Genomic DNA, 57,671 nt, shown 5'->3' with positions numbered 1-57,671 from the left:
GGCGCTTGCGGATGTCGAGAATGGCGGTCATGTCCACCTCATTGAAGGTGGTCAGCATCGCGGCCGTCTGCTGCGCTTCGACCAGGCGGCTGGCAATCGTCAGCCGCCGCCGCGACATGCGCTTGCGCTCGGTGGCTTTGCCGTCCTCGGCGTGCGGCGCCTTGCCCGCTGCCGTCGGCGCGGGCTTCGCCGGCTCCGGCCGCGCGGCCGCCGCCGGAGCTGCTGGCGCAGCGGCCTGCGGCCCCGCTGCGCCATGACCATCCACATCGGCCTGACCGATCCGGCCGATTGGGTCGCGGGCACTGACCTCGCCGAGGTCGATGCCCCGCTCCCGTGCCAGCTTGCGCGCCCCCGGCGAAGCCAGGGCCGCAGTGCCTGCCGCCGCACCTTCGGCGGCGGCTGGAGCCGTTACAGCAGCGGCCGGTTCAGCCGCTGCGGCACTTGCGGCAGCAGCAGACGCGCTGCCGCTCTGCGGTGCGGCCGCTTCCGGCTTGCTGCCGCTGGCAGCACCCGCGCCGCTGCCGGCGCCGATGATGCCGATGGCTTCGCCAACGGCAACGTTCTCGCCCGCCTGGCGCAGGATGGAGGAGATGACGCCGTCCTCCTCCGCACTGATCTCAAGATTGACCTTGTCAGTCTCAAGCTCGGCAAGCACATCCCCCTGGCCGACAGTGTCGCCTTCTTTAACCAGCCATTTGTAGATCGTTCCTTCGGAAATCGATTCGCCCAAATCGGGTACTTTTATCTCGGACACAGGCCGTACCTCCCCAAATATAGTGGTGTGCGTGATATCGTATGACCGCCTTACTGTGCTCAGGAAGACGGTACAGGTGCTTGCACTGCAGCATTCAATTTCAGGGCTTCCCGGACAATGCGCCGCTGCTCGAAGCTGTGGACATCTGCGTAGCCGCTAGCCGGGCTGGAACGATCCGGACGGCCGATGTACTGGACGGTGACCTTCTGCGGTGCGATGGCGCGCAGCCGGGATTCAGCATACGTCCACCCGCCCATATTCTTCGGTTCCTCTTGTACCCAGACGATCTCCTCCAGAGAGCTGAAGCCGCTAAGGTGAGCGCCAATCTCGCGTTCCGGGAACGGATAGAGCTGTTCCATGCGCAAAATGTGCAGCCAGGAGAAGTCCTGTCCGCGTGTGGCCTCAAGCTCCGTCTGGAGATCAATGCCCACCTTGCCGCTGCATACCACGAGGCGCTTCACTGCTTCCGGCTTACTGCCGAGCAGCGGCTCGGGAAGAACCGGCTGGAAGATGCCCGAAGCGAGATCCGCTCCGGCTGAGGTGCTGCGCGTGTTACGGATCAGGCTCTTCGGCGCCATGATAACCAGCGGCCGGGCATCCGGTTGTCCGCAGAGCGCGGCCTGACGGCGGAGCAGATGGAAATACTGCGCAGCGCTGCTCAGGTTGGCCACAGTCCAGTTCTCCTCGGCGGAGAGCTGGAGGAACCGTTCCATTCTGCCGCTGGAGTGCTCCGGTCCTTGGCCTTCATAGCCGTGAGGCAGCAGGATTGTCAGGTTGCTGCGCTGTGTCCACTTGGCGCGTCCCGCAGAAATGAACTGGTCAATAATGACCTGAGCGGCATTGGCGAAGTCGCCGTATTGAGCCTCCCAGATGACGAAGGTCTCCGGTGCGAACACATTATAACCATATTCGAAGCCGAGGACAGAGGCCTCGGACAGCGGACTGTTGTAAACGCCGAATGAAGCGGCGGCATCACTCAGCTGATGCAGCGGAGCATAGAGTTCCCCGTTCTCGCTGTCATGCAGCACCAGATGACGGTGGGCGAAGGTGCCGCGCTGTGAATCCTGTCCGCTGAGGCGGATCGGCGTGCCATCCTTCAGGATGGTAGCGAAGGCAAGCGTCTCTGCCAGTGCCCAGTCCACCCGCTCTCCGTCATTCAGTGCATCCTTGCGGCGCTGCAATATCCGTTCCAGCTTCGGATAGACCTTGAAGCCGGCCGGTACGCGCAGCAGCTCGCGGTTAATCTCCTGCAGACCGGCCAGAGGGAAGGCAGTCGGACGCTGCTGGGGACTGTCGTTATCCAGCGCGACGGCGGTTTTGGACTCCGCATTCTTCTGCTTGCCTTCCTTCATCTGGTCGAAGGCCTGCTGAAGGACGCTCTCTGCCTCGGCAATCATATTCGTTACATCATCGGCTGTGATTACCTTCTCGCGCTCCAGGCGTTCTGCATAAGCGCGGTATACAGTAGGGTGGTTCCGCACCTTGCCGTATACAATCGGCTGTGTAGTCTCGGGATCATCCATTTCATTATGCCCGTGGCGGCGGTAGCCGATCAGATCAATCAGGAAGTCTTTCTTGAACATATGGCGGTAAGCGCTGGCCAGACGGACTGCGGCGATACAAGCTTCAGGGTCATCGGCATTGACATGCACGACCGGGATCTCATACCCTTTGGCCAAGTCGCTGGCATAATGGGTGGAGCGGGAATCCTCGCTCTCCGTGGTGAAGCCGATCCGGTTATTGACGATAATATGCACGGTACCGCCATTCTGATAACCCTGCAATTTGCCGATATTAAGCGTCTCAGCGACAATGCCCTCTCCAGGGAAGGCGGCATCGCCGTGCATCAGCACAGCCATGGCCTTGCTTGTATTCAGCTTAGGCATTCCCGGAGCGTTGCGCTCTTCCTGTGCGGCGCGTGTGAAGCCCTCGACTACAGGATTGACGAATTCAAGATGGCTCGGGTTATTGGCCAGCGTGATCCGGGTGCGTACGGTCTCGCCTTCGCGGACGGCACGGTCAGCCCCGAGATGGTACTTCACATCACCGCTCCAGCCGTAGGTCACGCCCATGGAGCCTTCCGAAGGGAACAGTTCTTTATTCGGCGAGTGATGGAACTCTGAGAAAATAATATCATAAGGCTTGCCCAGAATATGAGCCAGCACATTAAGTCTTCCGCGGTGGGCCATACCCATCAGGATATGCTCTGCGCCGTCATGCGCGGCAGCCCGCACAATCTCATCCAGCATCGGCACAAGGGCATCATTGCCCTCCAGGCTGAAGCGCTTTTGGCCGACGAAGGTCTTGTGCAGGAAGGTCTCGAAATGCTCCACCTGAATCAGCCGCTTCAGCAGCTCCTTGCGCTCCGTATTGTTAAGCGGGGCAGGGGAAGTCATCGATTCCGCCTGGCTGTTGAGCCAGCGCAGCTCGCGTTCATCATGTACATGCCCGAATTCATAGGCGATGGTCTGGGTATAGGCCTGGCGCATTCTGTGGACGGCATCCATCGCGGTATGCACATCCGCAGGGGCATTATCCCAGATCAGCGAAGCGGGCAGGGCATTAAGATCCTCGCGGGTAAGCTCGTAGGTCTCCAGCTCCAGCCATTTGGCCATCGGGTTCGTGCTGCGCTCCAGCGGGTCAATGTCTGCGGCCATATGGCCATATATACGAATATTGGCGATCAGCTTCGAGGCCTTGACAGCCTTCTTGAGCCACTGCGCATCTGCGGATACGGCAGGCCTTGGAGCCCTCTCGGCATCGGGTGCCAGTGGAGGGGGACCGGATACGGTGAAGAGATCGCGGTAATGTTGTTCAACAGAAGAGGGGTCTTTGACAAATTGCTCATATCTTTCTTGGATGTAGCCCAGGTTGGGGCCGTAGTATTTGCTCCATACTGTGTCGTTATAGGGCTCTTTGACTGCCATGAATAGGTCCTCCTAACGGATAAACTCCACGCGAGGCATCCAGTGTGCCACTTGGCGGAGCTGCAAATGTTTGCGGTTTCATTCTCATCCTATTGTGCTACTTTCCGGCGGGGTAATCAATTCATACTTTCGGTCAATCCGTTCGCAATTTGGCATGATTCATTACAGTATTCATACGGAACTATCATAAATAGAAAAAACTCACATAACTCTCCGTTATATAAACAAATGGGTAATTGTCTCTATACGATGGTGCGTGCAGCGGTAAGTCGGGGCGGTTAGAGTTCCCTTTAGTATATTTAAACTATTACATAGGGTTTGAACTTGGAACTGGAAATATTTATATAACCTGCTGGCAATTTCAGCTAAGTTTCCTCACATTTTAACATAAAAAAATTCCAGAAAACGACACACTAATCGCGTATGATCTTGTATAATGTTATTGCGGAGAACGGTTTCATCGATTCTTGCCAGATCCTTTCATGATGGAAAGGGTCCAGTAAAAGGTAAACCTGCCGAAAGACAGGGGCACAAAGTCTCGGATCTAAAGTAGAAATACTACAAAGTAGCAATACTACTATGATGGCCGGACTGCCTGGGGACGCGAAAATTCTAGGAGGAGATTTCTTGGATATGTCCAACCAGGGGAATGACGAGCTGCAGGCAGTTGATCTGGATTTGGAATGGGTAGACTTGCTGATGTCTGCCAAGCAGGCGGGGATCGCGGCGGAGGATATCCGCCGGTTTCTAAGCGAAAAGGCACTCCAGGCGATGTAAGGGCGGTCATCATTGTTCGGATACATACAGAAAAGGCACAGCGGCCGGTACGCTGTGCCTTTTCTGTATGCCTTTGAAAGGATGCCTTCGCCGAAGGTGGCCTCCCTGCCAAGTGAAGTCTTCCCGGCGGCATACAATACTACGTCTAGTTGTCCTTTTGATCCATGCGCCATTTCTGGTAATCGAGGAACTCCTTGAATTCCCGTTTGCTTATACCGGAGGCCATGGCCTCCTGAACCAGCCGGAACCATTCCCCGTCCAGAGCCTGTTCTTCCGTCTCTGCCAGCCCGCCATACAGCAGTGCATGAATGGATACCTGAAGCGCGTCAGCGATTTTTTCGATGAATTGAATGGAGGGGTTGGATTGAATGTTCCGTTCCACATTACTGAGGTATGATTTCGCCACATCAGCCTTATCCGCAAGCTCGGATAACGAATAGCCCTTCTCCAGCCGGAGTTTGTGGATGCGGCTTCCCATAGTATCTGACACGATTACAACGCCCTCCGTACTTTTTGGTAAAAGATAAGAATTTATAGGCTTCGCGCTATACATTCTCCTTATCTTTCTCGCTGAAACGGCACCGCCCGTTAAAGGGACAGCAAAGCCGTTTCCATTTGTAAGTATAACAAAAATCCGCAAATCGGACAAAATTCATTGAACCCGGCAGCCGGGAGAAAAGGAAAAGGCACACCCGGCCCGGTTGGGGAAGGATGTGCCGTCTTCATGGATTGCTGACCTACTTGGCTTCTCCCAGTCCTTGAAGTGCATCGAAGGTCCAGTTCAGAGCTAAGCCGTCACCCTGAAAAATGTTCTGATCGAGCGTGTTGTCTACGAATTCGAAAGCGATCTTGAAGGTCTTGGACCCGGCGGCGGCAATCCCTCCTGGCAGTACGCCTGCTGCTACGAGATCGTAGCTGGGGGTATTCTTCAGATCCTTCAGGGAGATCTCGGACAGCACATGACCGCTTAGTGAACCGCCGGTGTACGTACTATCTAGGAGCTTGACCTTGAAGTGGTCTCCGAGATCCTGGCCCGCGTTATCGCCCATGGCATCGGTCACGGTGTAAGTGGTGGCAAGCTTGAGGAGCTTGATATCCAGTGTGCCGTCATTGGACAAGGTGAAGGTGCGGACGGTGTAGTCTCCCGGCTTCAGATTCGTCAGCGCTACCGGAGTATTGAAGGAAGAGCCGAGCTTCAGCGTACCTGCGGCGAAGGTTGCCGTGCTGGTGGCTGTGGAGCTGAAGTAAGCGAAGGTGCCCCCGCCGATTAAAGACAAACCTAGTGCTGCCGATGCTACGCCAAGACCCAATGTTTTTTTGATACCCATGATTTATTTCCTCCTCGAATGGTTTGATTTGTTGTGGAATTATTTGAGACTGCCTTTTTCCTGGTTGGCTTCGAAATTCAGCGTCAGTGCAAGCGTATCGCCCTGATAATAGTTCTGCGGCTGGAGGGTCTCCTTGAAGGCAAACTGGATGGTCAGGTTATCCGAGGTACCGGCTTTAATGCCGGACTTCTCTCCGCCTAAGATCGCTCCGACAATTCCCCGGGCCACCAGATCGGGACTCTCCTGCTCCAGATCGGCCAGCGAGATGACCAGGAGCGGCGATTCTTTCTTATCCTTGTTCACGAGGAAGGTCACAATAATATCATCCTTGAAATTGTGGGAGCCGTTGTCTCCCTGAGCGTCTGTAATGGCGGATGAGGTGCGCAGTACCACTTTGGGAATATTGAGTGTCCCGTCATTTTTGAGTTTGAAGTCCCGTAAGACGGTATCACCCGGCTTGAGGTTGCTGAGATTAACAATGACGGAGGGATCAGATTGAAGTGATAAGGTTCCGTTGTTAAAAGAAGCTGAGGAAGTAGAAGTGCTGCTGAAGTAAGCGAAGGTGCCTCCGCCGACCAGGGTCAAGCCTAATGCTGCCGATACAACGCCGAGACCTAATGTTTTTTTGACGTTCATTTGTTCATCCCTCTCTTATGAGTCTGCTTTGTGCATAGCCGGTGCTTCCGGCAAGCTGTATTGTGGCTCCACGTTTCGTAAACGGGAGAGGACAATCGATCATTGTATGAGGTCAGTCAAAGTATCCGGCCCGCCGCCGCTGGTTGCGGAAGACGAGACGTTCTTCTTTTCCAGTGCCGCAACGGCCTTCCATGAAGAATACAGCGCGTAGAGGAGCAGAAGCAGTCCGGGAATAATCATCAGCACTACGCTTCCGGCTTTGGAGACTGCGAAGCTCATGGCATAGCCCACATAGGGGACGGTTACGCCGGTATACTCACCTACCACATTCGTGGAGCTGACGGCGGCGGTGTCGGCTGAATCATTATTGTCGCCCTTGGTAGTGTAGCTGGCTTCCCCCAGAGCACTGTTCAGCTCGGCAGCGACCACGCGGTGGGTGATCAGAATGTTATCGGGATTCAAAAAAGTGATCACATCGCCCTTCTGGAACCGGCTCATGTCCCCGCCCGGCTTAATGCCCACAATGGAACCGGTCTGAATGCCGGGCTCCATGGAGCCGGATAATACCGTCTTGATCTGGTAGCCGAAGAAGGTGGGCTCGCCGCCGGAGGCTTTGGAGATGACAACGGCTGTGATTAGCACCAGGAACACTATAAGAATCAGAGTGGAAATTATCGTATTGACTATTTTTCGGATGCGCATCTTATTCGCCGCCTTTGCTGGGTTCAGATTGTGGAGCCGGTGTAGCTGTAGGAGCAGGCTGCCCGCCGTCTATCACAGTGCCCGGAATTGGAATTTCGCTGCCGGGTTCATAATCTGGAGTCGCTTCCGGTAAAAGAATCTCAGGCGCCGGAGTGGCAGCCGGAGCAATAACCTCTGCTGCTGCTGAAGCTGTGGGGACTGGATTGTCCTGTACAGGAGCTGTGGGAGCGGGCTGCTCTCCCGGCTGGCTTTTGTCAGGAAGACTGGTTGCGGCCGGTTGGTTCTGGGCTTGTTCATGCTCCAGCTTCAGCTTCAGCGCTTCGTCAGCAGCCTTCTGCTTCTCTAAGGCGAGCCGTTCGGCTTCCTCCGCTCTGGATTTATCGGCCTTTTCAAGCGCCAGGCGTTCCTCTTCCTCTTGCTGTGCCTTTGCTTTGTCCTCAAGGGCCGTCTTGGCTTCAGCGATCTCTGCCAGCCGTTCCTGCAAGGTGTGGATGGTGGAGGACAGGGTATCTTTGGACGCCGTTAATTCGCTATTCATCTGCTCATACGTGTTCAGCAGCGCGGGGGATACCTGCGAATCTGCCTGATAGGCGCTGGTTACGAACGAGAGGATAGGCTCCTCAGCAGGGAAGCTGTAGTCATCCTCCCGGAGCAAGACACGGTCCGGATTGCCGGTGGGCAATGATCCGCCGATATCATGGATCGTGCCAAGGTAATGCATAATTCCGCTTAACGTCTCTGCCAGCGATTCCGATAGAATCCCGCTTTGATGAAGACTCTCCTGAAGCTGGTCGAAGAACTGTGCGTCACGGATTTCCAGACAGTTAGGGTCGAGATTCACCATATATCCTCCGAGCTTGTGCAGAATGGCCGCTGCATGGCCAATTTCCTGCAAAATTTGTTGCCAGACCATCCCATTGAAGCTCAGTTGCTTCTCCAATAGGTCGATCTCGCTGCCAGCTTGAGTGAGCTCAGCCGAGAGTTCGCCAGCCGCCTGATCCAGCTCCGTAAGCGATAGCTCTCCGGTAGCGACAGAAGTGTTGTACACTCCACTGATGCTATGGCTGCCAAGGGAAGATTTCAGCTCCATGAGGGTGCTTAGGTGCCCGCTGAATTCCGATAGCAGCTGTTCAATCTGACCCGGGAATACCGAGCACAGTCCGATGGAGCTGATCTGTTCCTGGGAGGTTTTGAACTCTCCATAGGTACTGCCGATCTGGCCCGAGGTGTACATCAGAAGCACGGATACCGCCATACCTGATTGCAGAATCCGCAGGCCGAGATTCCTGGCTTTTCGTTTGCGCCGCTTGGCAGATCTGGGGTACATAGCTAAGCCCCCTCTCAACTTGCTAATGAGTTATTCGTTATATTCGTTCTTTATAAAGAACGTTCTCGTAAGCAAATCATACACTGCGCCGCTTGGAAAAGAAAAATGTTAATTTCAGCGAAATGTTCGCAATAAAGTACGAATTGAGTGGGATATCTCGCTGTAACTGCGGTTATCGCTGTTTTTCACAAATGTTCTTTATAGAGAACAGTCGGCGGGCGTGGCTGGGAGGAGCGGAGAAAGGTGAGGGGGAGACTAGGGGGAGGTAAAGTGCATAGAGTTATTCGCTGATAGTGGGCGAGTGGTGGAAATGAGGGGCAATAGTGCCCCTGAATGGGGCGAAAGCCGGCGGCGAGCGTGAGGGGTGTGGGCCCAATGTATGCGAAAAACCAAACACAATTCGGATGCTGCACCAGTTGGCTAAATGATGGGGGTCTAGTGTATTCCGCCGCAAAGAAGGTACTATCCATACAAGGACAGTACCTCTCCGCTAGTTTTATGAAAATGTACGGTTTCAATGAATCTGAACCTGTTCATTCATGAGATTTCCAGTAAAATCCAATCTTAAGGAAGCTTCTCCCCGCGCGAGGTGACGTACAGCTCATACCATTCCTTGCGGGACAGCTCTAGCTGGTCTGCGCCTGCACAGGCGGCGATCCGCTGCGGATTCACGGTGCCGATGACGGGTTGGATGGCTGCGGGATGCGTCATTAGCCAAGCCAGCACGATGGCTTCGGGTGTCGTAGCCTTCTCGTCAGCAAGTCTCCGTACCATGGCCGCTGTATTCACAACATTCTCCGGCTGGCCTTCAAGCGGCCGTCCGCTGAAGAGTCCCTGGGCCAGCGGGCCCCAGGCCTGAAGCTGGATATTCCCGGCACGGCAATACTCCATGGTGCCCTCCGGGAACGTAATGTCCTTCCACGGGTCGCGGTTCACGCTGAGTACGGCGTCAACCCAGCTGATCCGGGACAGGCTCATATGCAGCTGATTGACAATGAACGGCTCGTCGCAATAAGTCTGTAACAGCTGGATCTGGGCAGCACTCATGTTGGAGACACCGAAGTGGCGCACCTTGCCGGAGGCCTTGAGCTGATGTAGCGCTTCCGCTACCTCTTCGGGGTCCATTAGCGGATCGGGTCGGTGCAGCAGCAGAATATCTATATACTCTGTGCCCAGCCGTGCGAGAGTTCCATCGACGCTGGACAAAATGTGCTCCCTGGAGAGGTCGAAGCTATTGGAGATATCGCCTGGCTCCATCAGCTTGATGCCGCATTTCGACTGGAGGAGGATGTCCCCGCGCAGCCCCGGCCGTTCCTTGAAGATCTGCCCGAATACCTTCTCCGCCTTGCCGCGGGTATAGATATCCGCATGATCAAAAAAATTAATGCCTATAGACAGCGCCGCATCCAGCGCCTCATGTCCCTGCTTCATATTCGAAGCGGTGACCGGTTCGCGGTCCCAGCCGCCGCCCAGCCCCATGCAGCCCAGGGCGATACGGCTGGAGGGTATGCCGCGCCGGTTAAGGGGTAACGCTTTCAGCAATGTGATCCCTCCATCATATTCAGCTTGAGAATGCTCCGGTTATGTTACCGGAAAAGTATACATCTTTAGAACCCGGTGTGGTATCTCTTGTCGCTAGAGGAACGGTGCTTCGTGGTCTCCTTATCCTTCTCTTCCTCTTTCTCAAGTGTCAGGTCCTCTACGGGTATCGGGTCCACATGCTGCTGGCTCTCATCCACATCGAACAGGCTAGGCTTGTCCGTAGGGTATTGCTCCGGGTGGTCACGCTCGTCTCTGATCGGCTTTTTGTCATCACTCATAACGGCTTCACTTCCCTTTCCAGAGTATCCGTCAGGCGGGGCCGGCACAGCAGGTACAATATAAAAGACTAAGGTTTGAATTTGAAGCTGAGTCGCTCGCCAGCGGTTTGCTCCCTAATAAACACATATGGTCTTCGTTAAACAATCACAGCGGCTGAAAGTCGTGATGCAAGTAGGAGATATAAGGTGATTCGCACAGGGCAAAACAGGCGCGTCGGACGACAAGGGGACTGCCTGCTGCCGATAACGGCAGAACGGACAATCCCCCTGATTTCGTACTATTCTATTCATCCGCTTCTTTTATTCGTCTGCGATAATCGGTCTGCCGATATCATTCATTTTACGGACAGCTACATCCTCATACAGACGCTTCAGCCACTTCAGCTCGGTCTGGCTATGCTCATATCTGCCGTACATCATATGCAGCACCGAGCGGGGCACAATGGAGATATGCTCCTCGTATACTTGATAGGCGAAATTCACCTGATGCTCCGCCTCCCGGATGCGCTCTTCCAGCAGCTTAGCCACCTTGTCCTGGTCGATATGGCGCGCAAGGGCCAGGGCCATGTATAGAGGATGATACGGGGGATCACTTTTCTTGATTTGCTGGAGAATGAGCTGCTCCATCAATTCTTTGCCTTTATCCGTAATGCGGTAGATGGTCTTATCCGGCCGGTCCGGACTGTGAATGATCTCCACCGCCTCGATATGGCCGCCTGCGGCCAACTTGTCAACGGCATAATATAAGGAACCGGTCTGCAGCTTGATGACTTGATCCATAGAGCGTTCCTTCATGACAAGGGTGATCTCGTAGGGATGCATATCCCGCTCCAGCAGAATTCCCAGAATCAGCAGCTTCATCGGCATGGGCTTACCGCTGACCTTGATTTGCACCGTGCTGGCTGCCCTGCGGAAGCAGACGGTCCTTCGGCATCAGCAGAACGAAGACCACAGTAAGCACCGCCGGAACGATCGCCCACAAGAAGGTATGCGAGATTGACGAAGACAGTGAGTTCGTGATTTTCTCCAGTACAGGCGGCGGAATCTGTGCTCTGGCCTCGGGCGTCAATGCGGAACGCGGATCGCCGAAGGAGGCGGCCTGACCGCCGTCTCCGAAGGCCGTGCTAAGCTCCGAGGCGAAGCTGTTGCGCTGGATAATACCGAAGATCGTAATCCCCAGCGTCATCCCTAGCGAGCGCATAAAGGTACTGGTGGACGTTGCCGAACCGCGCTGGCGCATGTCGAAATGCTGGATCGAAGACAGGCTGAGCACGGAGAAGGAGAAGCCCACGCCGAAGCCGGTCAGCGCCATGAAGGCATTAAGTGCCATACGGGAAGTCTCCGGGGTCAAGGTACTGAGGGAATAGATCCCGCCCACGAAGCAGACTGCTGACAGCAGCATGATGTTGCGGAAGCTCGTTTTGGTAGTAAGCAGGCCGCCGGACTGGCTGCCGATTACGGTACCGATCATCATCGGCATCAGAATCAGGCCGGAGTTGGTGGCGGAGCCACCATATACCCCCTGGACGTAGATCGGGATATATACCGTTGCTACGATGAATGCCGAACCATAGAACAAACCAAGGATACTGCTGGTTGCGAACAGGCGCTGGCGGAACATGGCGAAGGAGATGACCGGCTCTGCCGCGATTTTTTCAATGATAATGAAGGCGATCAGAAGCACGGCGAACGCAGCGAACAAGCCGAGAATGACCAGAGAATCCCAGGCATACTGGTTGCCGCCAAGCTCCAGGGCGAACATCAGGCAGATAATCCCCGCCACCAGGGCGAAGGCGCCGCCCCAGTCGATCCGCTGCTTGGAATGCGTTATGGATTCTTTGTAGGAGGACATAATAAGGAAGAACGAGACGATCCCAATGGGCAGATTAATATAGAAAATCCAGTGCCAGCTCACATATTCGGTGATATACGCACCAAGCAGAGGCCCGATCACACTGGAGATCCCGAAGACAGCGCCGAAGAGTCCGGTGAGCTTGCCTCTTTTCTCAGGCGGGAAGATGTCGAAGACAATCGTGAAGGCAATCGGCATCAGTGCACCGCCGCCAATCCCTTGAATCGCGCGGTAAATACTAAGCTGGGTGATGCTGGTAGCCGTTCCGCACAAGGCGGAGCCGATCAGGAACACGATAAGCCCGAAGATGAAAAACCGTTTGCGCCCGTACATATCAGATAATTTGCCGAAGATAGGGGTCCCGGCCATAACCATGACCATATAGGCAGAGGTGACCCAGACGATTTTATCCAGTCCTCCAAGATCGGACACAATCGTGCCCATAGCTGCGGCAACAATGGTATTATCCATGGCTGACATCAGAATGCCGAGCAGCAGTCCGACAATGACGAGCTTGAGATTACTTTCTTTGGTGTGCATGTTAAGCTCCTTTATGTTTAAAATTCAATGGAATCTTATTATATTCAAATTTGAATAGGGTGGCAATTGTTTTTTTCAGGAGGACAGACGGGGTATGAGCTGCTTGGGAACTTGCATATGTGTAATTGGTATTCCTTATCTGCGGGTCCTTTATTCCTGCTGCAATAGGGCAGAGTATCTGGAGGAGGGGCGGGAGGCGCGTGTCCGCTAAGGCCTTGACATACCCGTGGGGGGTATATTATATTGGTGTAGAGGAGGCTGATTCCTGTGTCGACAAAAGAGAAGGAACCTGTTGGACATGATTGCGGCGGTGATGATTGCCATTCTTCCGCTTCCGGTGTGCGCAAGAGCCATCATTCCCCGGAATTCAAGAATGGACTGACTACCCGGCTGAACCGGATTGAAGGGCAGATCCGCGGGGTGAAAGGCATGATTGAACGCGACACCTACTGCGATGATGTGCTTAATCAGCTCGCGGCGGTGCAGGCGGCTCTGAATAGTGTCGGCAGGCTGCTGCTTGAAGGCCATATGAAGAGCTGTATTATTGAACGGATCGAAGCCGGTGAGCATGAGGTGATCGACGAGCTGCTGGTTACAGTGAATAAGCTGATGAAATAGTCTATACCAACAACAATTAGGAGGGTAATCAAATGTCGAATGTAACATTGAAGGTTGAAGGAATGTCTTGCGGTCATTGTGTAAGTTCTGTGGAGAAGGCTGTGAGTGGCGTGGGTGCAGCTGCGAAGGTAGATCTGCCAGCTAAGACGGTGGCGGTTGAATTCGATGAGAATACGGTAAGCCTGGATAAGATAAAGGCTGCTATTGAAGATCAGGGCTACGATGTAGTATAAGCAAAGTTAAACTTAGCTAAGCTAGCTGTAATGCAAGGGCTTGGTGCCGGGAATCCTGGAGGGAGAAGGGGAGCTGGCGCCAATGCCTTTTATTTTAAAGATAAATATACCCCTTGGGGGTATTGGGAGGTGCGCGAGGATGGAAAAGAGTGCAGATTCTGCCCAGAAGCAGGCCACGCTGCAGATTACAGGAATGACCTGCTCTGCTTGTGCGACGCGGATAGAGAAGGGATTGTCCCGTATGGAGGGGGTATCCCGGGCGAATGTTAATCTGGCGCTGGAGCAGGCTACGGTCGGGTATGATCCGGCGGTTGCAGATATGCCGCAGATTGAAGAGAAGATCCGTTCTCTTGGCTACGATACGCTGAAGGAGTCGGCGGATTTCGATATTACAGGAATGACCTGTGCGGCTTGCTCGTCACGGATTGAGAAGGTGCTGGGACGGATGCCGGGGATTGCCGCTGTGAATGTGAACCTGGCGCTGGAGACCGCGCATGTGGAGTACTCGCCGGGTAATATCAGTACTGCCGAGATTATGGATAAGGTGAGCAGCATCGGTTACAAGGCGGCCCTCAAGCAGGACCGCAAGGATATCGCCGGACAACGCAGAGAGGAGATTACGCGCAAGCGCAATAATTGGATGATCTCCGCCCTGCTGTCTTTGCCCCTGCTCTGGGCTATGGCTGGCCATTTCTCCTTTACTACCTGGATCTGGACGCCGGAGCTGTTCATGAATCCCTGGTTCCAGCTGGTGCTGGCGACCCCGGTACAGTTCATAATCGGCTGGCAGTTCTATGTCGGCGCCTATAAGGCACTTAAGAACGGCAGCGCCAATATGGATGTGCTGGTGGTACTGGGCACCTCAGCCGCTTATTTCTACAGTCTGTACCTGACGGTGGATTCCTTGAACATGAGCGGTATGCACCATACGGTGGAGCTGTACTTCGAGACCAGTGCGGTTCTGATTACATTGATCCTCGTAGGCAAGTGGTTCGAGGCGCTGGCCAAAGGGCGTTCATCGGATGCGATCCGCAGCCTGATGGGGCTTCAGGCCAAGACTGCGCTGGTGCTGCGTGACGGTGCGGAGCTGAACATCCCCGTAGAGGATGTAGTCATCGGAGACATCGTGCTGGTGAAGCCCGGTACGAAGGTTCCTGTAGACGGTGAAGTGGTAGAGGGACTGTCCTCAGTCGATGAATCCATGCTCACCGGTGAGAGCATCCCGGTGGAGAAGAAGCCGGGGGACTCCGTGATCGGAGCGACGCTGAACAAGAACGGCATGCTGCGGGTCAAAGCCCGCAAGGTCGGCCGTGATACGGCACTGGCACAGATCATCAGAGTAGTGGAAGAAGCCCAGGGCTCCAAGGCGCCGATTCAGCGGGTCGCCGATGTCATCTCCGGCATCTTCGTGCCGATTGTTGTCGGCATTGCCGCTGTTACCTTCGGGATCTGGTATCTCTGGGTGGCACCCGGACAGTTCGCCGAGGCCCTGGAGAAAGCTATCGCGGTGCTAGTCATTGCCTGTCCGTGTGCACTTGGACTGGCAACCCCGACCTCTATTATGGCCGGTTCCGGCCGGGCCGCTGAATTCGGCATCCTGTTCAAGGGTGGACATCACCTGGAGGCTGCACAGGGCGTCAAGGTAGTGGTAGTGGATAAGACGGGAACGGTGACCAACGGGAAGCCGGTGCTGACTGATATTATAGCGACTGCCGGAAATGAGACACAGGGCAGGGTGCTTGCTGAGAATCGTCTGTTGTCGATTACAGCGGCTGCGGAGAAGCTCTCGGAGCATCCGCTGGCAGATGCCATTGTGGCAGGTGCACAGGGCAGAGGTATTGATCTTCCGCCTGCCGAGCAGTTCGAGGCTGTGCCGGGCCGCGGCGTGTCGGCTGTTGTAGACGGCCGGAAGGTGAGCGTAGGCACACGGCGGATGATGATAGAGAACGGGCTGGATATTGAAGCCTGGACCGGGATCATGACCCGGCTTGAGCATGAAGGCAAAACAGCGATGCTGATCTCTGTGGAGGATGCGGTAGCGGGAGTAGTGGCAGTGGCGGACACGATCAAGGAAACCTCGCGCGCAGCCGTAGCCAAATTGCAGGACATGGGCATCGAAGTCATAATGATTACCGGAGACAACAAAATTACGGCTCAGGCTATTGCGGAACAGGCGGGCATCCGCACGGTGCTGGCAGAGGTGCTGCCGGAGGGCAAGGCCGCCGAGATCCGCAGACTGCAGGAAGGCGGAGTCAAGGTCGCCATGGTCGGCGACGGCATCAACGATGCACCGGCGCTGGCGACAGCAGATACGGGGATGGCTATCGGCACGGGTACGGATGTGGCGATGGAGGCGGCGGATATTACGCTGATGCGCGGCGACCTGATGAGCATCCCGGATGCGATCCTGATGAGCCGCAAAACCATGCGCAACATCAAGCAGAATCTGTTCTGGGCGCTGGCCTACAACACAATCGGAATCCCCATTGCTGCGCTGGGCTTCCTGGCACCCTGGCTGGCCGGAGCCGCGATGGCCTTCAGTTCGGTATCTGTGGTGCTGAATGCGCTGCGGCTGCAGCGCGTTAAGCTGTAGGAATCATAAGACCTGCCGAGGCCGGAGTGTTTCCGGACGGAAGACGGGCAACCTAAAGAATCGCCGGGCGTAATTGCCGGCGGTTCTTTGAGTTATTTGGGGGAGTAAGAAAGACTGGAGGAAAGTAGGGAGAGGGAAAGTGAGAAAGTGAGAAAGTGAGAAAGTATGAAAGAAAATGAAAAGTAGAAAATTTAAAAATTAAGATGTTAGGAATAGTCAATTAGGCAAAGAGAGGTCCACTCCCAATAGCCAACTATACGGGATCTAAGGGATAAATCCCTCTGAATCGGCCGGAAGCAGGCGATGCGATGAAATGAAAGGGATAAATCCCATTGAATCCGCCGGAAGCAGGCGATGTGATGAAATGAAAGGGATAAATCCCATTGAATCCGCCGGAAGCAGGCGATGTGATGATATGAGAGGGATTAATCCCTCTGAATCTCACCAAAGCTGGCGATACGAAAAATGAAGAGCAAAGTACACTTTTAATGCTCCAGATGTTGGCTGAAGGAGTGACTGAGGAGCATGAATAGTTAGTGTTCTTGATTTCATCAGGCGCTCCCCCGGAGGCAGCCGCTTAAGCTCCAGCCTGATTCACCTGTTTAGGTAATTTCCCTCCTTATGTCAGCCTTGTACCCTGCTTGTTCCGCCCCCGGGCTCCTCCCTTATACCGCCCCAGCCAATTCGTACCGACTACCCCGGCGATGATCAGGAAGGATCCGATCCAGTGATAGACCGTGATCTGCTCACCCAGGAAGATCGCTCCGGCTGCAATGGATACAATGGTGGAGAGGTTGGTGAACACGCTCATGAGTGAGGCCTCGATTTTGGATAAAATATAGGTTGAAGTCAGGGTTGTGACCAGCGAGGCGATCACCCCCAGATATACGGCGGACAGGAAAAATGTTGTGCTTCCCAGCGGATTCAGGAAATCCCCAAGCGTTCCGCTGACTGTATGTCCGGTGAGCGAGATGATCAGGAAGGTAGCGAAGCCGACCCCCATCATCAGGTAGCTGAGCTCGGCGGGGCTGAAGTGGCTGGAGAGGGAGCGGGCCAGCACACTGTACCCGGCAAAAGCGAGACAAGTCATAAACAGCAGCACAATCCCGGTCATATTGGACAGCTGAATGCCGCTTCCCTTCATGACGAAGATGAATACCACGCCGAATACCGAGAGGAAGATGCACAGCTTTTGCAGCAGGGTGGTCTTCTCCTTCAGGACAATCGCGGCGATGATCATCGTCACCACCGGAGTGAACGAATAGAGGATGCCTCCCTCGGCTGAGGTGGCGCGCTGAAGTCCGAAGACCTGCAGGGTGAAGAAGCCGAGCGGATACATCGCGGCGAGCAGCAGGGCCCGGCCAATCGGCTTGCCCCGGTAGGAAACCTTGACCCAGCCGAGGGCGACCGGAACCGACATCACGGCAAAAGAGGCAGCGAACCGGAAGGTCAGCGTGTCGAGCGGCCCGGCATGAACGAGTGCCACTTTGGTGAACAGGAAGGAGAAGCCGATAATGACCGCATTGAGTACGGCGAAGCTGTAGGCCAGCTTAAGTCCTTGTTTGTGCATGGGTACATCTCCTTGTAGGTTAGTGAAGATTGGATGCTGTAAACATTCGATCTATTACTTTAAAATTAAAGGAAAAGGCGTACACCAACAATACAAGGTTTCCTCAACTGTACCGGTACAGTTTGACGCGATCCCTATATAATAAGGGAAGAATAATAGGATAGAATACACGGCATAGCTTGGTAATGACGGCGAACGGAGGCGGGCGATGAACAAGTATCATCAGGTGATCACAGAGCTGGAGCGGCAGATGAAGGAAGGGCAGTACCGCCCGGGAGATAAGCTGCCGTCTGTGCGGAGTGCTTCAGAAACCTACGGCTGTAGCGTCAGTACCATTCTGAAGGCTTACGGGGAGCTGGAGCGGACGCATACGATCTACTCTATTCCGCAGAGCGGCTATTACATGGTGGACAAGAGTGCAGATTCGGCAGCGGCGGGGAGTGAAGGAACGGTTGATTTTGCTTCGGCATCGCCGGATCTGAACGTCTTTCCGTACCTGGACTTCCAGCATTGCCTCAATAAGGCGATTGACCAGTACAAATACCATCTGTTCACCTATGGCGATGCCCTGGGACTTGCGACGCTGCGCCGCACCCTGGTGTCGCATCTGGCGGAGTATCAGGTGTTCGCCAAGGCGGAATCGATCCTGATTACCTCGGGGATTCAGCAGGCGCTGGAAATTCTGGCCAGAATGCCTTTTCCCAGCGGCAGGACAGAGATTCTGGTGGAACAGCCGGGGTATGATATCTATCTGCGGTATTTGGAGGCTGAGGGCCTGCCGGTGAGCGGAATCGGGCGTTCGGCGGCGGGCATCAACCTGCAGGAGCTGGAGGAGCGGTTCGCCAGCGGACGATTCAAATTTTTTTATGCGATGCCCAGATATCACAACCCCCTTGGGACAACCTACAGCACAGAGGAGCGCAAGGCCATTGCCGGACTGGCAGCCAAATACGATGTCTATATCGCCGAGGATGATTATATGGCGGATCTGGGGATCGGACGGCGTTATGACCCGATCTATGCGTATGACCAGACCTCCCATGTCATTTATCTCAAAAGCTTCTCCAAAATCATCTTCCCGGGCCTTAGGCTCGGTGCGGTGGTGGTGCCGCAGCCGCTGCTGGAGACTTTCCGCTCCTATAAAGGCTACACCGATACCTCGCTGCTGTCTCAGGCTGCGCTTGAGGTATACATTAAGAACGGGATGTACGGGCATCACAGGCATAAGATCAAAGCCATGTACGCCAAAAAAATCCGTGCGGTATACGAAGCGCTCGGGCGGCATAATACGGAAGGCTTAATCGAAGCCTCTGCGGACAGCTCCGGCATCTATATCCAGTTCAAGCTCCCGCTCACCGTCAACCTGGAGCGTCTGGTCAAGCGCCTGGCCGGGCGGAAGATCCGCGTGGTGCCAGGGAACGGCTTCTATCTGCCGGGTTACCAGACCCGGGACAAATTCCTCCGTATCAGTATCTCCCGCGCCGGGCTGGAGCAGATTGATGAGGGAATCCTGGCGATTGTCCAGGAGGTGAAGCGCGGGAGCGGGTGGTAGAGGCGGCAGAGGAAGAGGAGTAAGAGGAGGAGGAAGAAGAAGGAAATCCCGCTTGTTGTCTGAGCCGCGAAATGGGATCATAATAGGCTTATATAGGAGTGAAGAGAGGCGGGACGATAATGAAACCTACGAATGAAACCCTTGAACTGTTGAACCGTCATACCTCTGTCCGTCAGTATCAGGACAAGCCGGTCAGTGACGAGCTGCTGGCAGCGGTAATTGGAGCGGGACAGATGGCTTCGACCTCCAGCAATGTTCAGGCTTACACAGTTATTGCTGTAACCGAGTCTGCGATTAAAGAGCAGCTATCCGTTTTGTCCGGTAATCAGGCCTACATCAAGCAGTGCCCGGTCTTTCTGGTCTGGTGTGCGGATCTGTACCGTCTGCGGGAAGCGTCCGCTCCGCATTTGCAGGGGAAGCCGTCCTACGAGGATACGGCCGAGAATCTGATTGTAGCGACTGTCGATGTGGCGCTGGCCGCGCAGAATGCCGCTGTTGCCGCAGAATCGCTCGGCCTGGGCATTGTCTATATCGGCGGCATCCGCAATGAGATCGCCGCTGTATCCGAACTGCTCGGACTGCCGGAGCTGGTCTATCCGGTCTTCGGCATGTGCCTCGGGTATCCGGCAGCCATGAACAGCATCCGCCCGCGCCTGCCGCAGGCAGCAGTGCTGCATCATAACGGCTACAATGCCGAAGCCGCAGTGGAACAGGCCCGCGTGTACGACGCAATTTCCAGCGACTATATGCGGGAGCGTACCGGCGGCCAGAGCGCAGCCTCCTGGTCGGAGATGATGGCAGGCCGGCTGGCTCAGCCTGCCCGGCTGCACATGAAGGAATTCCTGCTTAGCAAGGGATTCATGCAGCGTTAGAATTGGAAAGGCCTTCTCCGGAGTCTGTGGGGGAGGCCTTTTTTTGATTGGACGAGGATGGACCGAACGTATGCGTAAAACCGAATACTTTAGGCTGGCGTGAAGGAACGCAGGCTCAATACGCCACAGCCAATAACAAATATTGAAATTTCCTGCAAGAAGTGCAACAATGCTGCCCAATATAAGCGGCCTATGCAGAAATCCTGCACGAAATGCAACTATGCCAACGCTAACTTGCTCAAAACACCAAAATTCCTGCAAATCCTGCAACATTGCGCCGCAGCCAGTAACGTATCTGGAGAAATCCTGCAAAAACTGCAACAATGCTACCATATACAAGCGGTTGCTGAGAGTAAAAACTCTCAAATTGGCCAGTGACAGGCAGAGCGCCGCTATGAGAACGGGAAATCTCTCAGAACGTATGCGGAAAACCTAAAATAGTGGGCTGGCGGGAGGGAGCGAGTTCCAAATGTATGCAGAAAACCGAACACAATGGTCTCGAGCGGAGGCGCATGGCCCAAATGTAATCGAAAAACCGAACCCATTGGGCGACCGCGCGCGGAACGTAATTCTCCCGTTTAACAAATTTACGCTCCTCGAAAATGCGCATTAAGAAAAATTGCGTGTTGCGCAAAAATATGGAATGCGCTAAAATCTGGGAAGAGGTTGGATTTCGCTGGACGCCAACACCCGGGCCCGGAATCGCGCCGTAGCCTAATTCCCTCTTCCGCTCCGCGGCTGTTTCTGCTGTGGATGATCTTGAAATGATAGATTGGAGAAGGAGGAGAATGATATGGTACAGGTAGATGGGCAAGAGACAAAGGTGGCTGCACGTTTGACGCACAAGGTATTCTTCGAACGCGATGATATTGAATTCACGTTCCAGTGGCTGCTGTCGTTTGCACACTGCGGCGGCGTGGCACAGGGGGAATTATTCAAGCTGGCGCGGCAGATCGACCCGAACTCTATTACCAGCTGGAAGAATGAATTCGAGCAGGAAGCGGCCAAGGTGGAGGCAACCGCAGAACAAAGTCTGAAGAAGGGCCATCTGATCAGCGCCGGTGAGGCATTCATCCGTGCCCATTCGTATTACAGGGCAGCCTTCTATGGGGCTTTTCCCGATGAACCGGACTTCGCACGATATCACGGAAAAAGTGTGGAATGCTTCAAGAAGGCGCTTGATGCGAAGTCTGAGCAAATTCCCCATGAATGGGTCGAGGTGGAATACAAGGGGTATAAGTTCCCGGGCTGCTTTCTGAAGGCGGAACACGGTAATGCGCCTAAGCCAACAATAATTTTCCATAATGGCGGGGAGACGCATAAGGAAGACACCTATTTTCTCGGAGGGCAAGCGGCTATTGACCGGGGATACAACGCGCTGATCGTAGATCTTCCTTATGATGTATGTGTCAGATTCTATGAGCCGGAGGCGACAGCCCGGAACTTCCCGCGCGAGGAGCTGCATAATGTCTACAGAGCCACCACGGATTTCGTTCTGGCCCGTCCGGATGTGGACCCTGAGCGGCTGGTGGTCAGCGGCATGAGCTATGGCGGGGCCAAGACGATGGTGCATGCCAGCTGTGACGACCGCTTTGCAGCGGCAGTGCCCAACTCACCGGTGTACTCTATGGCGTCCTTCATTGAACGTGGCATGCCTTCGTTTCTCCGGGGCAGTGCAGAAGAAGCGGCGGAGCAGACTAAGAAAATGCCATACACCGGCCAGGTCCTGTTCGCCGCATCGGCTTGGTCGCACGGCTTCGACAGTATTGCCGAATGGTATCATCTAGCCAAGGAAGCGATCGAAGTGGACCCGAAGGACGTCAAATGTCCCCTGCTCTCCATGTATTCAGAAGCAGAGCATCCTGAGATGCAGCGGCAGGCGATAGACACTTACGAGAAGGCTCCGAACAAGAAGAACGCGATCTTCAAGGGGACGGAAGAGGATGGTGCCGACCTGCACTGCCAGCTGAATAATCTGCCGCTCAGCTACCAGGTGATGTTTGACTGGCTGGACGAGGTGCTGGATTATAACATTCAGCTACAACCGGCGCAGTAAGCAATTCTGCAGGTTCGGGCCGGATCTGTGGTGCTGTCCTTTCAGCACCGCAGATCTTTGACTACATATAAGGATTGGAGCAATAGAGTGCCATGACGACTGAGAAACCGGGCTTGAGAGAACGTAAGAAGGAAGAAACCAGGCGGACGCTGAGTGATGTAGCATGTAGTCTAGCCATGGAGAGAGGAGCCAGTCAGGTTCGGGTGGAGGATATTGCCGCAGCCGCGAATGTCTCCATGCGGACGTTCAATAACTATTTTGCGTCCAAAGAGGCTGCGATGGTCGGCAATGCGTATCAGCGTTCCGAGCGGGTTGCTACTACCCTTGCCGGCCGCCCTGCTGATGAACCGCTTCAGGACTCAATCCGCTCCGCTGTACTTGAAGGATTCGCTGAGACTACAGACCGGCAGTGGTATGCGCGCATCGTCCTCCTCCGCGATGATCCGGCATTGTTCGGCGCGACGCGCAAGGTGGAGATCGAGATTGAGCGGGAGCTCGCTAAGGTGATCGCGGAACGTACACATAAGGATTTGAAGCTTGATCTCTATCCCACCTTATTAGCCTCGCTGCTCATGGCGGCGATACGCGCAGCGGTCTTTCATTGGGTAAGTGCACCTTCCGCGGGGGAGACACTGCAAGATACGCTGGATCGGGCGATCCAGCAGCTGAGGTTTGAGTAATATGCACACGGAGGCGCTCCTGCTACGATAACGGAATCGTGGACAGGAGCGCTTTATTTTTGCCGGGTGACAGTTGTCACTTTGAATCGATGACAGTCCATACTGATGCTCCACTCCGGTCTCCGGTACTATAGCAATATAGCCAAGAGGGCAGAAGGACACGGAGGGATACACGATGGAACATGTCATTGAAATGAAGAATGTCAGCCGCAGCTTCCAGGAGAAGCAAGCGGTGAAGCAGGTGAGCTTCAGCATTAGCCGCGGCTCGATCACAGCGGTGCTTGGCCCTAACGGAGCCGGCAAAACCACCACACTGGCGATGCTTCTTGGCTTGCTTGAGCCCTCGGAGGGCAGCGTGAAGGTGTTCGGTCTTAAGCCGGCAGACGTCAGGGTGAAGCAGCGGACCGGAGCCATGCTCCAGGAGGTCAGTGTCATGGACCGGCTGAAGGTCCGAGAGATTCTGGCCCTGATCCGCAGCTATTATCCCAAGCCTATGGAGATGGAGACGTTGCTTCAGGCCACGGGCCTTGGAGCGGGAGATTTGAACCGCTATGCGGAGAAGCTCTCCGGCGGGCAAAAACGCAGTCTCAGCTTCGCGCTGGCGTTGGCGGGTAACCCGGATCTGCTGTTTTTTGACGAGCCGACGGTGGGGCTGGATACGATGGCCCGGCGGCTTTTCTGGGAGAGGGTGCGGGGACTGGCCGATCAGGGCAAGACGATTCTGTTCAGTACTCATTACTTGCAGGAGGCGGAGGATATCGCGGACCGGATTCTGCTGTTCAACCGGGGAGTGCTGGCGGCGGACGGAAGCCCGGATGAGATTAAGGCGAGACTGGTCAAAAAGTCGCTGTCCTTCCTGGCGTCCGGCGACCCGGCGCTGCTGCGCAATCAATTGCTGGAGCTGCCAGCCGTGGAAGGCTGCTACGAGAAGGATGGACGACTGCATGTGACGACAGGGAATACGGATGAGGCGCTGCGGGCTATTTTCGTGAACGGGCTGGCCGTGCAGGATGTACGGATCGACCAGGGGAAGCTGGATGAAGCGTTCGAGCAATTGACCCTGAATCCAGAGGAGGCGGCAGTATGATGAAACCTATGATGGCCCAGTGCAAGGCAGAGCTGCTGCGGATTATCCGCAATCCCTATTATGTATTCTGGTCGCTGCTCATGCCGATTATGTTCTACTTCATCTTCACGCGGGTGGTGAATACGGGGACGGACGATACGAAGCAGTGGCAGGCGCATTATCTGATGTCGATGGCGGCCTTCAGCGTGATGGGCTCGGCGATTATGACCCTCGGCATCCGGCTGGTGCAGGAGCAGACGCAGGGCTGGAATACGTTTATCCGCATTACTCCGCTGCCGTCCTCAGTATATTTTTTCGGCAAAATGTTCGGCCAGAGCGTCATGCATCTGTTCTCGATTCTGTGTATTTTCGCAGCCGGGTATCTGATTAACGGGGTATCGCTAACTGCCTCGGAGTGGCTGCTTAGCGGACTGTGGCTGCTTGCGGGCTCTCTGCCTTTTCTGGCGCTGGGTACGATTATCGGGTCCATGAAGCGGGTGGATACGGCGAGCGGAGTGAGCAATGTGCTCTATATGGGGCTGGCGGTGGCCGGGGGCATGTGGATGCCTCTCGACATTATGCCTAAGCTGATGCAGAAGATCGGGCACTGGCTGCCGTCCTACAATTATGGAGCTGGGGCCTGGGCGATTGTAGCGGGAGGTTCCCCGTCGTGGAAGGCCGTGCTGCTGCTGCACGGTTACCTGACTGTATTTATGTTATTATCGGTCTATATAAGGCGAAAACAGGAAGCGGTGTAATCCATGATGGCACGTCAGCAGTTCCGGGTCTTTCCGGAAAGGTTCGGTTTCTTCCCCTATATCTGGCTGATCTATCTGGTGTTCCCGGTGATGAATTTCGCTGGCTACAGCGGCTATAAGCTGATGGCGGGTTATGCGCTGCTCTTGCTGTTCCTGGTGACGTACCGCCAGCTCTATTGGGCGGAAGATAGAATGTATACAGCCTGGTTGGGACTGCAGCTACTGATTATTGTCGTGCTAACCGTAGTCTATAGCCCCTACAATATGTATATGGGCTTCTTCTCCAGTAACTTTGTAGGCTGGTATACCGATATGCGCCGGTTCAGACGGGCTCTGGCGGCGTTTACCGCCGTGCTGGCCGGACTGGGCCTGTTCTATCTGCCGCAGGTGTATGGCCCGGATATCCTGTTCATGCTGCCATTTGCGCTAATGATGCTGGTCACGCCCTTCGGCATCCGCTCCATTAACCGGCGGCGGGTGCTGGAGAAGGAGCTGGACCAGGCCAACGAGCAGATTAAGGAAATGATCAAGCGCGAGGAACGGATGCGCATCGCCCGCGATCTGCATGACACGATGGGACACACACTGTCGTTGATTACGCTGAAAAGCCAGCTTGTCGAGAAACTGGTCGTCAAGAATCCCGAGCGGGCGCAGGCGGAAGCGCGAGAGATCCAGCGGACCTCACGGGCTGCGCTGCGCCAAGTGCGGGAGCTGGTCTCGGAGATGCGCGCGGTCTCTGTCGCCGAAGAGCTGGCCGAGGCGGCGGAGATGCTGCGCAGCGCGGAGATTGCACTTGAGGTAGAGGGAGATGCAGCGCTGCCGGGCGTATCCGATCTGACGCAGAGTATTCTCAGTCTCTGCATTAAGGAGGGGATCACCAACATCGTCAAGCATAGCCGTGCAGACCAGTGCCGGATTAGTATCGTAATGACACCCGGCGAGGTACAGATTACGCTGGAGGATAACGGAGTGGGACTCGGGCAGGACCGGGGGGCTGAGGAAGCGGAACGGCAAGGCGGCAACGGCATGAAGGGGATGGCCGAGCGGCTGTCGCTGATTGACGGTTCACTCTCGCTTGCTTCCGGGGCCGGCGGGGGAACCCGGCTGACGGTGGTAACGCCAAGAGTAGTGAAGGATGGAAAGGATGGGGAAATAGCATGATCAGGATCATAATTGCCGAGGATCAGCGGCTGCTGCGCGGCGCAATGGCATCGCTGCTCGATCTGGAGGATGATATTGAGGTGGCGGGCGAAGCCGGGGACGGGGCAGAGGCGCTGGCCCTGATCGAACGTGTCCAGCCGGATGTGTGTCTGATGGATATTGAAATGCCGATGATGAGCGGTCTTGAGGTGGCGGAGATTCTGAAATCGCGGGGCAGCGCGACCAAAATCATTATCCTGACCACCTTCGCCCGTCCCGGATATTTCGAGCGTGGGGTGAAGGCCGGAATTCAGGGGTATCTGCTGAAGGATGAGCCGGTGGATAAGCTGGCGGATGCTATCCGCCGCGTGATGGCCGGAGGCCGCGAGGTCTCGCCCGAGCTGGTCTTCGGCAGCCTGCGCGAAGAGAACCCGCTCTCGGACCGGGAGCGGGAGATTCTGAAGCTGGCCGCCGCGGGCCGCAGCGCCGGTGAGATCGCCTCGGCGCTCCACCTCTCCTATGGCACCGTCCGCAACTACATCTCCGAGATTCTCGGCAAGCTGCAGGTCGGAAGCCGGATCGAAGCCGTGCGGCTGGCGGAGGAGAAGGGCTGGATGTAGGGCGGCCTAACTTAGCTCAATTGTAATTAGTACAACAGATGTCCCCTGAATCCGCAGCAAAATCGAACCTGTTGTACGCTGTACAGCAGAAATCTGCGAAAGTGGTGTTTATGGGCAAGTAAACAAAAATCTGCTGTATAAAATACAGCAGAAGTGAATTTTGCCTGGAATATTGCAGATTCTATAGTAGTAAATACAATCAGGCAGAGTTATGCCGCTACAGACTACAGGTAGTGCCAAATCACCAGCGCAGCAACCCCTCTTAGCTCTGGCTCTTCGCCTGCTCCTCGCGCATCCACTCTGAGAGCTGGCGCCGCATCCGGAGGAACTCCGGCGAATCGGCGATCTCTTCGCGGCGCGGACGCGGGAAGGGGACCTCCACGGTGTGGAGGACGGAGCCGGGACGTCCGGAGAAGACGTAGATGCGGGTGGAGAGCAGCAGCGCCTCCTCGATGTTGTGCGTGATGAACAGCACGGAACGGCGGTTCTCCTCCCACAGCTCCAGCAGCCAGCGCTGCATCTGCTCGCGCGTCAGCGCATCGAGCGCGCTGAACGGCTCATCGAGCAGCATCAGCTCCTGCGGCGCGAGCATGGCCCGCAGGAAGGCAGCCCGCTGCTGCATGCCGCCGGACAGCATGTGCGGGTAGGCCCGCTCGAAGCCGCCGAGGCCGATCTTCGCCAGCCAGTGGCGCGCAGCCTCGCGGGCCTCCCGCTGCGGGGCGCCTTGCAGCTCGCCGCCAAGCAGGACGTTATCCAGTGTGCTGCGCCACGGAAACAGCGCGGGCTGCTGCGGCATATAGCTGATCTTACCGCGCTGCCCGGTCACCGGGATGCCGTTCATGCGTACGGTTCCAGTATCGGGCAGCGTAAGGCCGCCGATAATATGGAACAGCGTGCTTTTGCCGCAGCCGGACGGGCCGACAATGGAGACGAATTCCTGCGGCTCCACGGTCAGGGACACCTGATTCAGCACCTGCGTCTCCCGGCGGCGGTGCGTGAATGACTTGGAGATGCCGCTGACTTCAAGCGCAGGCGGCACACTGCTTGTACCCAGGCGTCCGTCTCCGTCCGCCTTATCCAGTTCAATCCTCGTAAGCTCAGACACTTGGCTTAGCCTCCTTCAGTTAATTATTGCTGCTTCCGTTTTGGATTATCCTCTCGTGCTTCTTAAGCTTCCTTGCGCGGCTTCCAGCGCACCAGCCATCTCTCCAGCAGGGCAATGAGTGCGAATAATACGAGACTTAGCAGCACGATAATGGCGATAGCTACGAACATCCGGTCCGCACGGTAAGAGGCCTTTTGCAGCAGCAAATAGTAGCCGATGCCCTTGTCAGCGCCGATCCATTCGGCCACCACCGCGCCCATAACGGCATAGGTGGCGGAGATTTTGAGGCCCGAGAACAGAGAGGGCAGCGAGCCGGGAAGCTCCAGCTTGGTGAAGATCTGCCACTTGCCCGCACCGGCCATCTTCATATAATTCATCATCACCCGGTCGCTTTGGGCCAGCCCGCCCATGGCTGCAACAGCTACGGGGAAGAAGCAGACGAGGGTGATCAGGATGATTTTGGGCAGCAGGCCGAAGCCGAACCAGATAATCAGCAGCGGGGCCAGCGCAAGGGAGGGCACATTCTGGCTGAGGATCAGCAGCGGATAGAACGCTCTCTTGAGCCAGGGCAGCAGATGCAGCAGCAGGGCGGTGAAGAGGCCGATGCCCGTGCCGACCGGGAAGCCGATCAGGGTCAGCCGCAGCGTAGCAGCGGTGTGCTCCCAGATCCCGGAGGCGTTGTTCTTCGACTCACGCGCGATATCCGTGGGACTCGGCAGCTGGTAAGCCGGGATGTCGAACAGCATGACCGATAGCTGCCATATCCCGACAAAAAAGAGGACCGCCACAAAGGGCGGCCACACTAGCTTCCAGGTGCTTCTCACGGCCGGTATTTCTCCGTCAGCTTATCCATGCTGATGCCGCCCGGATTATGGGCGATCTTGATCTGTGAGATTACACTAGGACTGCCGGAAGCGATCAGCGCCTCATGCATGTCACGCACAATATCCAGCAGCTCGGACAGCTCGCCTTCCATCGTGGTCTCCAGCGGATTCACCTGATGCTTCACGCCTGACTTCTGAATGACCTCTATAGCCTTGTCCACGTAAGGGATAGAATCCTCGTTGTTCGGTGTCTTGGGAATTACCTGAATGCTGAGCAATGTATTAGCCATGATGAATCCTTCCTCTCCAAGTTAAGTATAAGATTCCCGCCATGCGGGTTCATTATGATTCCGGCAAAAATTCATTCGTAAACGTACTCTCCGCATCCAGCGGCTTATCCAGCAGCTTCAGGCCGTACATCCAGTCGGCGTAATTCTTCCAGATCTCAAGCTTCTGCTCACCCCAGCGCGGGGCGTCGTCCTTGTATTTTGGGCTAAGCCATTTCTGGCTGGCCAGCACCAGCTTGGGGTCCAGATCAGGTACAGCATCGGACAAGACCGTCGCGGCTTCTTCCGGGTGGTCGATGGCGTACTGATAGCCTTTTGACGTAGCCTTCAGGAATGCCTTCACCACTTCAGGATGCTCGGCAATCTCCTTCTCGCTGGTCGTCAGCACCGGGGTGTAGTAATCCAGCTGCGGAGCGTAATCCTTCAGATACAGCATATCCAGCGGCTCCCCGCGCAGCTCGGCTTCCACGCCAGTCCATGCATAGAAGATCCAGGCGAAGTCAATATCCCGCTTCACGGCTGTGAAAAAGTCCGCTTCGCCGATATTTACCAGCTTCACCTTGGAGACATCCCCGCCTTCGGGGTCCATGATGGCTTTCATGGCAGCCTGCTCCGCAGGGGAGCCCCAGCCTCCGTACGTTTTACCTTCAAAATCCTTCGGCGTCTTAATATTGCGGTCCTTCGGAGCCGCGAAGCCGGAGGTGTTATGCTGAATGATTGCAGCAATTGATACCAGCGGCACATCCTGCAGACGAGCCAGGGTCAGCGCCTCTTGGGCACTGATGCCGAATTGGGCTTCACCGGAAGTGACCATCGTGTCGGACCCGGCAGCACCAGGCTGTACAATCTGAACGTCAAGACCTTCCTCCGCGTAATAGCCAAGCTCCTTAGCTGCATACAGGCCGGTATGATTCGTGTTCGGCGTCCAGTCCAGGGCAATCTTGACCGGCGTCAGCGCCTTAGGTGCATCCGTGGGTGCGGCTGCGGATGCATCAGGCGCAGCCGTGCTGTTCCCGGCAGCAGGTGCGCTGGCTCCTGCATTGCCGCTGTTGTTCCCGCCGCCACATCCCGCTACGGTGAGCAGCAGCATGGAGCTGAGCAGTAGTGTGACTGTTTTTTTGACTCCCATTTCTCTTTCTCTCTCCTTCCAGCAACCCCTGGTCTTCAGAGCTTACAGAAACCTTATTCCTGTACATCCTTAGAATCAAAAAAGCGTCCCGAAGATCGGGACGCCAGTGACTTGCGTGAGGGGACTTCAGCTTCAGTACCGCTTAAGGCACTGTGCCGAATGAAGATTCCTACGCTGGCATTATCCAGATCAGGTATAAGGGTCAGTATCTTGTGGGATACAATCTCAGCCGGCCAATTCCAGCACCCCTGGTTCTATAAAGTTCACGGGTATTGCTATGTTCTTACGGTGTATTATAGACGGCAGCTTCGCGGTTGTCCAGAGCCGTCTGTTCAATCCTTATCATAGTACCGCCTTTTGCGGCGGCTGCGGATTCCATTCCGCGCCTCCCGCAGTGTTAAGCCGATACTGACCGCGATCCCCGAAAAGGTCAGGAACAGAGCCAGGTACTCGAACACGGAGTACTCCAGCATTTTGCTCCAGTCGATGTTCCCTTTCAGATCCTCAATGACCTGGTTCATGCCGTAGATACCGCTGATTACCGTAAATACAGTCAGGACCATCAGCAGGGTATCCCGGCGTTTGGCCTGGAATTTGTCCTGATACTGAAACAGGTCATTCAGGGTCATCTTCACTTCATCGAACAGGGCATCATTGCCGTAGACCTTGCGCAGTTGGAAAAAAATCTCCCGCCCCTGCGACTGCGAGATCAGCTCCAGAAAATAGAATTTGGCGGAAAATTTATTGATCAGAAAGATCAGATTCTCGATCTCGTCGTAATCGTGGTTGATGCGCAGCCGGGAATGCAGATTGGCGAGCTTCAGCAGCACGATTTTATGAAAAATACTCAGCAGCAGTCCATAATAATACTCTCCGTACATCTGGTTGACCAGCTCCGTGGCAATATCGGGCTTCGCCCGGCTCAGGCAGCAGAAGGTCTGCTCGTTCGTCATATAATAGGTGTCCGGCCCCCAGCGGCTATAGCAATGCTCCCGGGTGTACTGCTCGATATACTCAGGATCACTCGCACTGGTAAAAGGCTTACCGTCTATAGTCAGCCCATCCAGCTGGGAGGCGCGGTAGCGCAGCTCTACACTGATCTCATCCAGCTCTTCCTCACGGTTGAAGCCATAGAAGGCCTGCACCAGCATCCGTTCATCCACGAAAAAAGGCAGGGTCTCGAAATAAGCGCCATCAATCTCCGCAGGGTCGAGAAACGGCTCCAGACCGGAGACGAGATTCTTGAACACGAAATCCTCCACCCGGCCGAAGGACTTCTCCTGGCAATGGATAAAGGCATGTTTATCCTGATAACACACATCCTCCAGTGTTCGGAACCGGTCAGCGAATTCCAGCACAGTGCTGAAGGGAAGGTTTTTCTCCTCGATTGCCACTCTTATGGTCAGAAAGCCCAGCTCAAATGGGCAGAGGAACACATCGGTGGACAGAATCCGGAAATTCACAGACTCGAAGAGCATTTCCAGCCGGCACGGCAGATCGTTTACCCGGGAAAAGCGGCGGAAGGAATCGCTGTCCTTCTCACGCGGAAACAGCACATGAGCGGCAAACGGCAGATAGCTGCGCTCCATTTTCTCATGGGACACGCAGTAGCCTTCTCCGTAATAGGCATTCTCCAGTTCCTTGTTATCGAGAAAAAAACGCGTGAACCCATCCTTCTGCAGACTTGCTATCAGCTCTTTATCCTGTCCGGGCTTGATGGAGAAGGGGAAAATAAATTGCAGCAACGCTGTATGCAGGGTGGGTTCAGAATGCAGTTCAACCATGTGGGTGTTCCATCCTTCTTCGCAGAATATGGATCTTGTTAGCTATATTACCCGATTCTCCAGGCGGTCACACTTAGCAGGAATAAAAGGGCGGCAAAAGCGGCCAATAACCCCGACGTCTGGGCAATCTGCATATGATCCATGGACCAGCCGGTCAGCAGCGGCAGCACCGCGCCGCCGATTCCGCCGGAGGCGATCATAATGCTCGGCGTGGATTCTTCCGCGCCGGGCAGCAGCTTGCTGGAGAAGACCAGCGCGATCGAGAAGATGCCGGACATGAACAGGCCAAGCAGCAGGATGATGGCAAAGGCGGCAAGCCGGTGACCGGCGAACGGGAAAATAACGAGCAGCAGCAAAGCGGCAAAGCAGCTGACGAGCACATAGATGCGGTAGGAAATCTTCTCGGCGATGACACCGGCGAACAGTCTGCCTGCCGACATGGCCAGCCAGAAGAAGGTCACCGTGAGCGCAGCCGCGGCCTCGCTCATGCCCAGCTTCGCGATGAAGATCGCCGGCATGAAGTTCACCAGGCTCATCTCGGTGCCTACATAGAGAAAGAAGAACAGAATGAACAAGCCAAGCACCACCCATTGCTTGCCCTTGTAGGGCAAGGACAACCGTCTGGTGGTTCCCGCTTCCGCTGCCGCCGCGCGGTCAGGGCGGGCGGGCCGCTCATTCAGCGCGCTGTCCAGCGGGCCGAATCTGCTCTTCGCCCAGAAGAGCAGCGAGAGGAGGGAGCAGGCGGCAACGATCAGGAAGGCCAGCCTCCACTGTCCTGCGGCAATCAGCGGACTGGCCGCCAGCGGCATGAGCAGCGCTCCGACACCGAACAGCACCTCCAGCCGGCTCATGGCAACCGCCGTTCCTTCGGTGACTGCGGCTATAATAATCGTGCCGATTACGGCTTCGATCATCCCGAAACCGAACCCTGCAGCTACGGCAATTACGTACATCCAGCCCCAGGGCGGTAGGAAGGCATAGGCTATTTCGGCGCAGAACAGCAGGCCGGTGGCAATCAGAATACCGCCGCGCTTGCCGAACCGCCGGTTCAGCAGCGGCGAGACCAGTACGCCGGCCAGGAAGCCCGCGAACTGGCTGAAGATCAGCTCGCCCCCTGCACTGTAGCTGCGGTCATAATGCTGGAGCAGCACTGGCAGAATGGAGCCCAGGACGACATGGGCGAGGCCGATTACGAAATAGGAGAGGCAGCCGATCCAGATTAGTTTTTTCAAGAATAAGACTCCTTATTAATCAATTTATGAACAGATGGCGGGATTCAGAATGAACGGGAAGGGTACACTATATTAGGCACAGGTTAATCATAAATCCAAACCGCGGACGTGAATATATAAACTTATATTCACATGAATTTGAAGGGAGCTGTGACGTCAATGGATAACAAAGAGCTGGAAAAAACAATCATACAGGTGCTGGACGACAACAGGTTCGGTTCCTTCGGCACGATTGAGGCCGGTAACAAGCCTAAGGTGCGCTACATGGCGGTGTTTCATGACGGGCTGTCCATCTATCTGGCAACTAACCGCAAGACTCATAAGGTAGAAGAGCTTCAGGATAATCCGAATGCTTGTCTCTTGCTGGGTTATGAACAGGGCGGCGGCAAGGATGTACTGGAGATTGAAGCTACGGTTGCTGTAACGAAGGATGATAGCTTGCGCTCTAAGGTATGGAATGAGTCCCTGGAGAAATGGTTCAAGGGACCGGATGATCCCGATTATGTCATTCTTGAGCTGTCTCCGTCACGGATTGAATATATGGGCAAGAACGGTGAGCATGGGGTATGGCAGTCTTAAGCGGCTGTCTTTGGCAAAAAGGTGGCGGTGTCCGGTAACGGATAAGTCCCGCCTAAGCCTAAGTATTATATAGCCCGGCAACCCGGGCCTCTTAGGGACCTTCATGGTTCATAGGGGGCCCTTTCTGCTGCTGCTTTCCTGATTGTGCCGGAGGAATCATGCTATAATGACCTCAGGTTATCGACATCATGAAGCGGAGGGGAAGGGCATGAACTGTGTTGACTGTGCTGACATCGACCCGATAGAGGATCAAGGGGAGCTGAAGCTCCGCCCCTGTTCTGATCCGCTGGCTGCTGCCATCCGAAATGCCGGTTATGAAGCATTTCAGACAAGCAAGACCTGTATCATTCCATATCATCGTAAGGAAGAGCTATTGAAGCTTATAGAAATGCTGGTGGCGGCTAAGGACATAGCGGACTCCTTATCCGTATGCGTTAAGAGCAAAGGCGCCCCTGCGGCTCCGGACCGGTGGCTGACCTTCGATCAGCTGAAGGTCCGTTTCGCTAATGAGAATCTGGTGTCCATCATTATGAGCCATGATTTCTGCAGCCACATGCAGCCGATTGTGAATTTCAGCGAGGAGATTGTCGGCTTTGAATTTTTGCTGCGCCCGCTGCCCCAGGGGAGTTATTTTCAGCCCTACGAGCTGTTTGAGATTGCCCGGCGGACAGGGTTTCACTCCTTCCTTGACCGGGCTGCCCGGATCTCGGCGATAGAGACCAGCAGTAAGCTGCTGCCCCAGGGCATCAAGCGGTTCATTAACTTCCTGCCCTCTTCTATTTATAATCCCAAGTATTGTCTTACTCATACCTTCGAGGCGATCCGGAGGCTGGACCAGAGCCCGGAGGATTATGTATTTGAAGTTGTGGAGACCGAGCAGATCAGCGATATTCCGCATTTGCACGCCATCTTCGCCGAATACCGCCAGCAGGGGATACGGGTTGCGCTGGATGATGTCGGCGCGGGCTACTCGACGCTAGAGCTGATGTCCAGCCTCCAGCCCGATTATGTCAAGGTTGACCGTAGTCTGATCAGCTTCTGTGACCGGGATGAGGAGAAGCAGCGGATGCTAAGGGAGATTATCTCCAGGGCAGGACAATTCGGTGCAAGCCTGCTGGCCGAGGGCATTGAACGCCGTGAGGAATTCCTGGTCTGCCGTGATCTGGGCATGGATCTGGGACAAGGCTATCTGTTCGGGCTGCCGGAGGATAAGCCGCCGGGGCGATTCGGAATTACGGCCTGAACAGTAAGGATGATTCTCCCCGGATGCAGGCAGACCCCAAGGCTGCCGGTATCCGGGGATTTGTGATGTCACTTAGAAGGAAGAAAGGATGGAGAACAACGTGAGTGTAACCCTATTGTACGTAGAAGATGACCGGGAGATCGGCAGTGTCGTAGCGGCAGATCTGCGGGAACGGGAATATGCTGTGCGCTGGCTGGAGAGCGGGGACGGAGCGCTTGAAGCCGCAGATGGCTGCCAGCTGGCGATTCTGGATGTGATGCTGCCGGGGCTGGACGGCTTCACCGTCGGCCAGCGGCTGAAGCGGGCTTATCCGGAGCTGCCGGTTCTGATGCTCTCGGCGCGCACCTCCATTGACGATAAGCTTCAGGGGCTGGACTTCGCCGATGATTATCTGACCAAGCCGTTTCATCCCGATGAGCTGGCGGCGAGAATCGAGGTTCTGCTGAGAAGAAGCGGCGCTGCTGCGCCCGCTCAGTTGACCCTTAAGCATCTGGTTGTCAGACCGGGGAGCAGTGTGGTCACGGAAGCTGCGACCGGACGGGAGATTATGCTTACCGGCAAGCAGTTTCAGATCTTCTCTTATCTGCTGCGGCATCTGGGCCAGATTCTGACCAAGGAGCAGATCTATGAAGCGGTCTGGGGGGAGAGCTATATCGACGGCGACAAGACGCTGATGGTACATATCCGTTATCTGCGCGAGAAGCTGGAGCTTGATCCGGCCGCGCCGGAGATTATTGAGACCGTGAGGGGAATCGGCTACCGGGTGAGAGGGTGAAGGGGGCAGGGCGTTTCCAGCTGCTGCACCGTTCGCTGCTTTTTCGCTATCTGCTCATTATCGTAGCTGCACTGCTGTTCGTGCCGGTTGTTATTCCGCTGACGATTGCAATCTACAGCATCTTCGGGGGGCTTACTCATACAAGTCCGCCCAAGGAGTATAAGCAGTATTCCAGTGTGGATAAGCTGGAGATTATGTGGCATGAGGAAGCCCGCAAGCTCCTTGACCAGCCCCCTGCGGATATCACCCGGCGGCTGTCAGCCTTAAGCGAAGCCTATCCGCTGTCGAGAATATTTTGGGTCGATCCTGCGGGGAAAACACAGCTGGTGACCGAGCCTTCAGGACCTCCGCTGCTCTTGACGGGAGAGGCTCCGGCTGTTCCCGCCCAGTGGAGCGCCGCTGAAGCGGTAGCCTTCATGAAGGACAGTGCGGCACTGAAGCCGCTGGCGATTGTCGCATTTATAGGAGACCGGGCAGAGGCCGTAGAGGGCTTCATGGTCATGCAGATTCCTGAGGATATTACGAAGACCAAATATGCGGCAGGACTGGATAAATGGTATTCGATTGCCATGCTGGTGTTCTTCCTGCTGTTCATCACCAGCTCCTGGTTCTTCTTCATCATGATCCGCAGAAGGCTGCTGCGGCTGCAGACCGCTATGGTGTTCACCGGGCAGCAGGGCTTACCGCAGATTGTTCCGCCGGGGAAGCCGGATGAGATCGGGCATCTGGAGGAAGCATTCAATACCATGGTGACGGAGCTTAAGGCAGGCCGTGCAAGGGAGGCGGAAGAAGAGGCGCTGCGCAAGCGGCTGGTAGCCGATCTGTCGCATGATCTGCGGACTCCGCTGACCGTCATTCGCAGCCACCTCCATGTACTGGGCAAGGAGCCATTGTCAACACGCGGCCAGTCGTCCCTTGAGCTGATGGATCAGCGGATTGAGAGCCTTGGCATCCTGATTGAGAACCTGCTGTCCTACAATCTGCTGAACAGCGGACGCATCGCGCTGACTCAGGAACGCCGGGATGTGCTGAGACTGGTACGGGAGAGCGCCGCCGCCTGGTATCCGGTGTGGGAGAAGGAGGGGTACCGGATCGATATTGATCTGGAGGCTGCGCCGCTGTACTGGGAGATCGATGACAGCTGGTTCCGCAGAGTGCTGGATAATCTGTTTCAGAACATTCTGCGTCATGCGCGCAGCGGATTATATGTAGGAATACTTACCGAGATCCGTGAGGGCAACCGGGTGATTATCATCTCGGATCACGGCGGTGGCCTTGCGCAGAGCTCGGACTCCGCAGGAGCAGGCCTTGGCCTGTCGATTGTTGATCTGCTGCTTAAGCGGATGGACCTGGAATGGAGCATGGAGAGCACGGCGAAGGGGACCGAGGTTAGGATCTGGAAGCGGGACGCCTGAACAATTTAAACAAAATTTAAACTTGCTGCTTCCGTGCTTTTAACCTTGGGGCGTTATGCTGTTACCGAGGTGAAGAGAATGAAGGATACAGTGATAGAGACAAGAAATCTGCTTAAGGAATACCGCGGCCGTGCGGCTGTGAAGAACCTGAATCTCAATATTACAAAAGGGGAAATCTACGGGTTCCTCGGGCCGAACGGTGCCGGCAAAACAACAACTATCCGCATGCTGCTCGGCCTGATCAAGCCGACCTCCGGCAGCATTGAAATCTTCGGCAAGGAGCTGCGTGCGAACCGGATGCAGATTCTGCGCAAGATAGGCTCGCTGGTGGAATCGCCGTCCTATTACGGGCATCTGAGTGCATGGGACAACCTGGAGGCGATCCGCCGGATTCTGGGTGTGCCCAAGGTGCGCATTGCCGAGGTGCTGGAGATCGTATCGCTTACCGGGGAGGAGAAGCGGCCGGTCAAGGGCTTTTCACTGGGTATGAAGCAGCGGCTGGGGATAGCGGCAGCTCTGCTGGGCAGCCCGGAGCTGCTGATTCTCGATGAGCCGACTAACGGGCTGGACCCGTCAGGCATACAGGAGATCCGCTCCCTGATTAAGCGGCTGCCCGGCGAGCAGGGCATTACAGTTCTGGTATCCAGCCATCTGCTGAGCGAGATTGAGCAGATGGCCGGTACGGTCGGCATTATCCGTGAGGGGCAGATGGTCTACCAGGATACTATTGCCCATCTCCAGCAGCAGGCGGCCGGCCATCTGCGCCTGGCGTTATCCGAGCCGGAGACTGCGCTGATGACGGCGGTGCGGCGCGGCTGCGGCGGCGAGCTGCAGGAGGGCCGGCTGGTCCTGCCCCGGATGAGTGATGCCAGAGTATCGCTGCTGGTCAAAGAGCTGGTCGAGGAGGGCCACGCGATCTACAGGGTAGAGGAGCACAGGCAATCTCTGGAGGAATTCTTCCTGCAGGTGGTTGGGGGAGGGGAGCTATGATGTGGCGTGCGCTGTCGGCGGACTGGCTTAAGATCCGCGGCAAAGGCATATGGTTCCTCGCCTTCCTTGGCCCGCTGGGCCTCATCGCCATGCAGGGACTGAATTTCGGCCTCCGTTATGACTATCTTCGCGGGCAGTACCGGGAGGACCTGTGGGGTGGCCTGCTCAGTGAGGTCGTCCCGTTTGTACCGATTGCCCTGTATCTTGGAGGCACACTTATCTGCTCCCTGATTGCGAATGTCGAGCATCAGACCAGCGCCTGGAAGCAGCTTCTGGCGCTGCCTGTCTCCCGTACGGCTGTGTTCCTGGCGAAGCTGCTGCTATGCCTGCTGCTGCTTATCGTGTCCTGCCTGCTGCTGTCGGCGGGGACTGTCATTCTCGGGTTGCTGCTCGGATTCGGTGCTCAGCCGATACCGCTTGCGGACGTCCTGCGGATGGGCTTCGCCGCTTATGCTGCAGCCATGCCTATCATTGCACTCCAGCTGTGGCTGTCTCTATCCAGCCGGAACCAGACTCTTCCGGTATCGGTGGGATTGACTTTGTCACTGGTCAGCCCGTTCGGGTTATACTTCACGGAATGGTTCCCGCTCTCCTGGCCTGCCTTAGCCTGGAGTGATCCGCGTCCTTGGCTGTTCAGCGGAGCCGGCCTGTTGCTTGGACTCCTGGTAATCCTGCCTGGAGCCATACATTTCGCGCGAAAGGATGTGGACTGAATATGCGGGCTTTTCTGCGAATAATGTCTGCGGAGTGCATGAAGATAGCCGGATTCCGCACCTGGCTGTTAATTCTGCTCAGTCCGCTGGTCTCTCTGCCGATTGGCGCGCTTTCGGACATGCAAGAGGATAGGGTGATAACCTGGCAGGTTCTGCTGAGCACAATGTCAGCGGTACATGCGCTGCTGTTTCTTCCGGTACTCTCTGGACTCTTCGCTGCTTTAATCTGCCGCAATGAGCATAGTGACGGCGGCTGGAAGCAGCTCCTGGCGCTTCCGGTTACACGAACCTCCGTATATTTTGCCAAATATGCATTAATTATAGCGCTGCTGGGTGCGGTTCAGCTGCTGTTTCTTGCAGGGGTTCTGGGAGTGGGATGGTATCGGGGTGCAGAGGGAGGAGTTCCCTGGGGGCTGCTGCTGAGCAGCCTGTTCGGGGGCTGGTTCGCCTGCCTGCCGCTGGCTGCACTGCAACTGGCGATATCTCAAGGCTGGAGCAGCTTCGGCGCCCCGCTTGCGCTGAATGTCTGCTTCACCATTCCCAATATACTGATTGCGAACTCCTCCACCTACGGTCCTTATTATCCATGGGTACAGCCGGTGCTGGCCATGTCCCCCTTCGGCGAAGAACGGTTCGGCGCCTTCAACCTGCCGCTGGAGAGCCTGATGATTGTCGTGGCGGGCAGCCTGCTTCTGTTCCTGGGTGCTGGCTTGATAGCCTTTTGGCGTAAGGCGGTATAAGATTCCCTTCTCCATGGACATTGGACGCCATTTTTTCTATAATTAATCGTAGAAGATACTATTAAGCGCCGGTGATGCCGGATGAGCATATGGAGGAGGGCGGGAGCATGGAACCAGCGGCACTTGAAGAATGCGACAACACCTGTAATGGTTCCGAACTGGAACCGGAATCGATGGCCTTGATTCTGCCGGACCGTGAGATTACAGATAAGATGGCAGAAATGTTCAAGGCACTGGGTGATCCGACAAGAGTTCGGCTGATCTACGCGTTATCCCAGCAGGAGCTATGTGTGCATGACTTGTCCTCCATACTGGATATGGGACAGTCAGCAGTCTCCCATCAGCTCCGCTATCTGCGCAATCTGCGGATTGTGAAGCGCCGCAAGGAAGGCAAGACCGTATATTATTCGCTGAATGATGCACATGTGGAGCAGATCTTCCTGCAGACCCATGAGCATATCCGGCATGAATAGATTGTTGTGACAGGAAAAAAGGGCTGTCCCAAAGCCAGGTAATGGCTTGGGGCAGCCCTTTTTATATTATGGTGTGCGATAAACCAAATATATGTGCCAGTGCGAGGGGATGTGTTCGAAATATATGTGGAAAACAGCATACAATCGGTCGTTGTGAGGGCAAGTGGTTCGAATATATGTGGAAAACAGCATACAATTGGTCGTTGTGAGGGCAAGTGGTTCGAATATATGTGGAAAACAGCATACAATCGGTCGTTATGAGGGCAAGTGGCCGAATGTATGTGGAAAACAGCATACATTCGGTAGGCATACAGAATCGTTAGATTTTCCTCGGACTCCCTCAGTCTCCCTTACCCGCGTACCTCCTCTTCCTCAGACCGGAAGGTGACCGTGCTTCACAGCGGAATTCTCAATCTGCAGTGTGGAGTGCTGGATGCCGAAATTCTCTTCCACTAATTTAAGTGCCTGCTGCAGCACCTGCTCCGTATTCACCCCGTCTTTGATCAGCAGATGACCGCTGAGCGCATCGAGCCCGGAGGTGATGGTCCAGATATGCAGGTCATGCACATCCTGAACCCCTTCAATGCCCAGTAGCGCCTTCTCGACATCATCGGCATTCACGCTAAGCGGAGTTCCTTCCATAAGAATATGGAAGGCCTGCTTGATGACACCCCAGGCGCTACGCAGGATCAGCAGGGCGACCAGCACGCTGATGATAGGATCTGCAACATACCAGGAGAACAGGTTCATAATCAGACCAGCCACTAGTGCGCCGACGGAGCCGAGGGCATCGCTGATCACGTGCAGGTAAGCACTGCGGATATTGATGTTGTCTTTAGCCCCGCTTTTGCGCATCAGTGACCACGCGCTGACGAGATTGGCCAGCAGTCCGACACTGGCAATCAGCATCATCGTTCCGCTGGCTACCACCGGAGGAGCGGAGAAGCGCTGGAAAGCTTCATACATAATAAATCCGGCAATCACGAATAGGGTCACCCCGTTGAATAAGGCCGCCATAATCTCAAACCGGTGGAAGCCGTAGGAGTTCTTGGAGGATGCCGGTTTCACCGCGATAATCATGGCTACAAGGCTAAGGGCAAGGGAGGCGGTATCGCTGAGCATATGCCCTGAGTCGGACAAGAGAGCCAGACTCCCGGTGAACAGGCCGCCGAAGAATTCAAGGAACATAATGCCGCCGGTGATGATTAAGGCGATCAGCAGGCCTTTCTTATTATCCGGTGCGTGTGAATGCCCGTCAGCGTGCGAATGAGCATGTGATCCAGCATGTGAGTGAGTGTGTAAATCGTTGTTCATTTTGGAATTGTTCATTAGTAGGACCTCTTTTCAGTTAACATATGAATGATTGCTCATATGTTAATATTATGGCGAACGCAGGCAAATTACAAGCTTTTCTTATTTTTATTTTTGCCACAATCTGTGGGCCGAATGCATTGACACTGCATGATTCAGGGGAATATAATAAGTGTAAGTTAACATATGAACAAATACTCATATATAGGTACGATCAAGGGAGATGAGTCATTTGAGTACGGTAGAAGACAATGTGAAGCGCAAGTGGGTCCTGGATGGGCTGGACTGCGCGAACTGCGCAATGAAGATCGAGAATAAGGTCAAGAAGATTGAAGGCGTGTCCTCCTGCTCCGTCAACTTCGCCACGAAGACCATGACATTGGAGACAACGGCTGCTGCTGCGGATGAGATCGCCGGGCAGGCTGAGCATACAATTACCAAGCTGGAGCCGCATGTGAAGCCGCGGGCAGTTCAAGCTTCGCGGGCTGCTAAGAAGCCGTTGTCTGCGGAGGGTGCAGCTCAGGTGCGCGGTGTAGCGGTTCAAGGACAGGGCCATGTTCATACCCACGGTGAACCGCACGGTCATGAGCATGCCCATGAAGACGGGCACCAGCATTCACATGCCGCTGAGCACAGCCACAGCCAGGAGGATTCACATGCCCACGGACACAGCCATGAGCATGGGGAGGGCAATACGCGCCGCATATTGATCCGGCTGGGGGGCGGTGCTGTTCTGGCTGCGGCCGGGATGTTCCTGCCGGTCAGCGGAATTACCGAGCTGCTGATCTTCTTAGCAGCCTATCTGATTGTCGGCGGTGAGGTTGTCCTCGCCGCTGCCCGGAATATTGTAAGAGGCCAGGTGTTCGATGAGAACTTCCTGATGGCCCTTGCGACCATCGGTGCTTTCGCCATCGGCGAATATCCCGAAGGCGTCGCGGTTATGCTCTTCTATCAGGTAGGGGAGCTATTCCAGGGAATGGCGGTGAACCGTTCACGCCGTTCGATCACAGCGCTGATGGATATCCGGCCGGAGTTCGCCTATCTGAAGGAAGGCAATAATCTGCGCAAGGTGTCCCCCGAAGAGGTTAGAGTAGGGGACAGCATCGTAGTTAAGCCCGGCGAGAAGGTTCCGCTGGACGGGATTATTCTGGAGGGCAGCGCGATGATGGATACCTCGGCGCTGACCGGAGAATCGGTTCCCCGCTCCACTCAGCCGGGAAGCCAGGTGCTGAGCGGATTCATTAACCGCAATGGCGTGATTACCATTGAAGTGACCAAGGACTTCGGTGAATCGGCAGTCTCGCAAATTCTGGAGCTGGTACAGAATGCTACGAATAACAAAGCGAAAACAGAGAATTTCATCACCAAATTCGCCCGTGCCTATACGCCGGTCGTAGTCATAACAGCGCTGCTGCTGGCAGTGGTTCCGCCGCTGATTCTGAGCGGAGCGACCTTCTCGGACTGGATCTACCGTGCACTGGTCTTCCTCGTTATTTCTTGTCCTTGTGCGCTTGTCGTGTCGATTCCCCTCGGGTTCTTCGGCGGAATCGGAGCCGCTTCCCGCAGCGGGATTCTGGTGAAGGGCAGCAACTACCTGGAAGCGTTGAATGATGTGAAGATCGTTGTGTTCGATAAGACAGGAACCTTGACCAAAGGCCAGTTCACCGTGACCGGCAATGTTCCGGCAGAAGGCTTCACCGGGCAGGAGCTGCTGCGGGTAGCGGCTTATGCGGAGAGCCATTCCAGCCATCCGATTGCGGAATCCATCCGTGCAGCCTATGGCGAAGCTATTCCTGGTGAAGCCATTACCGACTATAACGAAATCTCCGGCCACGGCATCGCCGTTACCGTGGAGGGGCAGGCAGTGCTGGCCGGGAACGCGCGGCTGATGGAGCGTGAAGGGATTGCCAGCGTAACCCCGCAGGAGTACGGGACGATCGTTCATATTGCTGTAGATAAGCGCTACGCAGGATATCTCGTCATTGCAGATGAAGTGAAGGACGATTCCCTTAAGGCGATTCAGGCTCTGAATGCACTGGGAATTCACAAGACGGTCATGCTGACCGGCGATGCCGCTCCTGTAGCCGAGTCTGTCGGCAGACAGCTGGGCATTAAGGAGATTCATGCAGAGCTGCTGCCGGGAGATAAGGTCGCGGCGATTGAACGGCTGGAGCGGGAAAAGGGGCCGAAGGAGAAGATCATTTTTGTCGGGGACGGGATCAATGATACTCCGGTACTGGCCAGAGCGGATGTCGGGATTGCCATGGGCGGACTTGGCTCGGATGCGGCGATTGAAGCAGCAGATATTGTAATCATGACGGATGAGCCTTCCAAAATCGCCTCCGCCATCGGGATCGCCAAGCGGACGCGGACCATCGTCTGGCAGAACATTGCTTTTGCGCTGGGAGTCAAAGCGGTCTTCCTGCTGCTGGGAGCGTTCGGAATAGCCACCATGTGGGAGGCCGTATTCTCGGATGTCGGAGTTACTGTACTCGCTGTACTGAACAGCATGCGCGCCTTACAGCCGCCGAAATCGGCATAAGGGTACGATATTTATAGATAATGAAATAATTATGAAAAGTATAAGCCTTAATGATCCTAATTTTTGGGTCTTAAGGCTTATTTTTATTGCATGTATTATGGTTTTTGTCTATTTATGCCGATATATCAATATATATTTACAGCATATGGAAGATCACAATGGGTTTTTAGGGGGATTTTGCGGTGAATGAGGCAAGTGTATGGTCAAAATTGAAAATGAATGCAAAGAACGGAAAATCACTATCGCTGCAAAGCAAGTATTCGCTTGTTATTTTGGCAATTGCTATTGTACCTCTGCTTGGAGTCACGATCTTTTTCATGCAATATTTCGGGGGTGTGACCAGAGACGACAGTGAGGAGCTCGCCCAGAATATTCTGGAGATGAACACCACACGGATCGTAGAGTGGCTGAATACGCGGACATCTGCGGTCCAGGAGCTGATTGCGCAGCATCCTGAATTCGATACCGCAAGACCGGATACTATTTTCCCTGTGGTCAGGGTACTGGAAGAGAGCGATACGCAGTCCGAAGGCTACAGTGTCATTAACAAGCAAGGCATTCTGGCTAATTCCCTTAAGCTAACGGCGGATGTAGGCCAATCGGCATATTTCCTGCAGGCCAAGAAGAGTCTTGCCCCGGCGGTAGCGGAGATGTCTTATCTGGAGCAGCTCAGTAAATATATTATCCCGGTATTCGTTCCGGTCGTGGACAAGGACAAGCAGTTTGGCGGCGGCATCGCCTTCTCGGTAACACCGGACATTCTGATGGAGATGGGCAAAAACATCCACGTGGGCGATACCGGCTACGGATACGTGATCTCGGGTAAGGGGGATTATTACGCCTACTCCGAGACCGAGCGGATCGGCAAGAATATCGCGGATTACGCCAAGACAACAGAGATGAAGCAGGCCGTAGAGCATATTCTCGGCAAGGAAGCAGGCTCGGAGGCCTACAAGGGAGAGGACGGCAAACAGGTGATTACCTATTTCCGTACCGTTCCGGGCACAGACTGGAAGCTGCTGATTACGGTTCCCAAAAGCGAGATTGTAGCCAAAGTCACCTCAGCCCAGCGGATATCCACATTGTTCATTGTAATCATCATTCTGGCGGTCATTGCCGTGGCCTTGTATCTGACCCGTCTGATTGTGAAGCCGATTGCAGCAATCTCCGGGGTGATGAAGAAAGTGGCGGACGGCCAGCTCAGCGAACGGGTAACCGTACGTTCCAGTGATGAGATTGGCCAGATGAGCCAGAGTATTAATGATATGATCGGATCCTTGTCCGGCATTGTCGGTAAAATCGATGCTACAGTGGCGCAGGTCGCTGTATCTGCAGAAGGGGTGCTGAACTACGCCAGCCAATCCTCCAATACGTCGGCAGAAATTGAGACGGTGGCCCAGGAAGTCGCCCATGGAATGGGAGAGCAGTTCAAGGGCTCGGAGCAGGCGGCCAGAGCTACGGAGGAGATGGCGATCGGGCTGCAGCGGATTGCGGAATCCTCCGTTAATGTGTCCGACCAGGCAGAGACGGTCAGCACCGAGGTCGAGAATGGATATGTGGAGATTCAATCCACACTTAAGCAGATGAATGTCATCAGCGGCGCTGCGGAGGAGACCTCGGCTCTGATCAGTAATCTGAGCGGGCAATCCGAACAGATTGGGCAGATTATCGATGTGATCTCGGAAATCTCCAATCAGACGGGCCTGTTATCCCTCAATGCGTCGATTGAAGCGGCCAGAGCAGGCGAGCACGGGCGCGGGTTCGGCGTGGTAGCGAATGAAGTGAAGAAGCTGGCGGAGCGCACGAACAGTGCCATTGTGAACATTGTGGAGCTGATCCGTCAGATTCAGGAATCCACCAGAGCGGCCGAGGTCTCTATGGAGAAGAGTATTGCTGAGATCGGCGACGGGATGGGTAAAATGCAAAACGTAGGCACCTCCTTCGACCATATTCGCTCGTCCATTCGTGAGGTATCGATTCAAATTCAGGACGTCTCTGCCGTCAATGAGCAGATGTCCGCCGGGACAGAGGAGATTACAGCCTCCATCTCCGATATGCTGATCATTGCCAGAGATTCTGCCGAGAGTGCCGAGATGGTGGCGGAGGCTTCCACCGAGCAGCGGAATCTGATGGGCCAGGTCGTAACCTCAGCCGAATCCCTCAACCAGCTAATGAGCGAATTGCGCAGCGAGATCGAGAAGTTTCAATAATATCAGGTAAAATAATCGTAAACACCCCTCTGCCGCACAGGTTACTGTGTATAGCAGAGGGGTGTTTGCTGTAAGGCTGTGCTGTTAAGCTTAGTGCTGCTCCTCCAGCGTGAGGCTATCAATTCCCGAGCGGATGATGCTGCAGGAGGCAGTGAATTTGGCCATCTCCGTATCGCTGAGGTTCAGCTCCAGCAATTCCTGAATACCGCTGCTGCCGATAATGGCCGGCACTCCGGCACATACGCCGCTTTGTCCGTATTCCCCATCCAGGATGGCGGAGACGGCGATGATTTTGTGCTCGTCATTCAGAATGGAGCGGGTGATATAGGCGAGGGCACTGCCGATTCCGAAGTGAGTTGAGCCCTTGCGCGTAAAAATCTCCCAGCCTGCATCCTTCGTCTTGCGGGCAATATCCATAAGGTCCAGGCTGTTGAAGCGCTCGCGGTGCTGCTCCATAATCTGCAGAATCGGCTTACCGCCGATCGTCACATGGGACCAGGCCACGAACTGCGACTCCCCGTGCTCGCCAAGGGCATAGCCGTTGACACTGCGCGGATCAATCGTGAACACCTCAGACAGCAGGGTTTTCAGCCGGGAAGAGTCGATAGAGGTGCCTGTGCCGATCACCCGGTGCCGCGGCAGGCCGGAGATCTGCCAGACCATATAAGTTACAATATCTACAGGGTTCGCAGCGACGACGAAGATCCCATCGAAGCCGCCTGCCATAATCTCGGTGATGATCTCCCGGGTAATTACAGCAGCGGCATCCAGTACATCCAGCCGGGTCTGCCCCGGCTTGGGATTGGCGCCAGCCGTCAGAATGACGACATCCATCCCCGCACAGTCGCTGGCGGTGCCGGCATAGACCTTGGTGCGTGTTCCGGTGAAGTCCATGCAGTGCGAGAGATCAAGCGCTTGTGCCATGGCCCGGTCGTAGGTGCGGTCGATCATCATGATCTCATCGCATATAGCCTGATTCACCATGGAATAGGCAACGCTTGAGCCGACCATGCCGGAGCCGACGATTGCCACTTTTCTCGATTTACTTTTCAATTGCCCAGTCCCCACTCTCTACAAGTATGGTACTATTCTAACTGATCTCATCGCAAGTTACCTGACATGGCACCGAAAATGCCCGCTATCGCCGTCCGTTATTTGGCCACAATTCACATGGAAGGTTAGAGTATCAGGGTCCTTATGAACTATAATATGCAGCTGATGGGCATTTGGGAAGGCAGAAGGAAGGGGTGCTCCCGGCAGTCATCCATGTGGCTGCCAGGGACACCCCCTGTTAATTGAAGATCATTCGTCCCCGCTTGGCCCTAGACCCGGGGCTGCGGAATCTGCGGCTCGGCAGGCAGCATTCCGGTGTAGTGCTTATACATGAACAATCTCCAGTGGAGGATCATGCCGAAGGCCAGAATGAAGAATAATCCGCCGGATTGCGGAACAGATACATACCGGTTGATGAACTCATGGAGCAGGGTGCGGACCAGCAGCAGTCCAAGCAGAATGAACGCGAAGCTCTTGGAGCGCTGGGCATAGATCAGCCCTTCACGTTCTTCGAACCGCGTACTGCGAATTAGCGGATAGGCAAAAATAAACCAGCCGACCAGGAATGCAAGGGCCGCCCACCACCAGGGGAAGCGCACTTCCGGTACGACAAACATGGCGAAGCCGGTGGACATGCCAAGCGGCGGAATCCATATTTTGCGGATGGTTACCGGGCGGGCACTGGCCTTCATGCGGATAAAAATCACCATCAGCGCCATGAATACGGCCCCCAGCGTGGAGCCCACATGCAGAAGTGAGGGGTTGATGTTACCCATAATTCACTGTCCTCTCTGTGATTTCGGTCACTATTGTCTTCATTATAGCAGATAATGAACGGATGTCAGAATGAGGTACATACAGCAAACCCGCCAGGGGTCTACCCCGGCGGGTCTGCTTGCTAAGTATAGTCAGCTGCTTCAGAGATGAAGCCTGCTATTAAGCTTAAGAACGGCTACGTCCGCCAACCGAACGCAGAATCAGGCTGACGATAAAGATCAGAACCACAGCACCGATCAGTGATGGGAAGACATAGTAGTCGCTGATCTTAGGTCCCCAGCTTCCCAGCAGCATGCCGCCGAGCCATGAACCGAGAATACCAGCGATAATGTTTCCGATAATTCCGCCTGGAATGTCTCTACCCATAATCAACCCGGCTAGCCAACCAATTACGCCACCAACAATCAACATCCATAGTAAACTCATTAACTCTCAGCTCCTTTTGTGTTTGTTGTCTTCGATGGTTACTATTAACCTTATGCACAGCGTTTAAACCAGTGTTAAATTTTGCCGGCACACATTTATTTAGTATTCCAGTCTGTCCAAATTTATGCTGTTTAACCCTGATATGGTGGTGGGTACATAAAGATGTTAGAGTGAAATAAAGGATCACCCGCTGAGTGAGAATAGGAGTGTACAGGTTATATAAGCTTATAAACTATACAATAAAGGAGCCGCAGCCATGCACCAGCCTAATGAAGTGTTATTCTATATTGGAACGTACAACAGTGAGGAGAAAGAGGCCATCTTGCTCGGTGCGCTGGATAAGGAGACCGGAGAAATGAGGGTTATGGGCGGTAGCCAGGGAATCCTGAATCCTTCTTATCTGGCGGTTAATGCAGCGCAGACTGTATTATATGCAGTGAGCGAGCAGGATGAGGGTGCAGTTCATGCCTATGCCATTGAACCCGGCAGCAAAGCCTTACATCCGCTGGGCAGCAGAGCGACCGGGGGAGGTGCACCGTGTTATGTGTCCGTAGCTCCGCAGGGAGATTACATATTCGTATCGAACTATACGGGAGGCAACGTCAATGTGTTCCCGCTGAACCCGGACGGGTCCTTGCAGGAGATGTCTTCCCAGGTGAAGCATGAAGGCTCGGGAATCCGCAGTGACCGTCAGGATGCACCCCATCCTCATTCCGTGATTCCAGACAAGACGGGTGAACATGTGCTGGTCTGTGATCTCGGCCTCGACCAGATCGTGTTCTACCGTGTGGAGAGCGGGAAGCTGGTTACTCACCGGGAAGTAGAGCTTCCTCCAGGCTCAGGACCGCGCCATCTGGCGGTTCATCCTTCGCGGCAATGGATCTATCTGGTCAATGAACTGAGCAATACGGTCACCGTATTCGCCAATGATGAGCCTCAGGGTAATCTGAAGCTCCTGCAGAGCATCAGCAGTCTCCCGGAGCACTATACGGCCGGAAGTGATGATACGGCTGCCGATATCCATGTATCGCCATGCGGACGCTACCTCTACGTATCCAACCGTGGACATGACAGCATCGCCCTGTTCCACATCGATAATGCTACAGGTCTGCTGGAAGCAGAGGACTGGGTGATCTCCGGGGGACGCACACCGCGCAACTTCGCTCTGATCGGCGGCATGCTGCTCGCCGCTAACCAGAACAGCGGCAATATCGCCTCCTTCCGCATAGACAGTGAGACCGGGCGGCTGATCCCTACCGGCAATGAACTGGAAGTGCCGGCACCTGTCTGCCTTGTAGCCCTGGACTAACCTCTACAAGTGTCCATGTGCAGGAACAACAAAGCCCCCTGTCCGCCGGAATATGGCGGACAGGGGGCAATTTGGGCTTTTTATAGATAGAATAATGTCCGGTTAATGCACTCCTGTCCGCGGTTCCTCCCGCTCATAGAAGCCGATGTCGTCCAGCATAATCTTGTCTTCTGTCCCTTGCAGATAAAAGGTGATACCCTTCAGACTGTCCGGATCAAGCTCAGGCTCTTCCTCAAGGAACAGCTCGAAGGGCAGCTTGTACGTCTGGTAGACGGCCTCCGAGAGGTTGCTGAATTTGCCGTCACTGATCCGCTCTTCCAGCCATGGACTAAGCGTAAATTCCGTCTGCGGCAACGGCAGAATGTCCATCACTTCATCCAGGGGGATTCTTGCGGCGGTATCCTTGTTGTCGGTCAGCTCCACCTCCACATCCGGGGAGAGCTCAGCCTCCTGCAGCGGCTTGGAATCTCCGTCCTCGTTAGGATCGGAATTATGGTTCGCCAGGGAGAAGGTCAGCCCCTCTACGGCAGGGGATTCCGCAAGCGTCCGGGTCAGTGTGTCGCTGAGCCTGATGCTGTAAGCAGCCTCGGAGTCCGCAGGCCCCTGATCCTGACTTGCGCGGCGCTCAAGCAGAATACCGTAAGAGGGCTTATTATTCCGCTCGCGGTCCTTCGCGGCCTCTTCGCTCCATTGAAGCCCCGCAGTTGAGACGGTCCCGCCTTGAACTGCGCCTCTATTACGGTCTTCATCATAGTCCGCCACCGTAATATAGTTCCCGCTCTGGAAGCGGTTATAGTAGGCTGTATCCGGCAGCCACCGGGCACCGCTGCGGTAATCGCGGAACAATTGCCGGTAATCGCTCCTTCCGTGCAGCGTGGTCTCCAGGAAGGCAGAGACATAGACCTTGGCAATCTGTCGCTGCTCCTCCCCGTCCATGATCCGGGAGCGCTTCAGGAACAGGCCGGTTGGCAGCGTCTGGTCGTATAGCCCCCAGTCCGTATTGAACTGGCTGTGATTAGCGTCAGCAATATAGAGCGAGCTTTTGAAGCCGGGGGTATTGCCGGTGTAGGAAGAACGCATATATTGCCGGTCCCCGTAGAAATCATGCACATCGCCGTCACGCGCGCCCTGCAGCGTCAGATAGCTCACATCCGTTAGACGGGCCTGCTTGCTGTCGATCATTTTATCCGTAGGAGCCAGGGCAATGACTGAAGTAATATGGAACTGCTGAATAGCGTCCAGAACCGGATCACTGCCGAACCAGCGCGGCGCATCCGCAGCCATGGCTACGGCCTGCCCGCCGCGGCTGTGGCCAAGCAGTGCAACAGAGTCATAATCAACCTTCTGGTAAAAGGGGGTGTCAGGCTGCTCCGCGAAGCTGCCGATCTGCTGCAGATGCTTCAGAATCATCCAGGTCCGCGCCTTGAAGTCGTTGTCCGGAATACCCGACCAGGCCGAATAATTCAGGAAATTCTCATCCAGGGTGACCGCGATGAAGCCCCGGCTGGCCAGTAATTCACCAAGATAGGCATAGCCGTCCTCGGAGAAGTCCTCCATCATATGATTTCCATGCACCATGAGCACCAGCGGATAAGGCCCGTCCCCATCCGGCATCCACACTCTGGCATTCAGCGGGAGGGAAGCGGGATCGAACCCCCAGAACAGGGTCCGCAGCACGGGCCAGGAAGAGATATACCCGGTAGCGTCTACGGAAGCGGAGGCTAGCAGGACATCCTTGCCATACGCCTTGCGCTGCAGATCCTTACCGCTGCCATAGGTGAAGGTGTGGAACTCATAGACGCCCGGCTGGGTGGGATCGTCCGCCGTTACGGGAAGCACCTGTCCGTCCGCCGCCAGACTCAGAAGCGAGGGTACAGATACCGGGCTGCTTCCCGTCCCATAGCCATAGGCCAGTGCGAAGGGGGAGAGGAAGAGTGCCGCTGCCAGCAGACCACCGGTGAACATTCTCCGGGTCCGCAGAAGACCGGCCGCAAGTCCCCCTATCCCGCAGGCCAAGGCTGCGATACAGGCGACAACGGCTGCAGCTCCAAGCTCCAGATCGGAAAAATACAGGATGAGTAGTACAGCCCCATAGGTGCTGAGCAAAGAGCCTGCGAACAGATGCGGACAGCGGAGTCCAGTTAGGGAGAGCAGCACAGCCAGCAGATTGCCGGCCAGCGCCATAACAAGCGTCCCCGCGCCGGCTGCCAGCATAATATCCGCTGCGCTTCCGAGTCCGGTAGGAATACCCATAATAACTATAGAAAAAGCCAGAATGCATAGAATCCAAGGACCGCTGAGCGCAGTCCTCCATAAGGTGGTATCGTATCTGTACGTCTCCAGAATGCGTCTGCCCAGTTCTCTGAGTACGCGCCTGTGCAGCCGCGGTCCCTGCGGCGCGGGGCCATACTCCAAATCCATTCCCATGATTATTTCCCCCTATAAGATGTAGCAATGATATTACTTTGGGGCAACAATAACAAGTGGGTCTTACAGGAACTGGCGCCGCTCCCTGCCCCGGTCCCATCGATTGTAGTCTTTCATCCAAAGTGAAAAAAGGTTTGACAGCGCGGGAAGCGTTCAGTATTATAGCTGTATAACCTACTAAATGGGTAGGAATAATCGAATAAGTTCTTACCGTACAGACGGAGGAACGCCTGCTTCAGGCTCGCAGATACGTGTCTACAAGACCGGTTTGACTTGCCGTAAGCGGGCTTTCCTGCGTCTATTGCTTGTTACAAGACTATTATGGGGAGTGGGCTAAGATGACAAAAGGGATCAAGAAGGGGCTTCTCGCCGGGTTTGCATTGATATTGACGGCAGGGCTTACGGCTTGCGGGAACAGTAATACAGGGAACAGCGCGGGTGCAGGAACAGCGGCCCCGGCAGCAACAGAAGCGGCTGCGAATACGCCAGCTGCACCGGAATCCACCCAGACACAGTCCAAAGATCCTGTAGAGCTGCTGAATGTATCCTACGATCCAACGCGTGAGCTGTATGCGAACTACAACAAGGCCTTCGCCGCCTACTGGGAGCAGGAGACCGGACAGAAGGTAACAGTTAAGCAATCACATGGCGGATCGGGCAAGCAGAGCCGGGCCGTGCTGGACGGTCTGGAGGCAGATGTCGTTACGCTGGCGCTCGGCTATGACATTGATGCGCTTCAGGAAGCCGGGCTGACCGGCGCGGACTGGCAGAGTAAATATGAGCATAACAGCTCCCCGTATACCTCCACCATCGTGTTCCTCGTCCGCAAAGGCAACCCGAAAGGCATCAAGGACTGGCCGGATCTGCTGAAGGAGGGCGTAGAGGTCATCACCCCTAACCCCAAGACCTCCGGAGGTGCACGCTGGAACTATCTAGCTGCCTGGGGCTATGCGCTGGACCACAACAATAATGATGAAGCCAAGGCTCAGGAATTCGTGCAAAAGCTGTTCAAAAATGTACCGGTCCTGGACACTGGCGCTCGCGGGTCAACCACTACCTTCGTGGAACGCGGCATCGGGGATGTGCTGATCGCTTGGGAGAATGAGGCGTATCTATCCATCAAGGAGCTGGGCCCAGACAAATTCGAGATTGTGAATCCGTCAGAGAGCATTCTGGCCGAGCCGCCGGTTGCTGTGGTGGATAAGGTGGTCGATAAAAGAGGAACCCGTGAGGTAGCAGATGCCTACCTGAAATATCTCTACACCGAGGAAGGCCAGAAGATTGCTGCCGAGAACTATTACCGTCCGACACTGGATAGCGTGAAGGCCGAGTTCAAGGATCAATTCCCGGAGATCAAGCTGTTCACCCTGGCGGATAAATTCGGAACCTGGAAGGAGACGCAGGCGAAGCACTTCAATGACGGCGGGATTTTCGACAAAATCTACGTGCCGGGCAGCTGACGACAGAGTTCGTGAAAGGATGAATGGGCACATGAATGTCACGACCAAAGCTGCTGCAAGGACGGTGTCACGGCGCAGGCTGCTGCCGGGGTTCGGGATTACGATGGGCTTCAGCGTACTGTATTTGAGTCTTGTGGTCCTGCTGCCCCTGTCCGCGCTGCTCTTCAATTCAACGGGGCTGAGCTGGGCCAAGTTCTGGGATGTGGCTACGGATGCGCGCGTCCTGGCCTCCTACCGTGTCAGTCTGAGTACGGCGGGCGCTGCGGCCCTGATCAATGTTGTTCTGGGACTGCTGCTGGCCTGGGTGTTGGTGCGGTATGAATTCCCCGGCAAAAGAATCTTCGACGCCCTGATCGACCTGCCGTTCGCGCTCCCTACAGCCGTAGCGGGCGTATCGCTGACCGCCCTTTATTCCCAGAACGGCTGGATCGGCTCCTTGCTGACGCCGCTGGGCTTCAAGGTAGCCTTCACGCCGCTGGGCATCACGCTGGCGCTGATGTTCATCGGCATTCCCTTTGTCGTCCGCACGGTGCAGCCGGTGCTGGAGGATCTGGACAGAGACATGGAGGAAGCCGCTGCTACGCTGGGGGCAGGCCGCGGGCGCACCTTCCTGCGGATTGTCCTGCCGGAGCTGTTGCCTCCGCTGCTTACGGGCTTCGCCCTGGCGTTCGCCCGGGGCATCGGCGAGTACGGCTCTGTCGTGTTCATCTCCGGCAATATGCCAATGCGCACAGAGATCGCCCCGCTGCTGATCATGTCCAAGCTGGAGCAGTTCGATTACGCCGGAGCGACCGCCGTGGCCCTGATTCTGCTGTTGCTTTCCTTCCTGATGCTGCTGGTCATCAACAGCCTTCAGCATTGGGCGCGGCGGAGCTCGCGGTAAGGGAGAACGGGTATGCTTCATAAAACTTAAGCGTATGCTTCCGAAGCGAGTTTTGCACGAAGCAGATTCAGGAAGCCTATGCTAACAAAACTTAAGCGTATGCTTCCGAGGCGAGTTTTATTGCGAAGTCTATCAAGGAGCATATGCTTCATAAAACTTAAGCGAATGCTTCCGAAGTGAGTTTTGTACGAAGCAGATTCAAGATGCCTATGCTAACAAAACTTTTAGGAGGAATAAATATGGCCGGTACGGTTCCCCTGCATGTCCCCGGGCCGCGTACAGGCGCGTCATCGCCTTCTACGACGGAGTCACAAGCGGTGAAATGGGTGCTCATCTCCCTGGCCGGACTGGTCCTGCTCTGGCTGATTGCGCTGCCGCTGATCATTGTGCTGGTGGAGTCGCTGAAGCGGGGGCTGGATGTCTACTGGGCCGCATTGACCGACCCGGATGCCGACTCGGCGCTCAAGCTGACGCTGCTGGTCGCCGCGATTACGGTTCCGCTGAATACGGTCTTTGGCGTCATGGCGGCGTGGGCGGTGACCAAGTTCCGTTTTCGCGGCAAGGGCTTTCTGATCACGCTGATCGATCTGCCTTTTGCCGTATCACCGGTGATTGGCGGGCTAATCTTCATTCTGGTGTTCGGCTCGCACGGCTGGTTCGGCCCCTGGTTAAGCGACCATGATATCAAAATCGTCTTCGCCCTGCCGGGCATCGTGCTGGCTACGCTGTTTATCACGTTCCCGTTCGTGGCCCGCGAGCTGATCCCGCTGATGGAGGAGCAGGGCACGCAGGAGGAGGAGGCTGCCATTACACTCGGCGCGCACGGGTGGCAGATCTTCTGGCGCGTAACGCTGCCGAATATCAAGTGGGGCCTGCTGTATGGCATTATTCTCTGTAATGCACGGGCCATGGGCGAGTTCGGCGCCGTCTCGGTGGTGTCCGGGCATATTCGCGGCGAGACGAATACTTTGCCGCTGCATGTCGAAATTTTGTACAACGAATATCAGTTTTCGGCATCCTTCGCGGTGGCTTCTCTGCTGCTTCTGCTGGCCCTCGTGACGATGATTGTGAAAGGCTTGCTTGTACGCAAAAATGCTCATTGACAGCTATTGGGTGCCGTGCTAAGTTAATTCATAGTATACAAGGTGGTAATTACGGAATTTAGTGGAGTTACTTCCCTAACCGGGAAAGGGAGGCTTGCGAATGGCTAAACCACTGAAGGTGGATGAGGTATGGCTTGCGCGGATCACGGAACTGCTCGACGATATGGAATTCGGCTCTTTGCACATCGTGGTGCATGAAGGCCAAATCGTACAGATGGAGCGCACGGAGCGCAAACGTTTCGAGAACAGCACAGCAAATACACGTGGTAGTGGAGAGACCGGAAGCCGGCGGACCGATACCCGTATTGGGGGATGAGGATAATCCAAAAAGACCTTCGATTGGGAAACCAATGGAAGGTCTTTTTGGATTGACTGTCAGTAACGTGGATTGCGCCGTGATCCGCTCAGCCCTTCTACGAGCAGAATGATAGCAGTAATGGCATGCATAATCCAGCCGACAAAAGGAATCAAGGCAACCACCGAGGTGACCACGCCCACTGCATTCCCGATAATCGGACCGCGCTCTCTCAGCAGAATGATTATGGCTACAGCATGCAGCAGAAAAGCGATTCCTAGCGGCGCCCAAGCATTTGCCACCACAAAGCTACCCCCGATAATCGGCAGCGCCAGAAAAGCCTCATAAGCGAAAGTTCCCCATTTAAACAGTTTCCCTGTAGGAGACATAATTACTTCACCAACCTTCCAAAATAATAGTGTTGCTTGTCTATCCACAGTTTACCCAAGGACACGGGGTAAGAATAACCTGCCCGCCCACAGAGCAAGTGCTGTGTTTTGAGTTATTGTACGCCGGAGAAGGCGTGGCGTTTCAATTTTGAACAAATACATATATATTGGTATCAGTATGGCAGGCGGGTTATGCTTGCAGATTGCAGTAAATAGGAGGAGTAGCATGACAAATTCAGCACAGCCGGAGATCCGGCAGGAGCTGCCCTCGGTAGAGGATTATCTCGCACTGCGGCAGGAAGCCGGGCTTAGTCCGATGAGCATAGAGGGGGCGGCAGTCGGACTGCCTAATTCTGCTTTTGCAGTTACTGTGTATGCGGGCGAGCTGCTGGTGGGAATGGGCAGGGTAATTGGGGACGGGGGATGTTTTTTTCAAGTGACGGATATAGCAGTGAAGCCTTCCTTCCAGGGACGGGGTCTCGGAAAAACCATCATGGGGGAAATCCGCACATTCCTGAACAGTGTGCCGGAGAAGGCATATATCAGTCTCATTGCTGACGGGGAAGCGGCCAAGCTGTATGCCAAATACGGGTTCGCGCCGGTAATGCCTGCTTCACAGGGAATGTTCCTGCGGCGATAAATAGTGTGAATTCGTGCAATGCTAAAGGATAGCAGATTAGGAAAGTGAGGCAACGGGAGAATGGATATTGTAGTGTTTGGAGCGTCGGGCAGGGTTGGAAGTGCCATCGTACAGGAAGCGTTAAAAAGAAAACATGAGGTCACAGCTGCGGTACGCAGACCTGAAGCCTTCGGCCTTCAGCATGAGCGGCTGCAGGTGGTGGCTGCTGATCTGCTGGACCCGGCCTCGGTAACGGCAGCCGTGCGCGGGCATGAAGAGGTAATCAGTGCATTCGGTCCGGCGGCGGGGCATGAGAATGATCTGCTGCGGGGGGCGGATTCACTGCTGGAGGGAATGCGGGCAGCCGGGCTTGAGCGTCTGATCATTGTCGGCGGAGCAGGCAGCCTCAAGACAGAATCGGGAGAATGGCTGATGGACACCGCCGGATTCCCCGAGGACTACCGCGCACTGGCTTCGGCTCATGCTAATGCCTATGAGATCTATAGAGGATCAGAGCTGGATTATACGTATCTTAGTCCGCCTGCTGCTCTGGTAGACGGGCGCCGCACCGGCCAGTTCCGTATCGGCCTCGACCGGCTTATTGTAGATGAAGACGGCCGGAGCGGCATCAGCATCCAGGACTTCGCTGTGGCGGTCATCGATGAGCTGGAGGAAGGCAATTTCAGCAGGGCCAGGTTTACTGTAGGATATTGATTTTACTGTAGGGTATTGATGGGAGTGTACGCGGAGGCGGAAGGTGAAAAGGCAGCGGTAGAGTCAGCGGCAGGTTTAATCGCACTCTGTACAACTAAAACGCCTGATTTTACAAGGATTATCCATTTAGTTGTAGTCTGTACATTTAAAACTCCCTCAGTGCCGGGATTCTCCTCAATCGGGCAGATTTAGTTGTACAAACTACAGCTAGAAGAGGAAGGCTGTGCTTTTGAGTGTTTGTAGGTGTATGGAATACAACTATGGATGCAAGTATGCTTACTTTAAATTATATTTACCTATTCACTTATCTGGTCCTCAGGACTGAATAGTTGGAATCATGAGACAATTTCATAATTAAAAACCCTTGCTATACCTGGTTTTTTTGAGCATAGAAAAAGGAGTACCTCCCCAAATTCTCGAAGTTATAGGTGACGAAACCAACA

General features: G+C 55.1%; 53 protein-coding genes and 2 riboswitches (1 of these 55 running past the window's edge). Of the genes, 29 read left to right on the top strand and 24 right to left on the bottom strand.

The features are described 5' to 3' along the window. Together odhB and ACFSX3_RS17485 are read right to left on the bottom strand one after the other, a co-directional pair. Positions 1–754, bottom strand: partial view of a 2-oxoglutarate dehydrogenase complex dihydrolipoyllysine-residue succinyltransferase gene (gene odhB, locus ACFSX3_RS17490; protein ID WP_209994439.1) — the 5' portion only. Its footprint begins 563 nt before the window's first position; 754 of the gene's 1,317 nt are visible here — the first part of the coding sequence; it begins with the start codon at positions 752–754; its stop codon lies beyond the left edge, outside the window. Positions 755–813: 59 nt separating this feature from the next. After that, positions 814–3,681, bottom strand: a complete 2,868-nt coding sequence (locus ACFSX3_RS17485) for a 2-oxoglutarate dehydrogenase E1 component (RefSeq protein WP_209994438.1) — start codon at positions 3,679–3,681, stop codon at positions 814–816. Positions 3,682–4,176: 495 nt separating this feature from the next. Further along, a riboswitch (cyclic di-GMP riboswitch) is annotated at positions 4,177–4,280 on the top strand. 34 nt (positions 4,281–4,314) lie between these two features. On the opposite strand from ACFSX3_RS17485, the gene ACFSX3_RS17480 reads away from it, so the two are divergent. Further along, on the top strand, positions 4,315–4,458 hold the full coding sequence (locus ACFSX3_RS17480) for an anti-repressor SinI family protein (protein WP_209994449.1): 144 nt from the start codon (positions 4,315–4,317) through the stop codon (positions 4,456–4,458). Between the two features lie 145 nt (positions 4,459–4,603). Here ACFSX3_RS17480 and ACFSX3_RS17475 read toward each other — a convergent pair whose 3' ends face one another. The 9 genes from ACFSX3_RS17475 to ACFSX3_RS17435 all read right to left on the bottom strand — a co-directional run bounded on the left by ACFSX3_RS17475 (position 4,604) and on the right by ACFSX3_RS17435 (position 12,663). Then, the gene (locus ACFSX3_RS17475; RefSeq protein ID WP_209994448.1) at positions 4,604–4,936 is read right to left on the bottom strand and encodes a helix-turn-helix domain-containing protein; all 333 of its coding nucleotides are present in this window, start codon (positions 4,934–4,936) and stop codon (positions 4,604–4,606) included. A gap of 259 nt (positions 4,937–5,195) precedes the next feature. Continuing rightward, positions 5,196–5,786 carry a TasA family protein gene (locus tag ACFSX3_RS17470; protein ID WP_209994437.1) on the bottom strand — a complete coding sequence of 197 codons (591 nt, stop codon included), beginning with the start codon at positions 5,784–5,786 and terminating at the stop codon, positions 5,196–5,198. Between the two features lie 39 nt (positions 5,787–5,825). Continuing rightward, positions 5,826–6,422, bottom strand: a complete 597-nt coding sequence (locus tag ACFSX3_RS17465; protein ID WP_209994436.1) for a TasA family protein — start codon at positions 6,420–6,422, stop codon at positions 5,826–5,828. A gap of 99 nt (positions 6,423–6,521) precedes the next feature. Further along, positions 6,522–7,124, bottom strand: a complete 603-nt coding sequence (gene sipW, locus ACFSX3_RS17460; protein ID WP_209994435.1) for a signal peptidase I SipW — start codon at positions 7,122–7,124, stop codon at positions 6,522–6,524. 1 nt (position 7,125) lies between these two features. Beyond that, positions 7,126–8,451 (bottom strand): hypothetical protein, encoded by a 1,326-nt coding sequence (locus ACFSX3_RS17455; RefSeq protein WP_209994434.1) that lies wholly within the window; start codon positions 8,449–8,451, stop codon positions 7,126–7,128. A 564-nt stretch (positions 8,452–9,015) separates the two neighbouring features. Next, positions 9,016–9,993 (bottom strand): aldo/keto reductase, encoded by a 978-nt coding sequence (locus ACFSX3_RS17450; protein WP_379258284.1) that lies wholly within the window; start codon positions 9,991–9,993, stop codon positions 9,016–9,018. 65 nt (positions 9,994–10,058) lie between these two features. Further along, a complete protein-coding gene (locus ACFSX3_RS17445) occupies positions 10,059–10,271 on the bottom strand; it encodes a hypothetical protein (protein WP_036699028.1) in 213 nt (70 codons plus the stop codon). 300 nt (positions 10,272–10,571) lie between these two features. Then, positions 10,572–11,165, bottom strand: a complete 594-nt coding sequence (locus tag ACFSX3_RS17440; RefSeq protein ID WP_379258282.1) for a PadR family transcriptional regulator — start codon at positions 11,163–11,165, stop codon at positions 10,572–10,574. Further along, on the bottom strand, positions 11,143–12,663 hold the full coding sequence (locus tag ACFSX3_RS17435; RefSeq protein WP_209994433.1) for an MDR family MFS transporter: 1,521 nt from the start codon (positions 12,661–12,663) through the stop codon (positions 11,143–11,145). Before ACFSX3_RS17435 ends, ACFSX3_RS17440 begins: the two co-directional genes overlap by 23 nt. A gap of 267 nt (positions 12,664–12,930) precedes the next feature. Between ACFSX3_RS17435 and ACFSX3_RS17430 the strand changes: the two genes are divergently transcribed. From ACFSX3_RS17430 to ACFSX3_RS17420, 3 genes are all read left to right on the top strand, one after another. Then, positions 12,931–13,281: a metal-sensitive transcriptional regulator gene (locus tag ACFSX3_RS17430; RefSeq protein WP_379258280.1), complete on the top strand. Its 351-nt coding sequence runs from the start codon at positions 12,931–12,933 to the stop codon at positions 13,279–13,281. A 32-nt stretch (positions 13,282–13,313) separates the two neighbouring features. Further along, positions 13,314–13,514, top strand: coding sequence for a copper ion binding protein (locus ACFSX3_RS17425; protein ID WP_209994432.1), 201 nt, complete (start codon positions 13,314–13,316; stop codon positions 13,512–13,514). Positions 13,515–13,653: 139 nt separating this feature from the next. Further along, positions 13,654–16,107: a heavy metal translocating P-type ATPase gene (locus ACFSX3_RS17420; protein WP_209994431.1), complete on the top strand. Its 2,454-nt coding sequence runs from the start codon at positions 13,654–13,656 to the stop codon at positions 16,105–16,107. A 619-nt stretch (positions 16,108–16,726) separates the two neighbouring features. On the opposite strand, the gene ACFSX3_RS17415 is transcribed toward ACFSX3_RS17420, so the two are convergent. Then, entirely contained in the window at positions 16,727–17,677 is a 951-nt protein-coding gene (locus tag ACFSX3_RS17415; RefSeq protein WP_209994430.1) for a DMT family transporter, read from the bottom strand. A 208-nt stretch (positions 17,678–17,885) separates the two neighbouring features. Here ACFSX3_RS17415 and ACFSX3_RS17410 point away from each other — a divergent pair, with 208 nt between their 5' ends. The 8 genes from ACFSX3_RS17410 to ACFSX3_RS17375 all read left to right on the top strand — a co-directional run bounded on the left by ACFSX3_RS17410 (position 17,886) and on the right by ACFSX3_RS17375 (position 26,421). Continuing rightward, a complete protein-coding gene (locus ACFSX3_RS17410) occupies positions 17,886–19,229 on the top strand; it encodes an aminotransferase-like domain-containing protein (RefSeq protein ID WP_209994429.1) in 1,344 nt (447 codons plus the stop codon). Between the two features lie 119 nt (positions 19,230–19,348). Beyond that, a complete protein-coding gene (nfsA, locus tag ACFSX3_RS17405; protein ID WP_209994428.1) occupies positions 19,349–20,101 on the top strand; it encodes an oxygen-insensitive NADPH nitroreductase in 753 nt (250 codons plus the stop codon). Positions 20,102–20,894: 793 nt separating this feature from the next. Beyond that, positions 20,895–22,157, top strand: coding sequence for an alpha/beta hydrolase family protein (locus ACFSX3_RS17400; protein WP_209994426.1), 1,263 nt, complete (start codon positions 20,895–20,897; stop codon positions 22,155–22,157). A 92-nt stretch (positions 22,158–22,249) separates the two neighbouring features. Then, entirely contained in the window at positions 22,250–22,837 is a 588-nt protein-coding gene (locus tag ACFSX3_RS17395) for a TetR/AcrR family transcriptional regulator (RefSeq protein ID WP_209994425.1), read from the top strand. Positions 22,838–23,012: 175 nt separating this feature from the next. Continuing rightward, on the top strand, positions 23,013–23,924 hold the full coding sequence (locus ACFSX3_RS17390; protein WP_209994424.1) for an ABC transporter ATP-binding protein: 912 nt from the start codon (positions 23,013–23,015) through the stop codon (positions 23,922–23,924). After that, complete coding sequence (locus tag ACFSX3_RS17385; RefSeq protein WP_209994444.1) at positions 23,924–24,661, top strand: ABC transporter permease; 738 nt, start codon at positions 23,924–23,926, stop codon at positions 24,659–24,661. Before ACFSX3_RS17390 ends, ACFSX3_RS17385 begins: the two co-directional genes overlap by 1 nt. A 3-nt stretch (positions 24,662–24,664) precedes the next feature. After that, complete coding sequence (locus ACFSX3_RS17380) at positions 24,665–25,822, top strand: sensor histidine kinase (RefSeq protein ID WP_379258269.1); 1,158 nt, start codon at positions 24,665–24,667, stop codon at positions 25,820–25,822. Continuing rightward, positions 25,819–26,421 carry a response regulator transcription factor gene (locus ACFSX3_RS17375; RefSeq protein WP_209994423.1) on the top strand — a complete coding sequence of 201 codons (603 nt, stop codon included), beginning with the start codon at positions 25,819–25,821 and terminating at the stop codon, positions 26,419–26,421. Before ACFSX3_RS17380 ends, ACFSX3_RS17375 begins: the two co-directional genes overlap by 4 nt. 262 nt (positions 26,422–26,683) lie before the next feature. Here ACFSX3_RS17375 and ACFSX3_RS17370 read toward each other — a convergent pair whose 3' ends face one another. The 6 genes from ACFSX3_RS17370 to ACFSX3_RS17345 all read right to left on the bottom strand — a co-directional run bounded on the left by ACFSX3_RS17370 (position 26,684) and on the right by ACFSX3_RS17345 (position 32,782). After that, entirely contained in the window at positions 26,684–27,508 is an 825-nt protein-coding gene (locus tag ACFSX3_RS17370; RefSeq protein WP_379258998.1) for an ABC transporter ATP-binding protein, read from the bottom strand. A gap of 80 nt (positions 27,509–27,588) precedes the next feature. Continuing rightward, a complete protein-coding gene (locus ACFSX3_RS17365) occupies positions 27,589–28,350 on the bottom strand; it encodes an ABC transporter permease (RefSeq protein ID WP_209994421.1) in 762 nt (253 codons plus the stop codon). Beyond that, positions 28,347–28,640 (bottom strand): thiamine-binding protein, encoded by a 294-nt coding sequence (locus ACFSX3_RS17360; RefSeq protein ID WP_209994420.1) that lies wholly within the window; start codon positions 28,638–28,640, stop codon positions 28,347–28,349. Before ACFSX3_RS17360 ends, ACFSX3_RS17365 begins: the two co-directional genes overlap by 4 nt. Before the next feature lie 52 nt (positions 28,641–28,692). Beyond that, positions 28,693–29,766: an ABC transporter substrate-binding protein gene (locus tag ACFSX3_RS17355; protein WP_209994419.1), complete on the bottom strand. Its 1,074-nt coding sequence runs from the start codon at positions 29,764–29,766 to the stop codon at positions 28,693–28,695. 149 nt (positions 29,767–29,915) lie between these two features. Next, positions 29,916–30,026, bottom strand: a riboswitch (TPP riboswitch). A 72-nt stretch (positions 30,027–30,098) separates the two neighbouring features. Beyond that, positions 30,099–31,550 carry a hypothetical protein gene (locus ACFSX3_RS17350; protein WP_209994418.1) on the bottom strand — a complete coding sequence of 484 codons (1,452 nt, stop codon included), beginning with the start codon at positions 31,548–31,550 and terminating at the stop codon, positions 30,099–30,101. 47 nt (positions 31,551–31,597) lie between these two features. Beyond that, positions 31,598–32,782 carry an MFS transporter gene (locus ACFSX3_RS17345; protein WP_209994417.1) on the bottom strand — a complete coding sequence of 395 codons (1,185 nt, stop codon included), beginning with the start codon at positions 32,780–32,782 and terminating at the stop codon, positions 31,598–31,600. A 159-nt stretch (positions 32,783–32,941) separates the two neighbouring features. Between ACFSX3_RS17345 and ACFSX3_RS17340 the strand changes: the two genes are divergently transcribed. The 8 genes from ACFSX3_RS17340 to ACFSX3_RS17305 all read left to right on the top strand — a co-directional run bounded on the left by ACFSX3_RS17340 (position 32,942) and on the right by ACFSX3_RS17305 (position 39,710). Then, a complete protein-coding gene (locus tag ACFSX3_RS17340; RefSeq protein ID WP_209994416.1) occupies positions 32,942–33,361 on the top strand; it encodes a pyridoxamine 5'-phosphate oxidase family protein in 420 nt (139 codons plus the stop codon). Positions 33,362–33,569: 208 nt separating this feature from the next. Further along, the gene (locus ACFSX3_RS17335; protein WP_209994415.1) at positions 33,570–34,604 is read left to right on the top strand and encodes an EAL domain-containing protein; all 1,035 of its coding nucleotides are present in this window, start codon (positions 33,570–33,572) and stop codon (positions 34,602–34,604) included. Between the two features lie 88 nt (positions 34,605–34,692). Then, entirely contained in the window at positions 34,693–35,379 is a 687-nt protein-coding gene (locus tag ACFSX3_RS17330; protein ID WP_379313078.1) for a response regulator transcription factor, read from the top strand. Beyond that, the gene (locus ACFSX3_RS17325; protein ID WP_209994414.1) at positions 35,376–36,794 is read left to right on the top strand and encodes a sensor histidine kinase; all 1,419 of its coding nucleotides are present in this window, start codon (positions 35,376–35,378) and stop codon (positions 36,792–36,794) included. Before ACFSX3_RS17330 ends, ACFSX3_RS17325 begins: the two co-directional genes overlap by 4 nt. A gap of 78 nt (positions 36,795–36,872) precedes the next feature. After that, positions 36,873–37,784 (top strand): ABC transporter ATP-binding protein, encoded by a 912-nt coding sequence (locus ACFSX3_RS17320; RefSeq protein WP_209994413.1) that lies wholly within the window; start codon positions 36,873–36,875, stop codon positions 37,782–37,784. Continuing rightward, the gene (locus ACFSX3_RS17315; RefSeq protein WP_209994412.1) at positions 37,781–38,497 is read left to right on the top strand and encodes an ABC transporter permease; all 717 of its coding nucleotides are present in this window, start codon (positions 37,781–37,783) and stop codon (positions 38,495–38,497) included. The genes ACFSX3_RS17320 and ACFSX3_RS17315 overlap by 4 nt, the downstream gene beginning before the upstream one ends. Before the next feature lie 2 nt (positions 38,498–38,499). After that, positions 38,500–39,237, top strand: a complete 738-nt coding sequence (locus ACFSX3_RS17310) for an ABC transporter permease (protein WP_209994411.1) — start codon at positions 38,500–38,502, stop codon at positions 39,235–39,237. A gap of 107 nt (positions 39,238–39,344) precedes the next feature. Next, positions 39,345–39,710 carry an ArsR/SmtB family transcription factor gene (locus tag ACFSX3_RS17305; protein ID WP_036732785.1) on the top strand — a complete coding sequence of 122 codons (366 nt, stop codon included), beginning with the start codon at positions 39,345–39,347 and terminating at the stop codon, positions 39,708–39,710. A gap of 372 nt (positions 39,711–40,082) precedes the next feature. On the opposite strand, the gene ACFSX3_RS17300 is transcribed toward ACFSX3_RS17305, so the two are convergent. Next, the gene (locus tag ACFSX3_RS17300) at positions 40,083–41,039 is read right to left on the bottom strand and encodes a cation diffusion facilitator family transporter (RefSeq protein WP_379258255.1); all 957 of its coding nucleotides are present in this window, start codon (positions 41,037–41,039) and stop codon (positions 40,083–40,085) included. A 214-nt stretch (positions 41,040–41,253) separates the two neighbouring features. Here ACFSX3_RS17300 and ACFSX3_RS17295 point away from each other — a divergent pair, with 214 nt between their 5' ends. Together ACFSX3_RS17295 and ACFSX3_RS17290 are read left to right on the top strand one after the other, a co-directional pair. Continuing rightward, a complete protein-coding gene (locus ACFSX3_RS17295) occupies positions 41,254–43,563 on the top strand; it encodes a heavy metal translocating P-type ATPase (RefSeq protein WP_209994410.1) in 2,310 nt (769 codons plus the stop codon). 182 nt (positions 43,564–43,745) lie between these two features. Then, positions 43,746–45,773 carry a methyl-accepting chemotaxis protein gene (locus ACFSX3_RS17290; protein WP_379313075.1) on the top strand — a complete coding sequence of 676 codons (2,028 nt, stop codon included), beginning with the start codon at positions 43,746–43,748 and terminating at the stop codon, positions 45,771–45,773. Positions 45,774–45,863: 90 nt separating this feature from the next. Here ACFSX3_RS17290 and ACFSX3_RS17285 read toward each other — a convergent pair whose 3' ends face one another. The 3 genes from ACFSX3_RS17285 to ACFSX3_RS17275 form a co-directional block, all read right to left on the bottom strand. Continuing rightward, positions 45,864–46,826, bottom strand: a complete 963-nt coding sequence (locus ACFSX3_RS17285) for an L-lactate dehydrogenase (RefSeq protein ID WP_209994408.1) — start codon at positions 46,824–46,826, stop codon at positions 45,864–45,866. 269 nt (positions 46,827–47,095) lie between these two features. Further along, on the bottom strand, positions 47,096–47,602 hold the full coding sequence (locus ACFSX3_RS17280) for a CcdC family protein (protein WP_209994407.1): 507 nt from the start codon (positions 47,600–47,602) through the stop codon (positions 47,096–47,098). A 166-nt stretch (positions 47,603–47,768) separates the two neighbouring features. Beyond that, positions 47,769–48,029: a GlsB/YeaQ/YmgE family stress response membrane protein gene (locus ACFSX3_RS17275; protein ID WP_036732764.1), complete on the bottom strand. Its 261-nt coding sequence runs from the start codon at positions 48,027–48,029 to the stop codon at positions 47,769–47,771. Positions 48,030–48,285: 256 nt separating this feature from the next. On the opposite strand from ACFSX3_RS17275, the gene ACFSX3_RS17270 reads away from it, so the two are divergent. After that, positions 48,286–49,338 (top strand): lactonase family protein, encoded by a 1,053-nt coding sequence (locus tag ACFSX3_RS17270; protein WP_209994406.1) that lies wholly within the window; start codon positions 48,286–48,288, stop codon positions 49,336–49,338. Between the two features lie 102 nt (positions 49,339–49,440). Here ACFSX3_RS17270 and ACFSX3_RS17265 read toward each other — a convergent pair whose 3' ends face one another. Next, on the bottom strand, positions 49,441–51,765 hold the full coding sequence (locus ACFSX3_RS17265) for an alpha/beta hydrolase family protein (RefSeq protein ID WP_379258246.1): 2,325 nt from the start codon (positions 51,763–51,765) through the stop codon (positions 49,441–49,443). A 338-nt stretch (positions 51,766–52,103) separates the two neighbouring features. On the opposite strand from ACFSX3_RS17265, the gene ACFSX3_RS17260 reads away from it, so the two are divergent. The 4 genes from ACFSX3_RS17260 to ACFSX3_RS17245 all read left to right on the top strand — a co-directional run bounded on the left by ACFSX3_RS17260 (position 52,104) and on the right by ACFSX3_RS17245 (position 55,527). After that, the gene (locus ACFSX3_RS17260) at positions 52,104–53,225 is read left to right on the top strand and encodes a sulfate ABC transporter substrate-binding protein (protein WP_209994405.1); all 1,122 of its coding nucleotides are present in this window, start codon (positions 52,104–52,106) and stop codon (positions 53,223–53,225) included. A gap of 31 nt (positions 53,226–53,256) precedes the next feature. After that, entirely contained in the window at positions 53,257–54,108 is an 852-nt protein-coding gene (gene cysT / locus ACFSX3_RS17255) for a sulfate ABC transporter permease subunit CysT (RefSeq protein ID WP_209994404.1), read from the top strand. A gap of 239 nt (positions 54,109–54,347) precedes the next feature. Beyond that, on the top strand, positions 54,348–55,211 hold the full coding sequence (gene cysW / locus ACFSX3_RS17250; RefSeq protein WP_209994403.1) for a sulfate ABC transporter permease subunit CysW: 864 nt from the start codon (positions 54,348–54,350) through the stop codon (positions 55,209–55,211). Positions 55,212–55,311: 100 nt separating this feature from the next. Continuing rightward, positions 55,312–55,527 carry a DUF2292 domain-containing protein gene (locus ACFSX3_RS17245; protein WP_209994402.1) on the top strand — a complete coding sequence of 72 codons (216 nt, stop codon included), beginning with the start codon at positions 55,312–55,314 and terminating at the stop codon, positions 55,525–55,527. Between the two features lie 59 nt (positions 55,528–55,586). On the opposite strand, the gene ACFSX3_RS17240 is transcribed toward ACFSX3_RS17245, so the two are convergent. Further along, complete coding sequence (locus ACFSX3_RS17240) at positions 55,587–55,808, bottom strand: hypothetical protein (protein ID WP_379313072.1); 222 nt, start codon at positions 55,806–55,808, stop codon at positions 55,587–55,589. Positions 55,809–56,121: 313 nt separating this feature from the next. Here ACFSX3_RS17240 and ACFSX3_RS17235 point away from each other — a divergent pair, with 313 nt between their 5' ends. After that, the gene (locus ACFSX3_RS17235) at positions 56,122–56,535 is read left to right on the top strand and encodes a GNAT family N-acetyltransferase (protein ID WP_209994400.1); all 414 of its coding nucleotides are present in this window, start codon (positions 56,122–56,124) and stop codon (positions 56,533–56,535) included. A gap of 60 nt (positions 56,536–56,595) precedes the next feature. Further along, positions 56,596–57,228, top strand: coding sequence for an NAD(P)-dependent oxidoreductase (locus ACFSX3_RS17230; RefSeq protein ID WP_209994399.1), 633 nt, complete (start codon positions 56,596–56,598; stop codon positions 57,226–57,228). Positions 57,229–57,671 lie beyond the last annotated feature (443 nt).

The sequence above is a fragment of the Paenibacillus rhizoplanae genome, assembly GCF_042684125.1.
Lineage (GTDB): Bacteria > Bacillota > Bacilli > Paenibacillales > Paenibacillaceae > Paenibacillus_AQ > Paenibacillus_AQ rhizoplanae.
The sequence above is the reverse complement of the archived record's forward strand: the minus strand, read 5'-3'. Positions and strand labels throughout refer to the sequence as shown.

Bases quoted from the DNA above. Each gene is read 5' to 3' on its own strand.
- ACFSX3_RS17485 (WP_209994438.1), bottom strand. From the start codon at position 3,681: ATGGCAGTCAAAGAGCCCTATAACGACACAGTATGGAGCAAATACTAC.
- ACFSX3_RS17480 (WP_209994449.1), top strand. From the start codon at position 4,315: ATGTCCAACCAGGGGAATGACGAGCTGCAGGCAGTTGATCTGGATTTG.
- ACFSX3_RS17475 (WP_209994448.1), bottom strand. From the start codon at position 4,936: ATGGGAAGCCGCATCCACAAACTCCGGCTGGAGAAGGGCTATTCGTTA.
- ACFSX3_RS17470 (WP_209994437.1), bottom strand. From the start codon at position 5,786: ATGGGTATCAAAAAAACATTGGGTCTTGGCGTAGCATCGGCAGCACTA.
- ACFSX3_RS17465 (WP_209994436.1), bottom strand. From the start codon at position 6,422: ATGAACGTCAAAAAAACATTAGGTCTCGGCGTTGTATCGGCAGCATTA.
- sipW (WP_209994435.1), bottom strand. From the start codon at position 7,124: ATGCGCATCCGAAAAATAGTCAATACGATAATTTCCACTCTGATTCTT.
- ACFSX3_RS17455 (WP_209994434.1), bottom strand. From the start codon at position 8,451: ATGTACCCCAGATCTGCCAAGCGGCGCAAACGAAAAGCCAGGAATCTC.
- ACFSX3_RS17445 (WP_036699028.1), bottom strand. From the start codon at position 10,271: ATGAGTGATGACAAAAAGCCGATCAGAGACGAGCGTGACCACCCGGAG.
- ACFSX3_RS17435 (WP_209994433.1), bottom strand. From the start codon at position 12,663: ATGCACACCAAAGAAAGTAATCTCAAGCTCGTCATTGTCGGACTGCTG.
- ACFSX3_RS17425 (WP_209994432.1), top strand. From the start codon at position 13,314: ATGTCGAATGTAACATTGAAGGTTGAAGGAATGTCTTGCGGTCATTGT.
- ACFSX3_RS17420 (WP_209994431.1), top strand. From the start codon at position 13,654: ATGGAAAAGAGTGCAGATTCTGCCCAGAAGCAGGCCACGCTGCAGATT.
- ACFSX3_RS17415 (WP_209994430.1), bottom strand. From the start codon at position 17,677: ATGCACAAACAAGGACTTAAGCTGGCCTACAGCTTCGCCGTACTCAAT.
- ACFSX3_RS17410 (WP_209994429.1), top strand. From the start codon at position 17,886: ATGAACAAGTATCATCAGGTGATCACAGAGCTGGAGCGGCAGATGAAG.
- nfsA (WP_209994428.1), top strand. From the start codon at position 19,349: ATGAAACCTACGAATGAAACCCTTGAACTGTTGAACCGTCATACCTCT.
- ACFSX3_RS17400 (WP_209994426.1), top strand. From the start codon at position 20,895: ATGGTACAGGTAGATGGGCAAGAGACAAAGGTGGCTGCACGTTTGACG.
- ACFSX3_RS17395 (WP_209994425.1), top strand. From the start codon at position 22,250: ATGACGACTGAGAAACCGGGCTTGAGAGAACGTAAGAAGGAAGAAACC.
- ACFSX3_RS17390 (WP_209994424.1), top strand. From the start codon at position 23,013: ATGGAACATGTCATTGAAATGAAGAATGTCAGCCGCAGCTTCCAGGAG.
- ACFSX3_RS17385 (WP_209994444.1), top strand. From the start codon at position 23,924: ATGAAACCTATGATGGCCCAGTGCAAGGCAGAGCTGCTGCGGATTATC.
- ACFSX3_RS17380 (WP_379258269.1), top strand. From the start codon at position 24,665: ATGATGGCACGTCAGCAGTTCCGGGTCTTTCCGGAAAGGTTCGGTTTC.
- ACFSX3_RS17375 (WP_209994423.1), top strand. From the start codon at position 25,819: ATGATCAGGATCATAATTGCCGAGGATCAGCGGCTGCTGCGCGGCGCA.
- ACFSX3_RS17360 (WP_209994420.1), bottom strand. From the start codon at position 28,640: ATGGCTAATACATTGCTCAGCATTCAGGTAATTCCCAAGACACCGAAC.
- ACFSX3_RS17355 (WP_209994419.1), bottom strand. From the start codon at position 29,766: ATGGGAGTCAAAAAAACAGTCACACTACTGCTCAGCTCCATGCTGCTG.
- ACFSX3_RS17350 (WP_209994418.1), bottom strand. From the start codon at position 31,550: ATGGTTGAACTGCATTCTGAACCCACCCTGCATACAGCGTTGCTGCAA.
- ACFSX3_RS17340 (WP_209994416.1), top strand. From the start codon at position 32,942: ATGGATAACAAAGAGCTGGAAAAAACAATCATACAGGTGCTGGACGAC.
- ACFSX3_RS17335 (WP_209994415.1), top strand. From the start codon at position 33,570: ATGAACTGTGTTGACTGTGCTGACATCGACCCGATAGAGGATCAAGGG.
- ACFSX3_RS17330 (WP_379313078.1), top strand. From the start codon at position 34,693: ATGGAGAACAACGTGAGTGTAACCCTATTGTACGTAGAAGATGACCGG.
- ACFSX3_RS17320 (WP_209994413.1), top strand. From the start codon at position 36,873: ATGAAGGATACAGTGATAGAGACAAGAAATCTGCTTAAGGAATACCGC.
- ACFSX3_RS17315 (WP_209994412.1), top strand. From the start codon at position 37,781: ATGATGTGGCGTGCGCTGTCGGCGGACTGGCTTAAGATCCGCGGCAAA.
- ACFSX3_RS17310 (WP_209994411.1), top strand. From the start codon at position 38,500: ATGCGGGCTTTTCTGCGAATAATGTCTGCGGAGTGCATGAAGATAGCC.
- ACFSX3_RS17305 (WP_036732785.1), top strand. From the start codon at position 39,345: ATGGAACCAGCGGCACTTGAAGAATGCGACAACACCTGTAATGGTTCC.
- ACFSX3_RS17300 (WP_379258255.1), bottom strand. From the start codon at position 41,039: ATGAACAATTCCAAAATGAACAACGATTTACACACTCACTCACATGCT.
- ACFSX3_RS17280 (WP_209994407.1), bottom strand. From the start codon at position 47,602: ATGGGTAACATCAACCCCTCACTTCTGCATGTGGGCTCCACGCTGGGG.
- ACFSX3_RS17275 (WP_036732764.1), bottom strand. From the start codon at position 48,029: ATGAGTTTACTATGGATGTTGATTGTTGGTGGCGTAATTGGTTGGCTA.
- ACFSX3_RS17270 (WP_209994406.1), top strand. From the start codon at position 48,286: ATGCACCAGCCTAATGAAGTGTTATTCTATATTGGAACGTACAACAGT.
- ACFSX3_RS17265 (WP_379258246.1), bottom strand. From the start codon at position 51,765: ATGGGAATGGATTTGGAGTATGGCCCCGCGCCGCAGGGACCGCGGCTG.
- ACFSX3_RS17260 (WP_209994405.1), top strand. From the start codon at position 52,104: ATGACAAAAGGGATCAAGAAGGGGCTTCTCGCCGGGTTTGCATTGATA.
- cysT (WP_209994404.1), top strand. From the start codon at position 53,257: ATGAATGTCACGACCAAAGCTGCTGCAAGGACGGTGTCACGGCGCAGG.
- cysW (WP_209994403.1), top strand. From the start codon at position 54,348: ATGGCCGGTACGGTTCCCCTGCATGTCCCCGGGCCGCGTACAGGCGCG.
- ACFSX3_RS17245 (WP_209994402.1), top strand. From the start codon at position 55,312: ATGGCTAAACCACTGAAGGTGGATGAGGTATGGCTTGCGCGGATCACG.
- ACFSX3_RS17235 (WP_209994400.1), top strand. From the start codon at position 56,122: ATGACAAATTCAGCACAGCCGGAGATCCGGCAGGAGCTGCCCTCGGTA.
- ACFSX3_RS17230 (WP_209994399.1), top strand. From the start codon at position 56,596: ATGGATATTGTAGTGTTTGGAGCGTCGGGCAGGGTTGGAAGTGCCATC.